General features: G+C 72.0%; 43 protein-coding genes, 1 tRNA gene and 1 pseudogene. 14 read left to right on the forward strand and 31 right to left on the reverse strand.

Annotated elements, in window-relative coordinates; translation table 11 throughout:
• The 3 genes from K933_RS07115 to K933_RS07125 all read right to left on the reverse strand — a co-directional run.
• A partial coding sequence (locus tag K933_RS07115; RefSeq protein WP_023394023.1) for an NAD(P)-dependent oxidoreductase occupies window positions 1-306 on the reverse strand: 306 nt, incomplete at its 3' end.
• A 15-nt stretch (window positions 307-321) separates the two neighbouring features.
• Window positions 322-1,440, reverse strand: coding sequence for a siroheme decarboxylase subunit beta (gene ahbB / locus K933_RS07120; RefSeq protein ID WP_049947687.1), 1,119 nt, complete (start codon window positions 1,438-1,440; stop codon window positions 322-324).
• Window positions 1,441-1,956: 516 nt separating this feature from the next.
• Entirely contained in the window at window positions 1,957-2,403 is a 447-nt protein-coding gene (locus K933_RS07125) for a DUF5778 family protein (RefSeq protein ID WP_023394025.1), read from the reverse strand.
• 147 nt (window positions 2,404-2,550) lie between these two features.
• Here K933_RS07125 and K933_RS07130 point away from each other — a divergent pair.
• Together K933_RS07130 and K933_RS07135 are read left to right on the forward strand one after the other, a co-directional pair.
• Window positions 2,551-3,282, forward strand: a pseudogene (locus K933_RS07130) (AzlC family ABC transporter permease); the annotation flags it as partial.
• A gap of 155 nt (window positions 3,283-3,437) precedes the next feature.
• Complete coding sequence (locus tag K933_RS07135; protein ID WP_023394027.1) at window positions 3,438-3,776, forward strand: AzlD domain-containing protein; 339 nt, start codon at window positions 3,438-3,440, stop codon at window positions 3,774-3,776.
• 25 nt (window positions 3,777-3,801) lie between these two features.
• Here the strand turns inward: K933_RS07135 and K933_RS07140 are convergent, their stop codons facing one another.
• Window positions 3,802-4,173 (reverse strand): hypothetical protein, encoded by a 372-nt coding sequence (locus K933_RS07140; RefSeq protein WP_023394028.1) that lies wholly within the window; start codon window positions 4,171-4,173, stop codon window positions 3,802-3,804.
• Between the two features lie 112 nt (window positions 4,174-4,285).
• On the opposite strand from K933_RS07140, the gene K933_RS07145 reads away from it, so the two are divergent.
• Window positions 4,286-4,717: a VanZ family protein gene (locus tag K933_RS07145; protein WP_023394029.1), complete on the forward strand. Its 432-nt coding sequence runs from the start codon at window positions 4,286-4,288 to the stop codon at window positions 4,715-4,717.
• Here the strand turns inward: K933_RS07145 and K933_RS07150 are convergent.
• Window positions 4,687-5,358 (reverse strand): DNA methyltransferase, encoded by a 672-nt coding sequence (locus K933_RS07150; protein ID WP_023394030.1) that lies wholly within the window; start codon window positions 5,356-5,358, stop codon window positions 4,687-4,689. The two genes, K933_RS07145 and K933_RS07150, sit on opposite strands and share 31 nt — an antisense overlap.
• A 139-nt stretch (window positions 5,359-5,497) precedes the next feature.
• Here K933_RS07150 and K933_RS07155 point away from each other — a divergent pair, with 139 nt between their 5' ends.
• Window positions 5,498-6,595 carry an archaeosine biosynthesis radical SAM protein RaSEA gene (locus tag K933_RS07155; RefSeq protein WP_023394031.1) on the forward strand — a complete coding sequence of 366 codons (1,098 nt, stop codon included), beginning with the start codon at window positions 5,498-5,500 and terminating at the stop codon, window positions 6,593-6,595.
• A 228-nt stretch (window positions 6,596-6,823) separates the two neighbouring features.
• Here K933_RS07155 and purQ read toward each other — a convergent pair whose 3' ends face one another.
• The gene (purQ, locus tag K933_RS07160) at window positions 6,824-7,498 is read right to left on the reverse strand and encodes a phosphoribosylformylglycinamidine synthase I (RefSeq protein ID WP_023394032.1); all 675 of its coding nucleotides are present in this window, start codon (window positions 7,496-7,498) and stop codon (window positions 6,824-6,826) included.
• 108 nt (window positions 7,499-7,606) lie between these two features.
• Entirely contained in the window at window positions 7,607-7,858 is a 252-nt protein-coding gene (gene purS / locus K933_RS07165; protein WP_023394033.1) for a phosphoribosylformylglycinamidine synthase subunit PurS, read from the reverse strand.
• Between the two features lie 163 nt (window positions 7,859-8,021).
• On the opposite strand from purS, the gene K933_RS07170 reads away from it, so the two are divergent.
• Complete coding sequence (locus K933_RS07170; protein WP_023394034.1) at window positions 8,022-8,945, forward strand: formyltetrahydrofolate deformylase; 924 nt, start codon at window positions 8,022-8,024, stop codon at window positions 8,943-8,945.
• Window positions 8,946-9,021: 76 nt separating this feature from the next.
• Here the strand turns inward: K933_RS07170 and K933_RS07175 are convergent, their stop codons facing one another.
• Window positions 9,022-10,041: a phosphoribosylaminoimidazolesuccinocarboxamide synthase gene (locus tag K933_RS07175; protein WP_023394035.1), complete on the reverse strand. Its 1,020-nt coding sequence runs from the start codon at window positions 10,039-10,041 to the stop codon at window positions 9,022-9,024.
• Between the two features lie 138 nt (window positions 10,042-10,179).
• On the reverse strand, window positions 10,180-11,643 hold the full coding sequence (locus tag K933_RS07180) for an FAD-binding oxidoreductase (RefSeq protein ID WP_023394036.1): 1,464 nt from the start codon (window positions 11,641-11,643) through the stop codon (window positions 10,180-10,182).
• A 97-nt stretch (window positions 11,644-11,740) separates the two neighbouring features.
• On the opposite strand from K933_RS07180, the gene cofH reads away from it, so the two are divergent.
• Window positions 11,741-13,150 carry a 7,8-didemethyl-8-hydroxy-5-deazariboflavin synthase subunit CofH gene (gene cofH, locus K933_RS07185; protein ID WP_023394037.1) on the forward strand — a complete coding sequence of 470 codons (1,410 nt, stop codon included), beginning with the start codon at window positions 11,741-11,743 and terminating at the stop codon, window positions 13,148-13,150.
• A 259-nt stretch (window positions 13,151-13,409) separates the two neighbouring features.
• Here the strand turns inward: cofH and K933_RS07190 are convergent, their stop codons facing one another.
• From K933_RS07190 to K933_RS07220, 7 genes are all read right to left on the reverse strand, one after another.
• Entirely contained in the window at window positions 13,410-13,841 is a 432-nt protein-coding gene (locus tag K933_RS07190) for a universal stress protein (RefSeq protein WP_023394038.1), read from the reverse strand.
• Window positions 13,842-13,983: 142 nt separating this feature from the next.
• Window positions 13,984-14,754: a molybdenum cofactor guanylyltransferase gene (locus tag K933_RS07195; protein WP_023394039.1), complete on the reverse strand. Its 771-nt coding sequence runs from the start codon at window positions 14,752-14,754 to the stop codon at window positions 13,984-13,986.
• A gap of 22 nt (window positions 14,755-14,776) precedes the next feature.
• A complete protein-coding gene (locus K933_RS07200; RefSeq protein WP_023394040.1) occupies window positions 14,777-17,002 on the reverse strand; it encodes a molybdopterin oxidoreductase family protein in 2,226 nt (741 codons plus the stop codon).
• A 7-nt stretch (window positions 17,003-17,009) separates the two neighbouring features.
• The gene (locus K933_RS07205; protein WP_023394041.1) at window positions 17,010-17,753 is read right to left on the reverse strand and encodes a DUF1641 domain-containing protein; all 744 of its coding nucleotides are present in this window, start codon (window positions 17,751-17,753) and stop codon (window positions 17,010-17,012) included.
• A 1-nt stretch (window position 17,754) separates the two neighbouring features.
• A complete protein-coding gene (locus tag K933_RS07210) occupies window positions 17,755-20,070 on the reverse strand; it encodes a molybdopterin-dependent oxidoreductase (RefSeq protein ID WP_049947690.1) in 2,316 nt (771 codons plus the stop codon).
• 44 nt (window positions 20,071-20,114) lie between these two features.
• Window positions 20,115-21,098 carry a 2Fe-2S iron-sulfur cluster-binding protein gene (locus K933_RS07215; protein ID WP_080509223.1) on the reverse strand — a complete coding sequence of 328 codons (984 nt, stop codon included), beginning with the start codon at window positions 21,096-21,098 and terminating at the stop codon, window positions 20,115-20,117.
• A complete protein-coding gene (locus K933_RS07220) occupies window positions 21,095-22,612 on the reverse strand; it encodes an NADH-ubiquinone oxidoreductase-F iron-sulfur binding region domain-containing protein (RefSeq protein WP_023394044.1) in 1,518 nt (505 codons plus the stop codon). The genes K933_RS07215 and K933_RS07220 overlap by 4 nt, the downstream gene beginning before the upstream one ends.
• Window positions 22,613-22,795: 183 nt before the next feature.
• Between K933_RS07220 and K933_RS07225 the strand changes: the two genes are divergently transcribed.
• Window positions 22,796-24,076: an L-lactate MFS transporter gene (locus tag K933_RS07225; protein ID WP_023394045.1), complete on the forward strand. Its 1,281-nt coding sequence runs from the start codon at window positions 22,796-22,798 to the stop codon at window positions 24,074-24,076.
• A gap of 48 nt (window positions 24,077-24,124) precedes the next feature.
• Here the strand turns inward: K933_RS07225 and K933_RS07230 are convergent, their stop codons facing one another.
• From K933_RS07230 to arcS, 3 genes are read right to left on the reverse strand one after another with little or no spacing between them, the layout of a single operon-like run.
• On the reverse strand, window positions 24,125-25,933 hold the full coding sequence (locus K933_RS07230; protein WP_023394046.1) for a hydantoinase B/oxoprolinase family protein: 1,809 nt from the start codon (window positions 25,931-25,933) through the stop codon (window positions 24,125-24,127).
• Complete coding sequence (locus K933_RS07235; RefSeq protein WP_023394047.1) at window positions 25,926-27,974, reverse strand: hydantoinase/oxoprolinase family protein; 2,049 nt, start codon at window positions 27,972-27,974, stop codon at window positions 25,926-25,928. Before K933_RS07235 ends, K933_RS07230 begins: the two co-directional genes overlap by 8 nt.
• Window positions 27,975-28,026: 52 nt before the next feature.
• Window positions 28,027-29,898: an archaeosine synthase subunit alpha gene (gene arcS, locus K933_RS07240; RefSeq protein ID WP_023394048.1), complete on the reverse strand. Its 1,872-nt coding sequence runs from the start codon at window positions 29,896-29,898 to the stop codon at window positions 28,027-28,029.
• 273 nt (window positions 29,899-30,171) lie between these two features.
• Here arcS and K933_RS07245 point away from each other — a divergent pair, with 273 nt between their 5' ends.
• The gene (locus tag K933_RS07245; RefSeq protein ID WP_023394049.1) at window positions 30,172-31,332 is read left to right on the forward strand and encodes a sensor histidine kinase; all 1,161 of its coding nucleotides are present in this window, start codon (window positions 30,172-30,174) and stop codon (window positions 31,330-31,332) included.
• Window positions 31,333-31,354: 22 nt separating this feature from the next.
• On the opposite strand, the gene tgtA is transcribed toward K933_RS07245, so the two are convergent.
• Window positions 31,355-32,848, reverse strand: a complete 1,494-nt coding sequence (gene tgtA / locus K933_RS07250) for a tRNA guanosine(15) transglycosylase TgtA (RefSeq protein ID WP_023394050.1) — start codon at window positions 32,846-32,848, stop codon at window positions 31,355-31,357.
• 100 nt (window positions 32,849-32,948) lie between these two features.
• On the opposite strand from tgtA, the gene K933_RS07255 reads away from it, so the two are divergent.
• Entirely contained in the window at window positions 32,949-33,545 is a 597-nt protein-coding gene (locus tag K933_RS07255; protein WP_023394051.1) for a hypothetical protein, read from the forward strand.
• A gap of 28 nt (window positions 33,546-33,573) precedes the next feature.
• On the opposite strand, the gene K933_RS07260 is transcribed toward K933_RS07255, so the two are convergent.
• The 5 genes from K933_RS07260 to K933_RS07280 form a co-directional block, all read right to left on the reverse strand.
• The gene (locus tag K933_RS07260) at window positions 33,574-34,398 is read right to left on the reverse strand and encodes a CPBP family intramembrane glutamic endopeptidase (protein ID WP_023394052.1); all 825 of its coding nucleotides are present in this window, start codon (window positions 34,396-34,398) and stop codon (window positions 33,574-33,576) included.
• Window positions 34,399-34,479: 81 nt separating this feature from the next.
• Window positions 34,480-35,100, reverse strand: coding sequence for an NUDIX hydrolase (locus K933_RS07265; RefSeq protein WP_023394053.1), 621 nt, complete (start codon window positions 35,098-35,100; stop codon window positions 34,480-34,482).
• A 311-nt stretch (window positions 35,101-35,411) separates the two neighbouring features.
• On the reverse strand, window positions 35,412-36,746 hold the full coding sequence (locus tag K933_RS07270) for an arylsulfotransferase family protein (protein WP_023394054.1): 1,335 nt from the start codon (window positions 36,744-36,746) through the stop codon (window positions 35,412-35,414).
• An 84-nt stretch (window positions 36,747-36,830) separates the two neighbouring features.
• The gene (locus tag K933_RS07275) at window positions 36,831-37,019 is read right to left on the reverse strand and encodes a hypothetical protein (RefSeq protein WP_023394055.1); all 189 of its coding nucleotides are present in this window, start codon (window positions 37,017-37,019) and stop codon (window positions 36,831-36,833) included.
• Between the two features lie 155 nt (window positions 37,020-37,174).
• Complete coding sequence (locus tag K933_RS07280; RefSeq protein WP_023394056.1) at window positions 37,175-37,684, reverse strand: AAA family ATPase; 510 nt, start codon at window positions 37,682-37,684, stop codon at window positions 37,175-37,177.
• Between the two features lie 165 nt (window positions 37,685-37,849).
• Here K933_RS07280 and K933_RS17445 point away from each other — a divergent pair, with 165 nt between their 5' ends.
• The 3 genes from K933_RS17445 (at window position 37,850) to K933_RS07290 (ending at window position 39,371) form a co-directional block, all read left to right on the forward strand.
• Window positions 37,850-38,023 (forward strand): DUF1059 domain-containing protein, encoded by a 174-nt coding sequence (locus K933_RS17445; protein WP_023394057.1) that lies wholly within the window; start codon window positions 37,850-37,852, stop codon window positions 38,021-38,023.
• A 72-nt stretch (window positions 38,024-38,095) separates the two neighbouring features.
• Window positions 38,096-38,851, forward strand: a complete 756-nt coding sequence (locus K933_RS07285; RefSeq protein ID WP_023394058.1) for a helix-turn-helix transcriptional regulator — start codon at window positions 38,096-38,098, stop codon at window positions 38,849-38,851.
• A gap of 172 nt (window positions 38,852-39,023) precedes the next feature.
• On the forward strand, window positions 39,024-39,371 hold the full coding sequence (locus K933_RS07290; RefSeq protein ID WP_023394059.1) for a HalOD1 output domain-containing protein: 348 nt from the start codon (window positions 39,024-39,026) through the stop codon (window positions 39,369-39,371).
• A 9-nt stretch (window positions 39,372-39,380) separates the two neighbouring features.
• On the opposite strand, the gene K933_RS07295 is transcribed toward K933_RS07290, so the two are convergent.
• From K933_RS07295 to K933_RS07305, 3 genes are all read right to left on the reverse strand, one after another.
• Window positions 39,381-40,448, reverse strand: a complete 1,068-nt coding sequence (locus K933_RS07295) for a YihY/virulence factor BrkB family protein (RefSeq protein ID WP_023394060.1) — start codon at window positions 40,446-40,448, stop codon at window positions 39,381-39,383.
• A gap of 149 nt (window positions 40,449-40,597) precedes the next feature.
• Window positions 40,598-41,680: a saccharopine dehydrogenase family protein gene (locus tag K933_RS07300; RefSeq protein WP_023394061.1), complete on the reverse strand. Its 1,083-nt coding sequence runs from the start codon at window positions 41,678-41,680 to the stop codon at window positions 40,598-40,600.
• A gap of 49 nt (window positions 41,681-41,729) precedes the next feature.
• Window positions 41,730-42,179, reverse strand: coding sequence for a pyridoxamine 5'-phosphate oxidase family protein (locus K933_RS07305; protein WP_023394062.1), 450 nt, complete (start codon window positions 42,177-42,179; stop codon window positions 41,730-41,732).
• A gap of 151 nt (window positions 42,180-42,330) precedes the next feature.
• On the opposite strand from K933_RS07305, the gene K933_RS17450 reads away from it, so the two are divergent.
• Entirely contained in the window at window positions 42,331-42,906 is a 576-nt protein-coding gene (locus K933_RS17450) for a metal-dependent hydrolase (protein WP_080509224.1), read from the forward strand.
• A gap of 103 nt (window positions 42,907-43,009) precedes the next feature.
• Here K933_RS17450 and K933_RS07310 read toward each other — a convergent pair.
• Together K933_RS07310 and trmY are read right to left on the reverse strand one after the other, a co-directional pair.
• Window positions 43,010-43,082 (reverse strand) — tRNA-Pro (locus K933_RS07310).
• A 95-nt stretch (window positions 43,083-43,177) separates the two neighbouring features.
• Window positions 43,178-43,768 (reverse strand): tRNA (pseudouridine(54)-N(1))-methyltransferase TrmY, encoded by a 591-nt coding sequence (trmY, locus tag K933_RS07315; RefSeq protein ID WP_023394063.1) that lies wholly within the window; start codon window positions 43,766-43,768, stop codon window positions 43,178-43,180.
• 201 nt (window positions 43,769-43,969) lie between these two features.
• Between trmY and K933_RS18980 the strand changes: the two genes are divergently transcribed.
• Window positions 43,970-44,230: a hypothetical protein gene (locus tag K933_RS18980; RefSeq protein WP_023394064.1), complete on the forward strand. Its 261-nt coding sequence runs from the start codon at window positions 43,970-43,972 to the stop codon at window positions 44,228-44,230.
• Window positions 44,231-44,340: 110 nt separating this feature from the next.
• Here the strand turns inward: K933_RS18980 and ggt are convergent, their stop codons facing one another.
• Window positions 44,341-45,960 carry a gamma-glutamyltransferase gene (ggt, locus tag K933_RS07325; protein WP_023394065.1) on the reverse strand — a complete coding sequence of 540 codons (1,620 nt, stop codon included), beginning with the start codon at window positions 45,958-45,960 and terminating at the stop codon, window positions 44,341-44,343.
• Window positions 45,961-46,212: the final 252 nt, after the last annotated feature.

Raw genomic sequence — 46,212 nt, forward strand, 5'->3', positions numbered from 1 at the left:
GTCGGCGCGGTTGACCAGCGCGCTCGCCTCGCGGGCGGCGCGTTCGGCCGCCGCGTTCACCGCGTCGTCGTCGGTGGCGGCGACCACGAGCGCCGGCGCCGCCCGCTCGACCCAACCCGCCACGTCGTCGGGCGCGGGCGCCGCCCTGACGAGGTCCGCGTCGCCGAAGTCGGCGTCGGCGAAGTCGGGACTCACCACCAGCGTGCGCGCCTCGCGGGCGAACCGCCGCGCCTTCCGCGCGCCGACGCGGCCGCCGCCGAACACCACCACCGTCTCGCCGGTGAAGTCGTGGAGCAGCGGGATCACGCGTCTCGGCTCACCTCACGCATCCTCGGCGACCTGTGCGTCCGCACGCTCGTCGAGCCTGATCCCGGTCTTCTTGAGGATGCGCGTCGAGAACAGCGTGTCCCAGTCGTCGTCGGTCACGTCCCAGTAGTCGGCCATGACGTCCCGCACCTGCCGGACGCGCGCCTCGCTCTCCGCCTCGTCGCGGCCGTGCGTCATCGCGAAGAAGTTGTACGGCCACACCCCCTCGTGGCGCGGCCGGCGGTAACAGTGGGTGACGAAGTCGAGCGCCGCGACCGCCTCGCCCACGTCGTCGACCACCTCGTCGGGCACGTCCCAGACGGTCATCCCGTTCTCCGTGTACCCGAGCGCGTAGTGGTTCGGGATGACGCCCACCCGGCGCACCTTCCCCTCGGCGTCGAACCGCTTGATCGTCTCGACCACCCAGTCGGTCGGCTGGCCGATGGCCTCGGCCACGTCCGCGTACGGCGTCTCGGTTATCGGGAGTCCGCCTTGGATCTCGACCACGAGGTCGCGTTCGGCGGGGGTGAGCGTCGCCGCGTCCGTCGGCGTCACGTCGGGGCCGAGCCCCGAACAGTCGAGGTCCCCCTCCGGTATCGGCCCGTCGAGGAGGAACTTCGCGCCGACGTGGAACTCCCGCTGCTTCGGCATGTTGTACGTCGCCTCGCCGGTCTCGCTCTCTATCTCCGCGAGCAGTTCGTCGACGCGTTCGTTCGCGGTTCCACCGCCGCCGTTCGAGGCTCCGCCCGCCTCGCCGTCCGCCACGCTCACGACGAACCACATGTTGAGGTGGGGGTGTTCGCGCTCGTAGTTGTGCGCCACCTCGCGGTGGGCGTTGACCGTCTCGGCGACCTCGTCGAACCGCTCGGGCGGCGCGTGCGTCGCCACGAGCGTCGCGGTGCCGCCGATCTCTTCGGCGTTCACGAGCGCGCCGAACCGCGAGAGGACGCCCCGGTCGTCGAGGTCGCGCACCGCCGCGAGCAGTTCCTCGCCGGTCACGTCGACCCCGCGCTGGGAGAGCGCCGCCGCCGCGGGACCCCACGGCCGTTCGACCACGGGGAACCCGCCCTGAAACGCGTTGACCACGGCGCGGTCGAGCGTCGAGAGCTCCGCGTCGGTCCCGGCGTCTGTCATCGACGGCACTCGGTGGTCGTCGGGCATAAGCGTCGCGCTCCGGCCGGCGACGCCGATAATCGGGAGGGAGTCGACGGTTGGGGGAATAGTGTCGACGGTTGGGGAACGGGGTCGACGGTTGGGGGAATAGCGTCGACGGTCGTGGCGGGCACGCGCGAACGGCGCGTGCCAGCCGCCGTCAGGGAGCGATGGACGCCGGGATGGGGGGAAGACCGACGAAGTCGGTCTGCGGCGTCCGTGGGTGTCGGCGTCCCGTCCGGGCAAGGCGGGCCGCCGACGGAATCGGGCACCACGGCCCCGACCGGGCCGGCGCGGGGTGAAAAGACCCGACGCCAGGCCCGTCAGGGGAAGTACCCACGCTCACCAAGCGGCCACGCCCCCATAGGTATACGGCTCCTATGTCCGAGTGGGCGCGCGATAAGCCGAAGATAGCCGCGCGAAAGCTACCACTTCGAGGGGTTCGAATTGGCGCGTAACAAAGACACACGTACGCGTCCTAGCGTGGGGTCGCCCCGGTCACGGAACGGTCGTGACGCGGTCGACGCCCGACAGCTCCGAGAGCGCGGCCGCGAGCGACTCGCGGTCGAGGTCCGCCTCGAAGTAGAACACCAGGTCGAACGTCCCCTCGCGGAGTAGCTGTTGACACTCCCAGACGAACGACTCGTCATCGACCGCCAGCCCCTGGAACTGGTTGGACGCGAAGTCGGGGTCGTCGTTGCCCGCGTGGATGTACGCCTCCTCGCCCGCGTGGTCGGCGATGACGTCGTTGATCTCGACGGTGAGTTCGTGCATCTCCAGGTCCTCCTCGCCGGCCAGCGTCGTGTGGACGATCGCACCCGCGAGGTCGATCTCCCCGGGTTCGAGCATCGCCTTCGTCCGCTCGTAGAGGTCGCGGTCGACCGCGCGCACCTCCGTCCGACTCGTCTCCGAGTCCGTCCCGTCCGGCTGGCTCGTGTCGTCCATGTCTCGCGTCTGGGGCGCTCGCGGGCTTACCGATGGCGATTCGTTGCCGCGGCGGCCGTCTCGCTCGGCCCGGTCCGGGTTCGGCGTCGACGCGGAGTCGAGCGGGGGAACCGACGCCGGTATCACGCGGCGCGCCGGCGGGAGGGTATGGACGCGCGTCTCCCCGACGAGGTCCGCGCCGGCGTGCGCGACACGCTCCCGCTGCTGGTCGGGATGGTCCCGTTCGCGCTCGTCTCCGGGGTCGCCGGAACCGAAACCGGACTGACGCCGCTCCAGACGCTGGGGATGTCGGTCCTCGTCTTCGCGGGCGCGTCGCAGTTGGCCGCGCTCGACCTGTTGGGCCGGGACGCCGCCCTCGGCGCGGTGGTCCTCACGGCCGTCGTCGTCAACCTCCGGCTGTTGATGTACTCCGCGTCCATCGCCCCCCACTTCCGACACCTCCCGGCGCGCGTGCGGGTCGGCTGCGCCTACCTGCTCACCGACCCATCGTACGCGCTGTCGGTCGCGCGGTACGCCGAGGCGGGCGCGGAGCCGGGGGACGGGACGGCCGAACGCACACGCGAGGAGACGACCGACGAGGAGTCGGGACCGCGACCGCCGTACTACTACCTCGGCGTCGGCGGGACGCTGTGGGTCGTCTGGCAGGTCGGAACCGCCGCGGGCGTCGCGTTCGGCGCCGCGGTCCCCGACGGCTGGCGGCTGGAGTTCGCGGTCCCCCTGATATTCCTCGCGCTGTTGGTGCCCGCGCTGTCGGACCGCCCGCGCCTCGTCGCCGGCGGGGTCGCCGCCGCCGGGGCGACGCTCGGGGCGGGACTCCCGCTCAACGCCGGCCTGCTCGCGGGCGCGGCCGTCGGCATCGCCGCCGGACTGACGGCCGAGACGGCGGGCGTCGGCGAACCCGACGCGGACCGGCGGGAGGACGTGGACCGACGCGCGGGCGCGGACCGGCGGGGGGACGGGAACGGTCGCGAGGACGCGGACCGCTGGACCGAACCGGAACCGGAGAGCGAGAGCGGACTCCCGGAGGACGACCGGTGACGACCGGCTACGGCCCGGCCGCGGTGTGGGCCGTCATCCTCGCCGTCGGCGCCGCCACGTTCGCGGTCCGGCTGTCGTTCATCTACCTGTTCGGGCGCGTCGAGTCGGTGCCGCCGACGGTCGAACGCGCCCTTGGCTACGTCCCGCCCGCCGTGCTCGCGGCGCTGGTCGTCCCGTCGTTCGTCCCCGCGGGGGTGGCGACGCCCGCGGCGCTCGCGGACCCGCGGCTGGTCGGCGGCGCGGCCGCCGCGCTCGCGGCGTGGCGAACCGAGAGCGTGGCGTGGACGCTCGCCGCGGGGATGGTCGGTCTCCACCTCGCGCGGTTCCTGCTGTAGCCGGACCACACTACGGCCGCCCGACTCACCGCGCGCCGCGGCCGGGGTCGTCGGCCGAATCGTCGTCCGCGTCTCCGGGGTCGGCCGCCGTGTCGTCGGGTCGCTCGCCCGGTTCGCCGGCGTCCGGGTGACCGACGCCGGCGCGCGACTCGGCGGCCCGCGCGCGCCGTTCGCCCGCGGTCGCCCGCCGCTCGTTGGCGGCCGCGATCCGCTCGTGGGCGACGACGAACCGGTAGAACAGCCACAGCGAGAACGCGACGAACCCGACCCAGACCGGGAAGAGGACGCTCCCGGCGACGAAGAAGGAGTACGCGACCAACAGCACGAACAGGACGACGACGCCGACCCCGGTCGGACCGGAGAGCGTCTCGCGGAGCGAGGAGGGGGACTGGCTCACGGCTCCGACTGCGGCGGCCGCCGGCAAGAAGGTACGGACCGACCGACACCGCTCGGCGGTACCGGGCGGGTCGAGCGCCGCGGTTATGCCGCGCCGCGACGGAGGGGGAGCCGTGTCCGAACCCACCCCGCGGGGACGCTGGCTCGCGGTGGTCGTCGTGGCCGGCGTCGTGGTGGTCGCGTCGCTCGTCCCGCGGCCGGCCGGGGGCGTCGCCGTGACCGTCGGCCCGGTCGGCGCGGACAAACTCCTCCACGCCGCGGGCTACGCGACCGTCGCGTTCCTCCTCGCGCGCGCGTTTCGTGTGCGCGAGCGTCGACCGGTCCGCGTCCCGTTCGCGCTCGGGGTCGCGGCGGCCGCGGCGGTCGCCCTCGGCGGCGGCGTCGAACTCCTCCAGTCGGCCGTCCCCGGGCGGACCGCGTCGGTCGCCGACGCGGGCGCGAATCTCGTCGGCGCGGTCGGCGGTGCGGCCGCGTGGCGGGCGTGGCGGCGGAGCGTCTCGGCCGGCGACGGCGGTCACGCGACGCGCTCGAACGACAGACAGTAGCTGTGGTCGTAGCCGTACTGGTAGTTCTCCCCCTCGTGGTCGGGCGGCCGCTCCCACGTCACGACGGTCTCGCCCGCGAACGAGAGCGCGTCGACCCCCGACACCGCGTCGGCGAGGTCCCACGCGAGCGTCGTCACCCCCTCGTCGGTCCGGAGGTTCGAGACGTCGAGGACGACCCACCCGCCCGGGGTGACCGCGTCGGCGACGCGGCCGAACGCCGTCTCGATATCCGCGAGGTAGTCGTCGTACGTCGACTCGCCCGCGTAGTTCTCGAAGGGGTTCGACGCCATCCCCTCGGTCATGAACGGCGGCGAGGTGAAACAGAGCACACAGGCCGGCACGGTGTCGGGGTCGAACCGGAGGGCGTCGGCGTGCCGGACCGCCTCGGGGTCGGCGAGTCGGTCGACGATCCGCCGGACCCGGTCGGGTTCGTACTCCAGTCCGTGCGGCTCGCGGCCGAGTCGCTCCGCGACGGCGAGCGTCGTCCCGAACCCCGCGAACGGGTCGAACACCGCGTCCCCCGGGTCGGTCCGCTCGCGGACGAACCGCTCGACGAGGGCGTCGGGCGTCCGGACCTCGTCGACGTAGCCCTCCGGGAGCGGCGTGTCGTGCCCGTACGGGAGCGAGAGGTACGTGTCCACACCCGGTGAGGAACCCCCGCGGACAAGTGCGTTCCCCCGCGTGTGGCCGTCCGCTTCCGACCGGTCGACCGCCCGCGGGGCGCGTCGGCTTGACCCGTCGAGCGAAGCCGTTTTCCGCGGGTGTCGCCGACTCACGCCCATGAGCCAGCCGACGCCCGAGGCGTACGAGCGGGGACGCGGGATGGACGCGCACAACGCGGTGATGCGCGACATCCGCGCGGAGAAGGAGGAGACGTACGACCCCCACGAGCCGACGCGGGTGTGGCTCGACGAGGACAACACGCCCGACGGCGTCCGGACGAGCCTCACGATCATCCTCAACACGGGGGGGTGTCGGTGGGCGCGCGCCGGCGGCTGTACGATGTGCGGCTACGTCGCCGAGTCCGTCGAGGGCGGCAGCGTGAGCCACGAGGCGCTGATGGACCAGATCGAGGTCTGTCTCGACCACGAAGCCGAGGAGGCGGACGACCCCGCGAGCCTGATCAAGATCTACACCTCGGGGTCGTTCCTCGACGAACGGGAGGTGTCCGCCGAGACCCGGCGGGCCATCGCGGAGGCGTTCTCGGACCGCGAGCGGGTGGTGGTGGAGTCGCTGCCCGACTTCGTCGACGCCGACAAGATAGCCGACTTCACCCGGTGGGGGCTGGACGCCGACGTGGCGGTGGGGTTGGAGACCGCGACCGACCGGGTGCGACACGACTGCGTGAACAAGTACTTCGACTTCGCCGACTTCGAGGACGCCTGCGCGGAGGCGCGCCGGGCGGACGAGGCGGCCGACGCCGCGAGCGCGGGCGTGAAGGCGTACCTGCTGATGAAGCCGCCGTTCCTCACCGAGTCCGAAGCCGTCGAGGACATGGTGTCGTCGGTCGAGCGCTGCGCCGACGTGGCGGGCTGTCACACCGTCTCGATGAACCCGTGTAACGTCCAGCGGTACACGATGGTGGACGAACTCCACTTCCGCGGCGGCTACCGCCCGCCGTGGCTCTGGTCGGTCGCCACCGTGTTGGAGCGGACCGCCGACGCCGACGCCATCGTAGTCTCCGACCCGGTGGGCCACGGCAGCGACCGCGGCCCGCACAACTGCGGCGACTGCGACGACCGCGTCCAGACCGCGATCAAGGACTTCGATCTCAGACAGGACCCCTCGGTGTTCGACCAGGTGTCGTGCGAGTGCGAGCGGACGTGGGAACTGACGCTCGACGAGGAGGCGGCGTACGCCGCCCCGCTGACCCGGTAGGCGGTCGGTACCACTCGTAGTCCGGTATTCAGATGGCCACTACCCGGGTAGTAATCGGCTCGTAACCAAGACCGAGTCGGGTGTGGGACGGATCGATGAACGAACTAGGGGAGGTCGAATGCGTCGTCTGTCCGTCCGGGTGGGTCGAACTCCGCGACGCGTCGGTGCCGGGCCAGTGGGTCGCGAGCGACACGTTCGTCGAGTGCGAGGAGTAGCGCGGCGAGGGGTCTAGGCGAACGCGCGCAGGACGCCCTGCCCGTCGGTGCCGCCGACGTCGGGCAGCGTCGCCCGTTCGGGGTGGGGCATCATCACCGCGACCGTCTCGCGTGCGCCCAGCAGGCCGGCGACGTTCCCGGCCGAACCGTTGGGGTTGGCCGCGTCGGTGACGTTCCCGTCGGCGTCGCAGTAGCGGAACAGCACGCGGTCGGCCGCCTCCAGTTCGGCGAGTCGGTCGTCGCGGGTCTCGAAGCGGCCCTCGCCGTGGGCGATCGGAACCTCGACCACGTCGCCCTCGTCGTACGCCGCGGTCCAGGGGGTGTCCGCCCGTTCGACACGCAGGTGGACGTGTTCACACTGGAAGCGCGCCGAGCGGTTGGTGGTGAACGCGCCGTCGGTCAGGCCCGCCTCACAGCCGATCTGCGCGCCGTTACAGACGCCGAGCACCGGCACGCCCTCGTCGGCGCACTCGCGAACCTCGGCCATCACGGGCGTCCGCGCGGCCATCGCGCCCGCCCGGAGGTAGTCGCCGTAGGAGAACCCGCCGGGGAGCACCACCCCCTCGGTGTCGGCGGGCAGGCCGTCCTCGTGCCAGACGCGTTCGGCGTCGATACCCAGATGCGACAGCGCGCGCACCGCGTCGCGGTCGCAGTTCGACCCGCCGAACGTGACGACGGCCACCGTCACGCCGTGTCACCTCCGTGTGCGCGGACGCTGGCGGTGGGCGTCGGAGAGACGGCCACCGTCACGCGAGCCACCTCCGGCGGCGAACGCGCCGGAGGCGCGGGGCGGCGTTCATCGCTCGCTCACGTCCACGTCGTAGTCGTGGATCGTGGGGTTGGCGAGCAGTCGCTCGGCCATCTCGTCGGCCCGCGAGCGGGCGGCGTCGGCGTCGGCGGCGTCGAAGTCGAGTTCGTACCGGTCGGCCGACCGGAGTTCGTCCACCTCGAACCCCAGGCGTTCGAGCGCCCCCTTCGTGGTCTCGGCCTCGGGGTCGAGCACGCCCCGCTTCAGCCGCACGGTCACCGTCGCGGTGTAGGCGGTCATCGGGTCGATCTGCGCGGTCGTGCCTAAAATCGGTTTTGGGTCGCGTCTCGTATGCACGTTCGTGGGTGGTGGCGTTCGCGCGAAACGACGGAGGTTTATCCCCCTCGTGGATACGGGGTGACGTGTCCCGTTCGAATACGGAGACGACGGAGGTGAGGCGCCGTTGCGCGAACTGACCGAGATCGTGGTGGTGGGAGACGACGACACCGGACTGGTCGCGCGCGTCACCTCGCTTCTGTTCGAGCGGGGGTGTAACATCGAGGACCTCGACCAGGCGGTCCGCGACGGCGTGTTCCGGATGCGCCTGCACGCCGACTCGTCGGGGATGGTCTGTAAACCCGCGACGCTCCGGGAGGACATCCAGGAGTTGGGCGACGACCTGGGCGTCGACGTGCAGGTCCGCTTCCCGAACGAGACGGATGGCCACCGCGTCGGCCTCCTCGTCACCAAGGAGGCGCACGCGCCGCGGGCGGTGTTGGAGGCGTGCGCCGACGGCACCCTCGACGCCGAGGTGGCCGTGATGGTGGGCAACCGCGACACGCTGGAGTCGCTCGCCGCCGAGTTCGACGTGCCGTTCGTCGACGTCGGCGACGAGAACGGCTCGCACGACGAGACGCAACTGCTGTCCGTGTTGGAGGAGCACGGCGTCGACTGCATCGCGCTCGCGCGGTTCATGCGCATCCTCTCGCCCGAGGTGGTGTTCCGCTACGAGGGGCGGATCGTCAACGTCCACCCGTCGCTCCTCCCGGCGTTCCCCGGCGCGGAGGCGTACCGGCAGGCCGTCGAGGGCGGCGCGCGCGTCGCGGGCGTCACCGCCCACTACGTGACGACCGACCTCGACCAGGGACCGGTCATCGCCCAGCGCGGGTTCGCGGTCCCGCCGGGCGCCGACGTCGAGGAGCTGAAGGAGCGCGGCCAGCCGCTCGAATCCGAGGCGCTCGTCGCGGCGCTGCGCGCACACATCGACGACGCGCTGGTGATCCGGCGCGGGCGGACCCACCTCCGCGAGGAGGTCGACCCCGACGAGTACGACCTCGGCGGGGTGGCGACGGAGACGCCGACCGCGGCCGCGCCGCCCGCGGAGTAGCGCTCGAACCGCTCGCGGAGCGTCTTTTCGGCGATAAGTGTAGGTGGCCCGGCCAGCGACGGGTCCCGGTCCGACTCTAGAGGTCGCGCACGCGGTCGACCGCCGCCGCGACCGGCGGCGCGTCGAACCAGTCGCTGCCGGTGTAGGCGTTCGCGCCCGCGGCGTACAGGTCCGCGACGGCGCCGACCACGGAGTCGGGCAGGGTGGGCGGGTCGCGCTCGCAGAGCGTCCGCCAGTCGGCGATACCTTCGTCGTCCGCGCGCGCCTTCGCGGCGCTCACGGCGTCGACCCACGCGGGGTGTTCGCGCTTGTAGTACTGCCGGACCACCTCCTTCGACACCTCCTGGCCCTCGTAGGCGAAGCGGTTCTCGTCGAACGTCCCCACCACGTCGGCGACGCGCACCTCGCCGTCGGCGTACAGACACTCGATCTTGCCGTCCTCGTGGGTGAACCCGGTCTCCTCGGCGCGGTCGGTCACCGCCTCGTTCACCCGGCGCGCGAGCGCTTCGAGGTCGTCGATCTCCGCGACGCCCGCGACGTCGTCGGCCTCCTCGCGGGTGAGGTAGCGGTCCTGCTCTTCGAACTTGGTGGAGAACTCCACCACGGGGGCGGGCAGGTCGACGGGTTCGGCGGGCCACTCGTCGCGGTCGAGTCCCACCTCGCGGGGGTCCGCACGCGACCGCAGGCTGGAGCCGACGGGAACCGCGTTCCGGAAGACCACCTCCAGGGGAACGAGGTAGGCGCCCGCCTCGTCCGCCTCGGCGTGGAACGCCTCGTAGTCGTACGCGCCGTCGCGGAACGGCAGGTCGGGCACCGTGACCAGGTCGATGGCGAGTTCCCGCGGCGGCTCCGCCGACTCCGCCAGCGGGACCGCGTCGGGACCGACCCCGCGGTAGTGGGTGGGGACGCCCCGGTCTTCGAGGCGTTCGAGGTTGAACGCGCCCATCGTGCACAGCGACGCGCCCTTCCCCGGGATGGGGTCGGGCATCTTCCCCCAGTCGAAGACGGAGTAGTCGTCGGTGAAGGCGAACCGCCCCGCGCCGAGGTCGCCGTCGGCCGGCGGGCGGTCGACGAGGAACTCCTTGACGCTCGTCATGGTCGAGTGGGGAACGGGCGACGGTATGAATCTTTCAGTTCCCTGCGCATCCGCCCGGCAGAACGCACAGATGTGTGCACGTCCGTGGAGTGGTCGGGCGGGGTCCCGACGCGGGACCGGGGTCGACTCGGGCGGGCGTCACTCCTCCGGGAGTATCTTCCCCGGGTTGAGGATCCCCCGAGGGTCGAGCGCGTCCTTGATCGCACGCATCGTGTCGACGGCCGCGCCGTGTTCCGCGCGGAGGAACTGCCGCTTGCCGGTGCCGATGCCGTGTTCGCCCGTGACCGTGCCGTCGAGTTCGAGCGCTCGCTCCACCAGGTCGACGTACGCGCGTTCCGCGCGGTCGACCGCGTCGGGGTCGTCGTGGTCGTACACCGCGAAGTAGTGGAGGTTGCCGTCGCCCGCGTGGCCGAACGCCGGCATGAACAGGTCGTACGCCTCGGCGGTCTCCTTCACCGCGCGGATCATCTCGGGGTAGTTCGAGATGGGGACGGTCACGTCCCCCGAGTGGCCCATGTCCAGATCCGGGTGCCACTCCTCGGCGGCGTACGTGATGTCCCGCCGGGCGGTCCAGAGTTCGTCCATCTCGTCGCCGTCGCTCACCTCGAACGACTCGACGTCGTGGGCGTCGAACACCGCCCGACAGAACCCGACCTCCTCGTCGACGCCGTGGTTGGCGTGGAACTCGACGAACACCATCGGCCGCTCGGGCATCGCCGTCCCCGAGTAGGCGTTGGCCATCCGGGCGGCGTCGGCGTCCATGAGTTCGATCTTCGCGACGTCCACCCCCGACGCGACGGCGTCGCGCACCGCCGCGGTCGCGTCGTCGAGCGTCGGGAACACCGCGCGGCCGCCCCGCACCTGTTCGGGGATGCCCGCGAGTTCGAGCGTCACGCGCGTCACCACCGCGAGCGTCCCCTCCGACCCGACGAGCAGGTCGGTGAGGTTGTAGCCGCTGGAGGTCTTGGCCGCGCGCGTCCCCGTCTCGATGACGGTGCCGTCGGCTCGCACCGCCTCCAGGCTCCGCACCCAGTCGCCCACCTCGCCGTACTTCACGGTCCCCATCCCGGAGGCGTCGGTGGCGACCATCCCGCCGACCGTCGATATCTCCCCCGAGGAGGGGAGCGGCGGGAACGTCAGCCCGTGACGGGCGACGCGTTCGTCGAGGTCGGCGCCGACGACGCCGGGTTCGACGTCGACCGTGAGGTCGTCGGGCCGGACGTCGAGCACCGCGTCCATCCGGGTGAGGTCGAGGCTGATCCCGGCTTCGACCGGCGTGACGTGCGATTCGAGGCTGGTGCCGGCGGCGTACGGCGTCACCGGCACGCCGCGGTCGTTCGCGGCCGCGAGCACCGCCGACACGTCCGCGGTCGAGGCCGCGAACACCACGGCGTCGGGCGTCACCTCCTCCTCCTCGGGGGTCTCGTACCCCCCGGCGTGGAGGTCGCGGTCGGACGCGCCGAACGACGCCTCGCCGTCGAGCGAGAGGTCGGCGAGGAAGCCGACGGCGTGGCCGCCCGCGCCGTCGTCGGCGCGGCGGTCGCCGCCGGTCCCGGCGTCGTCACCGGCGTCGGCGCTCCCGCCGCGCGGTCCCTGGTCCATGGGCACAGGCCGCACTCGGTCGTCAAGAGCGCTCCGGTCGGTCCCGGGACCGCCGGTTCCGCCCGGTTTTTATCGTCCGACCGTGTGGGGGACGCCCATGAGCCGACCGTCGGCCGCCTCGCTCGACCCCGACGACCTGGGGTTCGACCACCACCCCGAGACGGATCAGTCGTTCGAGAACGCCCTCGCGAACGCGCGCGACGGCCGCCGACTCTCCGTCGACGACGCGGTCGAACTGCTGACCACCGGAACCGACACCGAGGGGATCGACCCCGAGCGGAAAGAACGGGTGCTCGAACTCGCCGACCGCCGCCGCGCCGAGGAGGTGGGCGAGGAGGTGACGTTCGTCGCCAACCTCAACAACAACGTCACCACCGCCTGTAACACGGGCTGTCTGTTCTGTAACTTCAAGGACACCGCCCACCGGTTCGAGGCGGACCAGGCGGACGACCACGGCGGGTTCACCAAGACGCCCGCGGAGTCGCGGGAGGCGGTCCGCGCGGCGGTCGAACGCGGCGTCTACGAGGTCACCTCCGTCTCGGGCCTCCACCCGGGGTTCGCGCTGAACGACGAACACCACGAGATCCTTCGAGCCACCGACGACGCCGCCAAGACGGTGAACTACAAGCCGCCCGAGCGGTACACCACGGACCCCGGGACGTACGTCGAGCAGATGGACGCGATGTCGGTCGACGGCGTCCACCTCCACTCGATGACGCCCGAGGAGGCGTACCACGCCCGCCGGGGCACCGACTGGTCGTACGAGTCGGTGTACGAGACGCTCGCGGACGCCGGTCTCGACTCCGCGCCCGGCACCGCCGCGGAGATACTCGTCGACGAGGTTCGCGACGTGATCTGCCCCGGCAAGATCGACACCCAGGGGTGGATGGACGCGATGGAGGGCGCCGTCGCGGCGGGGTTGGACGTGACCGCGACGATCATGTACGGCCACGTGGAAAACGAGATGCACCGCGCGCTCCACCTCGAGAAGGTCCGGGAGTTGCAAGACCGGACGGGCGGGGTCACCGAGTTCGTCCCGCTGTCGTTCATCCACGAGCGGACGCCGCTGTACGAACACGGCGTCGTCGAGGGCGGCGCGAGCGACGACGAGGACGAACTCCTGATCGCGGTGTCGCGGCTGTTCCTCGACAACGTCGAGAACGTCCAGACCTCGTGGGTGAAGTACGGCGACGAGAAGGCGCTCAAGACGCTCTCGTGTGGCGCGAACGACTTCATGGGCACCATCCTCTCGGAGGAGATCACCAAGCGCGCCGGCGGGCGGTTCGGCGAGTTCCGCAGTTTCGACGACTACGTCGAGATGGTCGCGAGCGTCGGCCGCACCCCCGTCGAACGGTCGACCGACTACCGCACGAAACGCGAGATCGACCCGACCGGCGAGGGACCGTTCGGTCCCCGTCTCGGCCCGAAGGCCGACGGCACGCCGCTTCTCACCCGCGAAGAGCGGTCCGAACGCGCCGCCGGCCGAGGCGCGACCGCCGACGACTGACCCGGTGTCGGGGGCGGTCGTACCGCACCGTCACGACGACCGGGAGGACGCACGCGAGCGACCGGAGTTCCCGTGAGCGACCGAAGGGAGCACGGGAGCACGCTAAACGAGCGAAGCGGGTCTCGCGGACGAACACGGCAGGCCCCAATCGTCGAGACGCGCGAGGCCGTCGCGGTCGCCCTCACCCGCCGCGTCGCGGACGCCGGCGAACCGGCCGACGGGGGCGCGCCGGACGCCGCGCCGTCACCGCTACGGGCGGCTACCCGTCGTACCGCTCGACCATCACCGGCTGGTTCGCGCTCCGGATCACGTTCTCGGCGACGCTGCCGAGCAGCACCCGGTCGAGACCGGTGTTCCCGCGCGTCCCCATCACGACCAGGTCGACTCCGTGGTCGTCGGCGTACTCGACGATCTGGTCGGAGGGAACCCCGTAGCGGACCTCGCTCCGACAGTCGAGACCGGCGTCGGTCGCCCGCCGTTCGACCGCCCCGACCGCGTCGGCGCCGGCGTCCTCCAGGCGGTCGTGGACCGGCGACAGTTGCGCCTCCGGGACGCCGGCGTAGTCCGTCGTGTCGACGACGTACACCGCGTGGACCGTCGCGTCGCAGAACGACGCGAGGTCGACCCCCTCGGCGACCGCCGCCTCGGCCGCGTCGCTCCCGTCGGTCGGGATCAGGATATCGTCGTACATAGCTCGTCTCGACGTCGTCGTCCGACCGGCATACGGGTTGTCGAGATTCCAGCGCGCGCGGAACGCCCGACAGCGTTTTCCGAGCGGTCCCCGCCCCCGACTCCGGGGTTGGATCACCGGGAGCGGGCCGGAGCCGCGCGCGTCAGCGGTCGAACCCGTCGGGAGGGGAGTCGGCGTCGTCGCTCCCGTCCACCCGGTCGGCTCCGCCCGCCTCGTCGGCGGCCGCCGCGAGTTCCGCCACCGTGTTGACGTTCGTCGTCGACCGGCCGAGCGGGACGCCCGCGGGCGCGTCGTCGACCGGGACGGTGTGGACGGCGTCGAGTTCCGCGAGCGCCGCCCGCGGGCCGGCCGTCGGCGGGAGTCGGTCGCGGAGGGCGGCGACCCGCTCGCGCCGATAGACGGCGTGCAGCGGGTCGAGCGCGCCGTCGGGGTACGCGACCGCGACCGCGTCGACGCGGTCGCCGGCCGTATCGAGGCTCTCGAACCGGTCGACGAGCCACGCCACCGCGGCCGGGTCGAGCAGCGGCATGTCACAGCCGCAGCAGAACACCGCCGGCGCGTCGACGGCGTCGACGGCGCCGAACAGCCCCCCGAGCGGCCCCTCGTAGCCGGGCGCGTCGAACCCGAAGGCGACGCTCTCGCCGTCGTCCCCCTCGGCGCCGAGCGCCCGCGCGTACGTCGCCCGCCGGTCGTCGTCGCGGACGACCACCGCCGGTTCTCGACCCGTGGCCTCGCGGAGCACGCGCACGGTCCGGGCGAGCAGTCGCTCGGCGTCGGGACCGGAACCGACCCGCGCGAGCGCCTTGTCCTCGCCGGCGGCGCCGAAGCGACTGCTGTCGCCGCCGGCGAGGACGACGCCGCGGACGAAGGCAGGGGCGGAGCCGGGCTCGGTGGTCGAGGGGTCGGGGGTCACGGGTACGGACTCACGCTCACGTTCACGAACGTGCCGAGTCGCCTTCTGTCTCACTCCCGCGCTCGCTCCCCTCGTCGCCCGCCCCATCGCCGCTCGTCCCGTCGGATCCGGGCTCGTCGGAGTCGGACTCGGACTCGTCCGCCTCGCCGGCGGTCCGTCCGGTCGCCGCAACCGCGACCGTCGACCCGTCGGTCCGGACGAGCGGGTCCGCGACCGCGGCGTGGAGGTACGCCGTCCCGCGGCGGACGCCGTCGTCGGGGTCGGCGACCGCCTCGACGGCGGCGGCGGCTGTCGAGACGACGACGGGGTCGCCGGCGTCGACGCCGCGGTCGGCGGCGTCCGCCGGGTGGAGACGGAGCGTCCGGTCGGCCCCGGTCTCGCCGTGGAAGCCGCTCGTCCGCCCGCCCGTCACCAGCCGGAGGCGGCCGGCGCTGTCGCCGTCCGCGCTCGACTCGGAGTCGGCCGACCCGGACGCGGCGCCGGAGTCGGGGGCGCCCGGGTCGAACGCGGGGGTCGGCTGAACCGACCCGAAGGCGGCGCGGCCGTCGGCCGTCTCGAACGACTCGCGGTAGAGCGTCCCGCCCTCCGAGTCGAACGGCCACCGACGCCCGCCCGCGTCGAGGCCGTCGTACCCGACGCCCGCGTGGGTCGGCGCGACCCGCGCCAACTCGTCGAACACCGCCCCCGGGGACGCGTAGTCGAAGAGGTTCTCGCCCGCCTCGCACAGTAGCCGTCCCAAGTCGCGAAGCACCGCGAAGTCCGGCCGGGCGTCGCCGGGCGGGTCCGCGGTCGGCCGGAGCCGCTGGACCCGGCGTTCGAGGTTGGTGACGGTGCCCGCCTTCTCGACGCCCGCCGCGGCGGGCAGCACCACGTCGGCGTGCCGCGTCGTCTCGGTGTCGACCACGTCGACGACGACCAGCGTGTCGAGCGCGTCCAGCCGGCGGCGGAGCCACGCGTCGTCCCGCTTCGACACCGCGGGGTTCTCCCCGACGACGAGCGCCCCCCGGACCCCGTCGCCGAACGCCGCGAGCAGGTCGTCGGCCGGCAGCCCCGGCTCCGCCGGCGGGTCGACCCCCCACTCGGCGGCGACCCGGGCGCGGGCGTCCGGGTCCGTGACCCGCCCGTGGCCGGGGAGCCTGTCGGGGACGCAGCCCGCGTCGGTCGCCCCCTGTTCGTTGACCAGCCCGCGGAGCACGTACAGCCCGGTGCCCGGGCGACCGACGTTGCCCGTCAGCAACAGCAGGTTCACGAGCGCGTCGGCCGCGCTCGCGTCGCCCTCGCCGCCGGCGCCCTCGACGCCGGTGCCGACCATCGCCGCCACGCGGTCGGCGTCGGCGACGGCTCCGACGACCCGGTCGAGCGCCTCGGGGTCGACCCCAGCCCGCGCCGTCCCCGCCCCGCGGTCGAGCTCCGCGAGGTCGGCCTCGAACCCGTCGTAGCCGGTGGTCCGCCCGTCGACGAACGCGCCGTCGACGCCGCCCGCCTCGGCGACGCCCGCGCTCAACAGGTCGAACACGAGCGCGTCCGTGTCGGGTCGGGGGGCGAGGTGGACGTCCGCGAGCCGCGTCGTCGCGTTGCCCACGGGGTCGACGTGGACCAGCGTCGCGCCGTCGTTGACCGCGGGCCGGACGAAGCTGTCGAACGCGACCGGCTGGCGCTCGGCGGGGTTCGCGCCCGCGACGAGTATCACGTCGGTTTCGTCGAGTTCGTCCAGCCCGTTCGTCGTCGCCGGCCGGCCCAACCGCTCGGAGAGCGCGCGCGTCGTCCCGTCGTGACACAGCCGCGCGCGGTTGTCGACGTTGTTCGTCCCGAGCGTCCGCGCGAGTTTCCCGAGCAGGTAGTTCTCCTCGGTGGTGCAGTGGGGCGCGCCGAGGAACGCGAGCGCGTCCGGTCCCGCCGCCTCGACGACGCCGCCGAACCCGTCGGCGACCCGCTCGTACGCCTCCGCCCACGCGACGGGCACCAGGTCGCCGTCGCGGCGGACCCGCGGCCGGGTGAGCCGCTCGCCGTCGTCGAACGCGTCGAACGCGCCGACCCCCTTCCCGCAGAGCCGGCCGTTCGGGTTCGACGGGCCGGCGACGCCGCGGGCGCGCTCCCGGTCTTCGCCGGGTTCGAGCCGACAGCCGACCCCGCACAGCGGACAGACGGTCCCTCGGGCGTCCGGGTCCGCACCGCGCTCGGGGGTCGACCCCGACGCCGCCGACGCCGGGTCCGGGTCCGAGTCGGGGGCCGACGCGTGGTCGCTCACGGCGACGCTACCGCTCTCGCACCCGCCGCCCCTGTGCTTTCAGCAGCGAGATCAGGTACGCCAGCCCCGCGCGGGCGTCCCGGCTGGTGAGTTGGCCCACGATCCCGAGGAGGCTCGTCGGTCCCGACCGCGCCTCGCGGTGGGCGTCGCCGATCGCCGAGAGGAACGTGTCCATCCCCTCGGCCGTGTCCTCGTCGATGTCGACGACCGACACCGCCTTCGCGATCTCGACCAGGTCGTCGAGCCGGCCCTCCCGCTGGAGGTCGAGTACGGCGTCGAGCGCGTCGACCAGTTCGGAGCCGTTGGCTTCGAGCATCGTCGCCAACTCCTCCACCTCCGCCGGCGAGAGCGACTCCGAGAACGCCGCCGCGAGCCGCACGAGGTCGTCGAGTTGCCCCTCCCGCTGGAGGTCGAGCACCACGTCGAGCGTCTCGGTGAGGTCGTCGGCGTTGTCGCCGACCGACGCCGCGAGGTCGCCCACCTCGGCCGTCGATATCCCGTCGACCGCGTCGAGCAGCGCCCCGGTCGACTCCGTGACGTGGTCGATGTCCTCCTCGTCGGCGCTGGCGACGACGAGTATCGCGGTCGTAAGCACGTCCTCCAACTCGTCGGTGTTCTCGACGGCGGCCGCGAGTCGGTCGCCGTGACGGTCGAGCGCCTCCCGGAGTTCGACCTCGTTGTCGGGGTCGGGCGTCCGCTTGCGCGCGCCGTTGGTCGCCGCCTCGGGGTACGACTCCTGTGGTTTCGCCATCTCAGTCGTCCCCCGTGCCCGCCTCTCGCGTCGCGGTCGACAGCGCGTCGGTGTCGCCGTCGTCCCCGTCGTCGACCCGGCGGATCCGGACGGCGGACACCTTGAACTCGGGCGTCGCCGCCTCGGGGTCGAGATGTTCCTCGTCGGTCAGTTGGTTGACCGCGCTCTCGGCGAAGTGGATCGGGACGAACAGGTTGTCGGGGGCGACCCGGTCGGTGACCTGCGCGGGCACCGTTATCTCGCCGCGGCGCGACTCGATCTCGACCCGGTCGCCCGCGCGGATGCCGTACTCCTCGGCGGTCTCCGGGTGGATCTCCACGAAGTCGCTCGGCGTGTACTCCATGATCCCCTCCTCGCGGTGGGTCATCGTGCCCGTGTGGTACTGGTAGAGGACGCGCCCGGTCGTCAGCGAGAACGGGTACTCGTCGTCGGGCGTCTCCGCGGGTTCGCTGAAGCCGACCGCCTGGAGGTGGGCCTTCCCGTCGTCGGTGTCGAACTCGTCCTCGTAGAGGCGTTCGGTCCCGGGGTGGTCCTCGTCCCAGCAGGGCCACTGGAGACCGCCCTCCTCCTCGATCCGGTCGTGGGTGACGCCGCCGTAGATTGGCGTCAGCGAGTTGACCTCCTCCATGATCTCCGCGGTCGAGTCGTACTCCCACTCGCGGCCCATCCGGCCCGCGAGGTCCTGGAGGATCTTCCAGTCGGGGCGGGAGTCGCCCTTCGGCTCCATCACCTGCTTGACCATCTGGACCCGGCGGTCGGTGTTGGTGAACGTGCCCGTCTTCTCGACGAACGAACACGCGGGCAACACCACGTCGGCGTACTCCGCGGTCTCGTTGACGAACAGGTCCTGGACCACGAGGAAGTCGAGGTCTTCGAGCACCTCGCCCGCGTGGTTGACCCCGGGCTCCGAGAGCGCGGCGTTCTCGCCGATGATGTACATCCCACGCACGTCGTCGTTGAGGAACATCTGCGTGGTGTAGTAGCCGTACTCCGGCGAGATGTCGCAGTTCCACGCCTTCTCGAACTTGGCGCGGACCTCGTCTTTGCCGATGTCCTGATACCCCGGGAAGTTGTCGGGGAGCGGTCCCATGTCGCCGCCGCCGCCCTGGACGTTGTTCTGTCCGCGGAACGGGGAGACGCCGGCGCCGGGTTTGCCGAGGTTGCCCGTCACCGCCGCGAGGTTCGCCATCGCCATCACGTTCTCCGTCCCGTGGGAGTGTTCGGTCAGCCCGAGCGTCCACCCGAACACGCAGGTGTCCGCCGCGGCGATCGTCTCGGCCGCCGACGCGATCTCCTCGGGCGGGACGCCCGTGATCTCCTCGACCCGTTCGGGCGTGAACTCCTGGACGGCCTGCTTGACCGCCTCGCGGCCGGCGTCGCGGTCCTCGGTCCGCTGGTCGCGGTCGTCGGCGGAGTCGTGTTCGGGCTCCTCCTCGGGTTCGAACCCGGTCGTGCGCTCCTCGAGGAACTCCTCGTCCTGGAGGTCGTTGTTGACGATGTAGCGGGTGATCCCGTTGATCCACACCGCGTCGTACCCCGGCTTGACCCGGCTGTACTGGGTGGCGTGCTCCGCGATCTGCACCTCGCGGGGGTCGAAGACGAGGAGATCCGCGCCGTCGCGGACGTTCTGTTTGATCCGCGTGCCGATGACGGGGTGCGCCTCGGTGGTGTTCGACCCCGTGATCAGGTAGCAGTCCGTCTCCTCGATGTCGCCCATCGACACCGACGCGGCGCCGTAGCCGAACGTCTTGGCCAGCCCCGCGACCGTCGAGGAGTGACACAGCCGGTTGCAGTTGTCGACGCTGTTGGTGCCGAGCACCTGCCGGGCGAACTTGCCCATCAGGTAGTTCTCCTCGTTGGTCGCCTTCGAGGAGGCGATCACCGACAGCGCCTCGCCGCCGTGTTCCTCCTTGATCCCGCCGAGCCCCGCCGCGACCCGCGAGAGCGCCTCGTCCCACGTCGCGGTGCGGAACTCGCCGTCGTCGTCGCGCACCAGCGGCGACGTCAGCCGGTCGTCGGAGTTGACGAAGCCGTAGCTGAACTTCCCCTTGACGCACGTCGAGATGCCGTTGACGGGGGCGTCCTCCTCGTCGGCGGGCCGCGCCGCCAACACCTCCTCGCCGTCGGAGTAGAGGTCGAACCGGCAGCCGACCGCACAGTAGCCGCAGGTGGTGTCCTCGACGGTCAGGTCGTCCAGCCGCTTGTCGCCGATGGTCGTGGCGACGTCGAACAGTTTCCCCTCCGACATCGTGCCCGCGGCGACGCCCTCGGCGACGTGTTCGGCGTTCTCCATCGCCTGCTTCTTCGCGCGCTGCATGTAGCCCGCGACGCCGTCCTTCTCCTCGCCGTCGTCGCGTCCGCTCACGGCCAGTCCCTCCGTTCGTCGTCCCAGACCTCCGACGCCGGGTCGACGACGTCCGGCCCGTCACTCTCCGGTGGTGCCTCCTCCGATTCGAGCGTCCGCTGGTCTCGTTTCTGGGGTGTCATCTGGTTGTCCGAGCGCCCGACGGTGCCGGAACTCCCGGTACTGTCGGTGTTCTCGTACGTCTTGCCGATGCTGTTCTTCTGGTTGAATCCGGGGATCGGGATCGTCGTCGCGTTCTCGATCCCCTTCTCAACGAGCGATCCCGTGGGACAGACCGTCACGCAGTGGCCACACGAGACGCACGTCGAGTCCTCCATCGTCTCCGCGCCGTTCTGGAAGCCGATCCGGGTGTCGTTGCCGGTGCCCTCCATCCGCAGGACGCCCTCGACTTGCACGTCGTTACACGCCTCGACACAGCGGTTACAGAGGATGCACTTGTTGCGGTCGATCTGGATGAACGACGAGGAGTCGTCGAGCGGTTCGTACTGGTCGCGGTCGTCGAGCACGCCGTACCGCGGCTCCTCGACGCCCTGGTCGATCGACGCGTCCTGAAGCTCACACCGGCCGTTCTTCCCGCAGGTCGTACACCGGAGGTTGTGGTCCGAGAGGACCAGATCGAGGTTGACGTCGCGCGCCTCGGCCGCCTCGCCCGCGTCGGTGTCGACCACCGCGCCGTCCTCGGCGGGGAAGCTACACGCCGGCACCACCCCGTCGGACTCCGTCTCGACCATGCAGGTCCGGCACTCGCTCCGCGGCCCGATATCCTGCCGGCCGTAGTGACACAGCGCGGGCACGTAGCCGTCCGTCTCGACGGCGTCGACCGCGTCCAGCAGCGTCGACCCCGCGGGCACGGTCACGTCGGTGCCGTCGACGGTGACCGTCGCCGCCTCGTCGCTCCCAACATCCGGGTCGGTCGCGGTTCCCGGTGCGATCCCCTCCGTCAGCGGTGGAACGTCCACCTCACTTCTGTCTGAACTCATGTTGATGTCGTCACCTCCGGCGCCTCGCGCGCGTCGAAGCAGTTCCCCGCCGGACACTGCCCGTCGGCGTGCGCCTCGAACTCCAACGCGAACTCGGTCGTCGCCGTCCGCGCGGGCCGCCCCGCGTTGACGCCGAACTCGCAGATGCTCGACCGCTCCATCACGCCCACCAACTCCGCAACCCCCTCGGGGTCGTACTCCCCGTCGTAGACGTCACGCAGCAGGTTCGCCAGTTGGGTCGACCCCTCGCGGCACGGCACGCACCGGCCGCAGTTCTCCTCGGCGGCGTACCGCGTCCGCCGGCCGACGAACTCGACGAGACAGCGCCCCTCCGAGAGCACCTCGACGACGCCCTCGGTGCCGAGACCGGCGTCCGCGAGCGCGTCGGGTCCCGCCGCGACGCCGAGGTCGGCCGTCAGGCCGCCGAACCGGCCGCCCACGCAGGCCGCCTTGAGCGTGCCGTCGACGTCGACGGCGTCGACCGCCGCCGACAGCGACGCGGTCTCGGGGAGTTCGACCGTCGCGGGCGTCTCGACGTCGCCCCGCACGGTCACCAGCCGGGTGTCGCCGCCCTCGTCGCCGTCGTCACCTCGAAGCCCGACCGCGAGGTGCGCGAGCGTCCGCGGCGTGTGCACCAGCGTCGGCCGGCCGTCGAGGCCGACCCGCTCGGGACCCGGCGGGCGGAGCCGCGCCTCCAGCCGGTGGTTCCCCTCGATGGCTTCGAGCGCCATCGTCGGCTCGCCCGCCCGGTACTCGGGGGGGCCGGTCACGACCTCGACCGGAACCACCGGGTCGGGGTGGGCCTCGACGGCCTCGCGGGCGGTCTCGACCGCCCGCGCGTCGTCGCTCGACGCGTAGACGACCACCTCGGTCGCGCCGACGGCGTCCGCGAGCGTCGTCGCGCCGTCGAGCACCTCCAGGGGCGCGCTCGCGAGCAACAGCGCGTCGGCGGGGCTGCCGTGGGCGTTCACGACCACCGCGGCGTCGCCGTCGGCGTCGCGAGCGGTCGCCCACGACTCGCCGACGGGGTCGTCGTGACACGCGTCGCCCCAGCCGCGGCCGCGGAGGTCCGCGCCGGCGTCGAACACGTCGGCGGCGTCGTGGTCGGCGAACCCGCCCGCCGCCTCGTGGTCGTCGGCGCTCGTCGGCCGGCGCCACCCGCACGCGCCCAACACGTCGCGCCGGCCCGCGCTCAACCCCGGCAGGTCGACCGCCGGGAGCCGGGTCGCGTCCGGGTCGTGGTCGACCACCGCGTCCGGGTCGCCCGCGGTCACGTCGTCGGCCTCCTCCGCGGCGGCGACGACCCCCTCCAACCGGTCGACCGAACACCGCGCGTGGAACGCGGTCCGGCCGCCGCGGGTCACCGCGACCAGCGGTTCGAGCGCCGTCACGCCCGTCGATCCGACCGGGACCACCCGCGCGTCGGTCCTTTTGACCGCCTCCGGGGGGTCCGCCTCCGAACCGGCCGCGGCGACCCGTACCACCGTCCGCTCACTCGATTCGATGGAGTTCATCTTGTCCGTCCTAAACATACACCGTTATTCATGAATATAAATCGGGGGGATGCGATCGTGGATATGATCTTGCACCCACACCAATCTATGTTTCGGCCGGTCGAAGATATATTAGTGTTTTCCTCCCGGAAACTTGCGAGGCTACCCGAGGCGTTAATCCATGATGATCGTACATGATAGGCTATGTCAACCCGGGAGGCCGACAAGAACCGGTGGCTGATCGCGGTGGCGGCCGTCGCGATCCACCTGTCGATCGGGAGCATCTACGCGTACAGTATCTACCAGATCCCGCTGAACGAGACCCAGGGGTGGAGCACGTCGAGCGTCACGCTCGCGTTCTCCATCGCGGTGTTCGTCCTCGGGATCACCGCCGCGTTCCTCGGGCGGTACGTCGAGGAGTACGGCCCGCGCAAGTCGGGGTTGGCCGCGGCCACCCTCTACGGACTCGGGATGGTCGGGTCGGGGGTCAGCGTCCAACTGGGTAGCCTCCCGCTGTTCCTCGCCACGTTCGGCGTCGTCGGCGGGATGGGGATCGGACTGGGCTACATCTCGCCCATCGGGACGCTCGTCGAGTGGTTCCCCGACCGGCGGGGGATGGCGACCGGTCTGGCGGTCATGGGGTTCGGCGCGGGCGCGCTGTTGACCGGCCCGCTGGGTAACTACCTGATCCAGCGCGTCGGCGTGGCGACGGCGTTCTACGCGCTCGGCGTGCTCTACTTCGCGTTGATGTCGCTGGGGGCGAGCTACCTCGCCAAACCCCCGCAGGGCTGGCTCCCCGAGGGGATGGAAGGCGAGGAGAACGCACAGGAGAAGGCCAAGAGCGCGCTGTCGGGACTCGAAAACCTCACCGCGGCGGAGGCGCGCACGTCGCCGCGCTTCTGGATGGTGTGGCTGATCATCTTCATCAACGTCTCCGCGGGGATCATGCTGCTGGCGTTCGCGTCGCCGATGCTCCAACAGATCGCGGGGGCGACCGCCACCACCGCCGCGTTCATCACCGGCTACATCGGCATCTTCAACGGCGGCGGCCGGATCTTCTGGTCGACGCTGTCGGACTACATCGGCCGGACGACCACGTACGGGGCGTTCTTCGCCATCCAGATCGTCGCGTTCTTCGTGATGCCCGAACTCGTCGGCGTCTGGGTGCTCTCGGCGACGATGTTCCTCGTCATCACGTGTTACGGCGGCGGGTTCGCCTGCCTCCCGGCGTACCTCAGCGACCTGTTCGGGACCCAAGAGGTCAGCGCCATCCACGGCTACGCGCTCACCGCGTGGGGCGTCGCGGGCGTCGTCGGCCCCCAACTCGCGTCGTACGTCCTCGAGACGACGGGCAACTACACCACCGCGCTGTACGTGATGAACGGCGCGCTCGTGGTCGGACTGATCACGGTCGCCGTCCTGCGGTGGCGGATCGGGAACCTCAAGGAGCGGAGCCGCCAGGCGGGCGCGACCCCGACCGACTGACGCGGCGACCGGTCGTCGGAGCGCTCGACTCGAACCGACCGCGGCCGTCTACTCGTCGGCGTCGGTCCCGCCCGGGTCGGCGCCGTCCGCGTCGTCCGCGTCGTAGCCGTACCGCTCACGCGCCGCCGCGGGCGTGAGTTTTCCGAGTTCCACGTCGCGAGCGACCGCGTCGGGGTCGCGGTCGGCGGGGTCGCCGTAGCCGCCGCCGCCGGGCGTCCGCACGCTGACGACCGACCCCGGCGGGAGGTCGCGGGTGTGTTTCGCGGGGAGTTTCTCCCCGCCGTCCTCGCTCCCCTCGTCGTTCCCGCCGTCGAACAGGTACGCCGCGCCGGTCCCCCCCGACTCGCCGCCCGCGAGTCCGTACGGCCGCGACTCGTGTCGCTCCGCGAGCAGGCTGAGGCGAGCGGTGTGGTCGCGCACCTCGATGTCCCGGCGGAGACCGAGTCCGCCGCGGAACTCCCCGGCGCCGCCCGAGTCCGGCCGGAGTTCGTACCGCTCGACCCGCAGCGGGTACGCCGTCTCCAGCACCTCCGCGGGCGTGTTGAGCGTGTTCGACATGTGGACGTGGACGCCGTCCATCCCGTCGCCCGACGCGCGGCCGCCGAAGCCGCCGCCCTGCGTCTCGTAGAAGGCGTACGGGGTCCCGCTCCTGGGGTCGGTCCCGCCGAGCGTCACGTTGTTCATCGTCCCCTGACAGCCCGCGACGACCGCCTCGGGGTCGGCCTCGGCGAGCGCGCCCAACACCGCGTCGGTGACCCGCTGGCTGGTTTCGAGGTTGCCGCCGACGACCGCCGCGGGCGGCTCCGGGTTGACGATGGTGCCCTCGGGCGCCTCGATGTCGATCGGCCGGTAACAGCCGTGGTTGGGCGGGATGTCGGGGTCGGTCACGCACCGGACCGCGTAGTACGTCGCCGACGCCGTCACCGCGAAGACGGCGTTGACCGGCCCCGCGGTCTGGGGCGCGGTGCCCGCGAAGTCGACGGTGACCGAGTCGCCCTCGACCGTCACGCTCACCTCGACCGGGAGGTCCTCGTTCCCCCGGCCGTCGTCGTCGAGTACGTCCGAGAAGGCGTAGATGCCGTCGGGCAGGTCGGCTATCTCCGCGCGCATCCGCCGCTCGGAGTACGCTTTGATCTCCTCTAATGCCGGGCGGAGCGTCGCGCCGTGGGTGTCGGCGAGGTCGCGGAACCGCCGCCGGCCGGTCGCGTTCGCCGCGGTCTGTGCGCGGAGGTCGCCCCGGCGCTCGTCGGGCGTGCGGACGTTCGCGAGGACGAGGTCGAGTACGTCCCCGCGCACCTCGCTTTCGGGGAGGCCGTCGTCGTCCACCGCGCCGGTCCCACGCTCGAACTTCACCGGCGGGATCCGCAGCCCCTCCTGGTAGATCTCGGTGGAGTCGGCCGCGACGCTGCCCGCGGTGGAGCCGCCGACGTCGGCGTGGTGTGCGCGGTTGGCCGCGAACGCGAGCAGGTCGCCGTCGCGGTCGTACACCGGCGTCACCAGCGTCAGGTCGGGGAGGTGCGCGCCGCCGCGGAACGGGTCGTTGAGCAGGACCGAGTCGCCCGGTTCGAGCGTCTCCGGCGGGTGGGCCTCCACCGCCGCCGCCACCGAGAACGGCATCGCGCCGAGGTGGACCGGCATCGTCTCCGCCTGCGCGACCATCTCGCCGCCCGCGTCGAACAGCGCGGTCGAGCAGTCGCGGCGCTCCTTGATGTTGGGCGAGTAGCCCGTCCGCACCAGGTCGCCGTTCATCTCCTCGGCGACCGCCTCACAGCCGTTGCGGATCACTTCGAGCGTCACCGAGTCGACGCGGCCGCCGTCCGAGTCGCCGCCCGCGCCGCCCGCGCCCGCCTCACGCACCCGCCTCACCCCCCGTCTCGACGACGATGTTGGCGTCGGCGTCGACGCGGGCGGTCTGGCCGGGGTGGACGACGACGGTGCTCTCGCCGCCCTCGACCACCGCCGGCCCGTCGAACGCCGCGTCGGTCGGGAGCCGCGACCGGTAGTACACCGGGGTGTCGCGCACCGCCCCGAACGTCACCTCGCGCGTCCCGACGCGCGCGTCCGCGGGGTCGCCGGCCCGCTCGTCGACCGCCAGATCCGGTGGCTCCACCAGCCCGCGGGCGCGCAGGCGGACCGTCACGAGTTCGACCGGTTCCTCGCGGTAGGCGTGGCCGTACCGCCGCTCGTGGGCGTCGTGGAACCGCGCGACGGCGGCGTCGAGTTCCGCCTCGGTCGCCTCCCCCTCGACGGGGACCGACAGGTCGAACGACTGGCCCGCATAGCGCAGGTCGAGCGTCCGCTCGAACCGGATCTCGGAGTCGTCGTGCCCCGCGCCGCGGAGCCGTTCGCCCCCCTCTGCCTCGAACTCGGCGAACTTCGCGTCGAGCGTCGCCGCGTCGACGTCCGGCCACGGCCGCACCATCGAGGTGGCGTAGTCGTACGTCACGTCGCTGATCAGCAGGCCCAGCGCCGAGAGCACGCCCGCCGCCCGCGGCACCACCACGCGGGGCACGTCGAGCGCCCCCGCGAGCGCCGTCGCGTGGAGCGGTCCCGCGCCGCCGAACGCGACGAGCGTGAACTCGCGGGGGTCGTACCCCCGCTCGACCGACACCACCCGCAGCGCCCGCTCCATGTTGGCGTTCGCGACGCGCAACACGCCCGCCGCGGCGTCCGCGACGCTCCCGCCGACCGCGTCGGCCAGCGGGTCGAACGCCTCCCGAACCGCGCTCGCGTCGCGGCCGAGCGCGTCCGGGAGGAACCCCGTCGGGTCGATCCGCCCCAACAGGAGGTGGGCGTCGGTGACGGTCGGCCGGGTGCCGCCGCGGCCGTAACAGACCGGCCCGGGGTCGGCGCCCGCCGACGCCGGGCCGACCCGGAGCGCGCCGCCCGCGTCGACGTGCGCGATCGACCCGCCGCCCGCGCCGACGGTGTGGACGTCGACCGTCGGCACCGCCACCGGGTAGTCGCCCACCTCGGTGTCGGTCGTGACGAGGGGGTCGCCGTCGCGGACCAGCGACACGTCACAGGAGGTGCCGCCCATGTCCATCGTGATGAGGTCGGAGACGCCGCGCCGGCCGGCGACGTGGGTCGCGCCGCGGACGCCCGCCGCCGGTCCCGACAGCAGGGTGTTCACCGGCCGCTCGCGCGCCGCCGCCGCCGCCATCAGCCCGCCGTTCGACCCCATCACCCGCAGGGGCGCGGTCAGCCCCTCGTCGGCCGCCGCCTCCGCGAGCGAGCCGAGGTAGTCGTCCATCACGGGTTTGAGCGCGGCGTTGAGGCTCGTCGCCAGCGTGCGCTCGTACTCGCGGACCTCGGGTAACACGTCCGACGAGAGCGACACCGACGCCTCGACGCCCGCCTCGCACAGCAGGTCGCGCACCCGCCGCTCGTGGCCGGGGTGTTCGAACGAGAACAGCAGCGCGACGGCGACGCTGTCGACCGAGTCGGGGAGGTCGTCAGCGAGCGCGCGGACCGCGTCCTCGTCGAGCGGTTCGAGCACCTCCCCACGCTCGTCGACCCGCCCGGGCACCTCGAACCGGCGGTCGCGCTCCACGACGGGCGTCGGCTTCTCGGCGTCGAAGTCGTAGATGTCGGGGCGGGTCTGCCGGCCGATTTCGAGCGCGTCGCGAAACCCCGCCGTGGTGACCAGCGCGGTGTCGGCCCACTCGCCCTCCAGTACCGCGTTCGTGGCGACGGTCGTCCCGTGACCGAGAAAGTCCACCTCGGCGAGCGGCGCGTCGAGGCCGCCCAGCCCCGTCAGCACCCCCTCCTCGGGCGCGTCGGGCGTCGAGGGCGTCTTGTCGACGCGCACCCGGCCGTCGCGGACCGTCACGAGGTCCGTGAACGTGCCGCCCACGTCGACGCCGACGCGCGTCCCGGCTCCGTCCGAGTCGTCCATACCCGCGACTGTGCGGGCGGGGTTGTAGGCGTTCGCCTCCCGGCGCGCGGCGTCAGGTCTCCTCGACGTGCCGCACCGCCACCGCGATACCGCGCGTCGAGTCGGCCATCTCCGGGCCGGACATCTCCGCGCGGCCGACCGCGAACGCGCGCGGTCCCTCGACGACCACCTCGTCGCCCACCCGTACCCCCGCGTCCGCGTCGACGACGCCCGGCGCGAGCACGCTCCCCTGCGGGACGAACCCGTCTATCTCCACCCGCTTGGTCGGCGCGTCGCTCTCGACCCACCGGCGCGCGCCCGCGAGCGTGAACGCGAGCACGCCGTAGGTGGGCACCATCGTCGCCAACTGCTCGCCCCCGCTGCCGTCGGCGTCGGTGCCGTCGGGGTCGCGGACCTGCAACTTGGGGTAGCGGCTCGTCGTGGCGATGTCGCCGAACAGGTCGTCGCCCGCGCCGTCGCCGAGCATGTAGTCGGCGATGGCGCGCACCGTGTTGTGCTGGCGCTCGCGTTTGGTGTACTTGAGTTCGCCGTCGAGCGTCGCCATCAGGTTGCCGATGGACTCCGTCGTCGTCGGGTGCTCGGAGACGGTGTACTCGAACGGCACCTCGACCCGCGAGGCGACCCGCTCGCAGATGTCGCGGTAGCCCTCGTCGGGGACGTGTGCGATCACGCGGGGGTAGTCGTTGCGTTCGAGGTAGCGTTCGAGCACGTCCGCGACGAACCGCTTTTCGTCCTCGGACCACCGGCCCGTGACGACGGTGTCGTAGTGTTGGGCGGGGTAGGTGAGTTCGAGTTCCTGCGGGACGACGCCGATGGGCGAGGTCATCGACGCGAGGTGGCCGCGGTACTGGATGGCGTCGTGGAACTGGGCGTGGCTCTGGCTCTCCGAGTACGGTTTGCGCGCCGAACAGGGCACCAACACCAGCGGGTTGCGGAAGCGGTTGCGGTAGCGGGTGGTGACGCGCTCGGCGAACCGCTGGATCTCGACGCGGCGGATGGTGTCGCTCGACGCCGCCGACAGGTCCGCCCCGCGGACGACCGGCGTGCGCTGTTCGAGGTAGCCGTACTGCTGGTCGAGTTCGCGGAACGTCGCGGTGAGCCACTGGTCGTGACGCGCCTGCCCCTCGATGTAGTCGCGGAGGCGGCCGTCGCGCACCCGCCGGCGCACCCGCCGGAGTTCCGCGGTCAGGGCGTTGACGTTGTGTTCCTCGCAGGCGGCGCGGTCGAACTCCGCTCTGGGAACCGCACACGCCGGACAGGCGCAGGGGAGTTCGTCTAGGTCCTCCAGGAAGTACTCGCCGTCGGTGGCGAGGTACTTCCCCTGTGACCCCTTCACCCGGACGCGTTTGTCGTCGACCAGGTCGACGCCCGCGTACACCAGCGTCGAGACGTTCGCCGGCGTGGCGACGCCGGCGAGATACAGGGCGGTGTCGGCCGGCACCGCCTCCCGCACCCCGACCACCGCGTCGACGAACGCGCTGGCGTGGCCCACGAACCCCTGCGCGTCCGAGAGCGCGTACGCGTCGACGGGCGCGTCGGCCGCGCCCGCGGCGTCGGGGGCGTCACTGGAGACGACCGCCGCGGACGGCCCGTCGACGTCGGGGAACGCCGTGGCGAACGAGTCGACCACCTCCTCGCGGGTGCCCGACGGGAACGCGCGGTGGGGGAGGACGGTGAGCGTCGAGTCGTCCCCCTCGGGCACCTCGCGGTCGGCGCTCCAGAGGCTACCCGCGTCGCGGACGGGCACCCGTTCGAGGGGGCGGCCCGAGTCGCCGCTGGCGTCGCCGCCGCCGGCGTCCCCCCCGCTCGGGTCGGCCCCGCTCGTTCCCCCCACGAGCGCGGGCGTCGCGACGGGCGTCGACAGGCGGAGTTCCCCGACGCGGGCCGCCCCGTCCCGGTCGTGGACCTCGAAGTAGTCGGTCATGCCCCAGCGTGCGGGACCGACGGTTTATTCGCTTTCGTTCTCGCGGTGAAGGCGCGATAGCCCGGTACGCCGACCGGTCGACCGACCCACACCCGGCGGCGGTGGTCGCCGAACGGTCGGCGGCGAGTTCACCGTCGAGGGGTGCGACGGGGGCGAGAGCGTGGCGACGCCCGCCTCCCGGCGGCCTGCGCCCGCGGTCGCCACCCGGTATCCATCTCGGTTGATAATTGCGGGGAAATCGTTATTTTGCGTCTCCGCCCGTATCAGCAGAGAATGGCAACTGACGACGCGCGGACGGGCCGGAGCGGCGGTCCGCTGGCCGACCGACTCCGGCAGGTGGGCGTGCTCCCGACGGTGGAACCGCCGCCGCGTGAACGCGGTGCGGTCCGGGCGATGGCGGCGGGCAGCATCTCGCTCAGCGGGGTCGGCCTGCTGGTCCCCATCGTCGCGCAACTGTTCGCCGGGGGGAGCGGCGTCGGCACCGGGCTCGCGGTGCTGGGCAGCGTCGTCGCGGCGGCGCTGGTCGCGGTCGGCGGTCTCCTCTACCGGAGTACGATCTCGACCGACAACGCCGTCCGGATCGCGGCGTGGAACTTCCTCGGTATCGCCGTCCTCGGCGCCGTGATGCTCGCGCTGTTCGCCTACCAGCGGGCGGACGGCGGGGTGATCCAGTCGCCGGGGTTCGTACTCGGGACGCTGCTGGCTATCGGCGCGGGCGCACACATCATCATCGGCGTCTACGACGCCCGCCGGGTCCGCGCGGAGCAGTTGGCGCGCGAGCGCCGCCGGACCGCGGTGTTGAACCGCGCGCTCCGGCACAACATCCGCAACGGCGCGAACGTCATCCTCGGCCACGCCGACCTGCTGGCGGAGGCCGTCGAGGAGGGGACGCCCGCCGCGAACTCCGCGGCCGCGCTCCGCGACCGCGCGACCGCGATCAGCGACCTCGCCGTGAAGGCCCGGGAGTTGGGGCAGTACGCCGAGCGTCCCGCCGAGACGTACCCGACCGACGCCGCCGAGGTGGTCGAGCGGGCGGCGGCGGTCGTCCGCGAGACCGACCCCGACGCGACCGTCCGCGTGGGGAGCGTCGCCGACGCGCGCGTCGTCGACGACGGCCGGACCGCCCGCGCGGTCGAGGAACTCGCGGAGAACGCCGCCGAACACGCCGGCCCGAAGCCGACGGTCGACATCGAGGCCCGCGCGGTCGACGGCCGCGCCGCGTTCGTCGTCACCGACGACGGCCCGGGCGTCCCCGCGGCCGAGCGGGCGGTCGTCCTCGGCGACCGCCCGATCACCGACACCGACCACGGCAGCGGACTCGGCCTCTGGCTCGCGCGGACGGTCGCCGAGACGCTCGACGGCGAGTTCGCCGTCGAGGGACGCGACGGGGAGACCGGCGGCACCGTGGCGACGCTGTCCGTCCCGGCGGCCTGAGTCGTCGACCCGCGCGGACCCGCTACTCCCCCTCGCCGCTCCCCAGCCCCGACAGGTCCTCGGTCGCGACCGACCCGGGCAGGCGGTCGAGCGCGTCCGCCCCCCAGCCGTCGTGGGCGAGCGTCACCTCGCTCGCCGGGTTCGCGTCCGCGAGCGCCGCCACCCCCTCGGCGGCCGCGCGCTCGGCCGCCGCGTCGGTCCGGTCGGGGGTCTCGGCGGTCAGCGGGTACGTCTCCGAGAGCGCGCGGGGGAACGGGCCGAACGGCGGCACCACCCGCCAGACCGCGTCGTACTCGTGGTCGGAGGGGGCACCGTACTCCGAGCAGAGCAGGCGGTCGGGCGTCGACAGCCGCCCGAGTCGGTCGTGGTGTCGCGTTACCTCGGGCCGGCGAGCCGACTCGTGCGAGAGCGCGAAGAACGCCCCCTTGCTCGCGCTGTCGGCCCGTTCCAGTTGCGCCGAGTGGTCCAACAGCGCGCGGTAGCCGTCGACCATCGCGGGGTGGCCGCGGGCGCGCTTCTCGACGAGTTCGAGCAGGTCGCCGTCGCGGACCGCCTGCTTCACCCGGCGCATCTCCTCGAACGTGACGTGGAGGTTGTGCTCGGCGAGCAATCGCTCGAACTCCTCGCCCTCCGCGGCGCGGAGGTCGTCGGGCGAGTGCTCGTGACAGATCGGACACGAACAGGGGAGGTACTCCAACTCCGAGAGGTGTTCCGTGCCCGAGACGGTGAGGTAGCGGCCGTCGCGGGCGTAGATGGCGTACGCGGCGGAGTCGAACAGGTCACAGCCGAGCGCGACCGCGAGCGCGAACATCATCGGGTGGCCCGCGCCGAACAGGTGGACCGGACAGTCCGCGTCGAGTCCGCGTTTGGCCGCCGCCACCGCGTCGACCATGTCGTCGTAGCGGTAGGCGTTCATCAGCGGGACGACCGCGCCCACGGGGAACACGTCGAGGTCGGTCGCGGCCGCCTGCCGACCCGCCCGCTCGCGCAGGTCGGGGTAGACGCTCCCCTGGACGGGCGCGTTGACCAGCATCTCGCCCGTCTCGACCGCCGCGGCGTCCGCGAGCGCCTCCGCCGTCGTCTCCAGGTCCGCCTCCGCCCGCTCGCGACCCGCGTCCGGCGGCGTCGGGATGTCGACGGGCGTCCCGATGTCGCTGCCGACCTCGCGCTGGAACTCCAGTATCTCGCGGGTGGTGACGGATATCTCGCCGTACTCCGCGAGTTGGAACGACCCCGAGTCGGTCATGATCGCGCCGTCGAACCCCAGCATCTCGTGGAGTCCCTCCCGCTCGGCGCGGGCGCGCAGGTCGTCGTCGTTGCGGACGATGTAGGAGTTGGTGATCAGGATCTCCGCGCCGAACTCCTCGGCGAGCCGCGACGGCTCGACGGTGAGGATGTTCGGGTTGACGACCGGGAGGAGCGCGGGCGTCTCGACGGTGACGCCCGCGCGAGGGACCGTCAGTTCCCCCACCCGGCCGGCGGCGTCGTGCGCCCGGACTTCGAACTGCTCGCGCATGTTCCGGGGTGTGCGGCCGGAACGGGAAGGGGTTCCGGTACGGGCGGCGCGGGGTCGTACCGGCAGAACACTTACGCCTCGGCGGTCGCACCGCCCGACGATGCCCTCCACCGACGCCCGCGGACACGAACACGGCAGCGGACGCGTGGACCCGTCGGACACCGGGGAGCCGACGGGCGCCCCTGACGACGCCCGCCGGTTTCCCACCAAGCGCGGCGAGTGCGTCGTCGGCGACGACGCGGTCCGGATCGAGGGGAGCCGGCTGGGCTACCTCCGGAATCTCCGCGACAGCTACTGGCGGAGCGACGAAGCCTGGCGGAAGGCGGTGTTCCTCGGCATCGTCGTCGGCGTGCCGCTCGGGGCTCTCAACCCGCTGTTCGACGGGGTCGACCGGTTCGACCTCTACGTCTACGGCGCGACGGCCGCGTTGGTCGCCGTGCTCGCCGGCTACCAGCGGCTGGTCCGCGGGTTCACGACGACCGACCGGATCCCGCTGTCGGCGGTGCGGGAGGTCGCGCTCGTCGAGGGAACGAGGGGCGTCACCCGGCCGCGGTTCGTCGTCCGGTACGACGACGATGGCCGCGAGCGGCGCCGGTACGTCCACATGCCGTCGCCGTACACGCCCGACGGCGGGGAGGCAGTCGAGCGCGGCCGGGCGGCGTTCGCGGCCGCCGGCGTCGGCGTGCGCGAGGAGTGAGCCGCCGGGGAGAGGAACCCGGTCCCCGTCAGCCGACCAGCCCGAGTCCGAACGCCGAGACGGCCGCCTCGCTCGCGGACGTGACGGCGTCCGCGCCGGGACCGTACACCACGACGACGTACAGCAACACGAACAGGAGCGCGTCGTACGCGCCGTGGATGAACGCGGGGACGACCAGGTTGTCGGTGTACTCGTAGGTCGCGCCGAACACCAGCGTGAGTATCGAGAGCAGCCCCACGGTGACGAGACGGGCGACCGGCGGGCCGGTGAGCGCGAGGTAGTGGACCGCACCGAAGATCACGCTCGCGACCGGGATCGCGACCCACGGCGAAAACGCCTCGCGGAGGCGGTTCTGGACGATCCCGCGGAACAGTATCTCCTCGCCGGGACCGATCAGGACGAACGCCGCCGGGATCAGGAGGAGGAGGACCTCGGGGTTCTCCGCGCCGATCCGCGCGACGTTGTTCTCGGCGGTCGGCGCGCCGAGGGCACCCACGAGCGCTCCCAGCGCGATGACGAGGGCGAACGAGCCGACGAACCCGCCGGCCGCGACGACCACGTCGCGGAGCGACGGGAGGTGGAACAGCGACAGCGGCGACCGCCCCTGCCGGTAGAGGTACAGCGTCGCGAGTCCGCCGAACGAGACGCCTTGGACGAGTACGAGCGACAGCCCGGTGGCTACGATCGGGGAGAACGTGACCCCTAGATACTGGAGGGGACGGACGACGACGACGGGGACGACCCACGCCGCCGCGACCCCGGCGATGCCGATGGCGACCGCGGCCACGAGCGCCTGCACCCGCGGGTTCAGCCCCCGGTACCAGTCGCCGGCCCGGGTGGTGGATCCTGCCATACGCCCGCTCGGAGGGCCACGGGCAAAGGCCTGACTCACCGCGTCGCCCCGGCTCGGCTCGTCCCGACCGGTCGCGACGGCTCAGCCGTCGCTCGCCTCGTAGTTCGACACCGCGAGCACCGCGCGGCCGTCGCGGAGGTCGCCCGACAGCGCCGCCTCCCGCAGCGTCGCGTAGTCGACGGTGACCGGGCGGATGCTCTCGTCGGCGTCGAACGCGGTGTCGGCCGTCGGCGTACAGCCGCGGGCGACGAAGTGGTGGTGGACCGAGTTCGCGACCCCGTTGCTCGGCTCGACCGTGACCAGCGGGTCGAGCGTCTCCGCCTCGTGGCCCGTCTCCTCGCGGAGTTCCCGCGCCGCGGCCTCGGCGGGGTCCTCGCCGGACTCCATCGACCCCGCGGGGATCCCCCGGTTGACGCGGCCGACGGCCTGCCGCCACTCGTCGATGCAGACGACCGACCCGTCGGGCGTGAACGGGAGCACCACCACGGCGGGCGGTTCGTCGACGTAGTGGTACTCGCCGTCGGTGCCGTCGGGGAACCGGACCGCGTCCCGGCGCACGTCGAACCCCGGACACGAGTAGTCGAGGCGGCTCTCGCGCGTCTCCCACGCGAGTGCGCCGCCATCGTCTGCGTCGGTCCCGTCGGTGTCGACGGCGGTCCCGGTCGGCGCGTCGCCCCCGCCGTCGCGGTCGGCGTCGTCCATACCCGGGCGTGTCCCCGACGCGGGAAAAGTCGACAGGACCGCCCGGGTCGGTCGGACCGGCGGGACGCACCGCCCCGGGCGGCGGTAGCGGCGGACCCGAAGACGGCGCCGCGGCTCCGGGTCTCGAAGTGGCTGGCCGGCGGCGCGGACGCGGTCGGTCCCGACGCGCGGCGCCGCACGACCGCGGAGCGCGCCGGGGAGGGGGTCAGCTCACGCCGGGAGTGGACGCGCTCTCGCGGATGAACCCTCGGATAGACGCGACGCCGGTAGCCACCGTCCGGCCGCGCGCGGCGCCGCCTCCTCCCGGTCGCCTACCGTCGGTCGCGGACCGCGACGACCCCGCCCCCGACGACGAGCGCGAGCGACACCAGCGTCAGCCCGACCTGCGTCTCGGCGAACCAGACGGGCGCCCAGGGTGCGGCCGCGCGGAGCCCGACGACCAGCGTCGACAGCACGGGCACGCCGGCGTCGGGCGTCGCGTCGACGGGGTCGGTCGCGTCACCGGACGCGCGCGGCAGGTCGGCGTCGACGCCGCCGACGAGTTCCCGCGGGACGCGGTCCGCCTCGTAGGGGATCCGCTCGGTGCGGTAGCTCCAGACGACGCTGCCGTTCTCGCCGAGTTCGACCAGTCGCTTGTTCAGCGTGTCGGTGACCAGCGTGTGACCGTTCGGGAGGCGGTCGGCGTCGCGCGGCCAGTGAAACGCCGCCCCGGCCGCCCCGGTCCGCACCCACGCGACCTCCCACTCGCCCGACTCGGTCCGGTGGAGTTCGACCACGCGGTCGTTGTCGGAGTCGGCGACCACCACCGCGCCGTCGCCGAGCCACTGGGGGTTGTGCTGGTGGTTCAACACGTCGGGGTCGCCGCACTGCACGTCGCCGTCGCCGTCGGTGTCGCGGAGTTGGCCGTTGCCGACGCAGGAGGCGTCGCTCCCGCCGTCGTCGGCGTTGACGGTCTCGACCACCCGTCCGCCGTCGTCGGTTCGCTCGACGATCAGGAGTTGGTTGGCGTTACGGACCGACACGAGAAACCGGCCGTCGCCGATGCGGTCGGCGTCGTTGATGTGGAGCCAGTCGGTGGTGGTCGGGTCGGCGGGCGCGTCGTACACCGTCGAGGCGTTCCACGACCAGACCGCCGACCCGTTCTCGACTATCAGGAGGCGCTCGTGCTCCATGTCGGTCACGAGGAACCCGCCGCCGGGGAGCGGCTCCGCGTCGTGGACCTCGCTGTTCGAGTCCGTGCGAACGGGGAAGCCGTACTCGTCGACCACCGCGGGGCCGTCCGCGGCGTCGGGGTCGACGATCCGGAACCCGGTGTGGGTACAGGGGGCGTCGTACGGCCCGCAGTCGGTGTACCCCGAGTCCATGAACCCCGCGAGCACGCGCCCGTCGTCGAGCCGCTGGACGTCGAAGTAGCTGTCCGCGGAGCCTTCGGTCCACGCCACGTCGGAGCCGTCGAGCAGGTAGACGCTGCCGAACCGGTGCCACCCCGTCCCGCCGCCCTGCGAGCCGACGAGCGTCGGGCGGTCGTCGTCGAGGGCGGGGGCGGGGCCGCCGGAGGGCGCTGCGAGGGCGGCGCTCGCGCCGACGGTCACCACGAACACGAGGAGACCTGCGACGACGAGACGGCGGCCGCGGCTGGCGGTCATCGACCGTCCGGAGTCGGGTTTGGGGCAAAAACCTTCGGTATCGCCCCCGCGGCCGTCGGGGCGGGCGGGGTCGATACGGCCGGTTCAGGCCCCCTCCGGACCGTTCGTCCCCTCGGCGTTCCCCGCGCGGGCCGGCGTCGCCGCCGCGTCGCGCCGGGCGTCGTACAACTGGAGCGCCGTCCGAAGGTAGTAGCGCGCGTCGGCGTCCGCCGCGGTGTCGAGTGCGTCTTCGAGTGCCGCCCGCAGCGCTGTCGGATCCCCATCCACGCTCATACGGGTAGCGCTCGGGAGAGGTCTCGAATTTTTCTCTTGTTTCGCGTCAGAATCTAACCACGCACGTCCGGTCTGACCGTCCGGCCACTGGGTCGCTGGGTTACTCACCTGTCTGACGGCTCAGAACCGCCCAGCCGCTAGAATCGCAGAACCGCTCAGAACCGCTCGTGGACCCGACGGCGGGTCGTCTCGCGGTCGCCGGAGTTGTCGACGACGAGGCCGGCGTCGGCGACGGGGTCGAACTCCTCGCGGAGGAGGCGGTGGACCGCGAAGTCGGCGTCGCTCTCGTCGTCCTCGCGGGCGGCGATTCGCTCGCGGACGACCGCCTCCTCGCACTCGACTTTCACCAGCCGGAAGTCCGCGCCGGCGGCCGCGGCCGTCTCGCGGGCGCGCCCGCGGAGGTCGGCCGTCCGGAACGTGCCGTCGACGACGGCCGATCCGCCGCCGGCGAGCGTCCGCCCGGCGCGGTCGAGGAGTTCGCGGTACACCCGTTCGGTCTCGGCGTCGGTGTACGCCGGGTCCGAGACGAGTTCCTTCCGGACCACGTCGGTCCGCAGGAGGCGACCGCCGACCCGTTCGGCCACCTCGGTCGCGACGGTCGTCTTCCCGGTTCCGGGTAGCCCGCACACCACGACGAGTCGCGCCGGGTCGGATCCCTGAGTCATTCGCCGTCTACGCGGTGGTGAGGCGGACGGTCCCTTGTGGGTTCCGTTTCCTTCCCTGCGGCTCGACTCGCCGACGAACTCACAGCGGGGTGACGGGTAGGGCCTTTCATTTCGAGCCCGTAGCGCCGAAGTCTTTATCGGCGTCTGCGGGGACGGTTTCGAACGATGCCGTACAAGTTCGAGTGCTATCAGGACGGATGCAACTTCGCCGTCAGGGCGGACTCGCGCGAGGAGGTCGTCCGCCTCGTTCGGACGCACGCGGAGGCGGAACACGGGCTCTCGCTGTCCGGCGACGACATCGAACCCGAGATCGACGAGGCCGGGACGGACGACCTCTGAGTGGACCGAACGACCGGGGCGTCCGCGGCGGGGGCGGCGACACGAGCAGACGCTGGACGGTGACACGACCGTATGAACGACGACGACATCACGGAGGTGGTCAAGCGCGGCCCGATGCTCGAACGGTTGGCCGACGGACCGGTCGGGTCGGGCGACCTCGAACGCGACCTCTCGGCGTCGCGGTCGACGATCCACCGGGTGCTCGACCGGATGGGCGACCTGGGGGTCGTCAGCCGGTGCGAACAGGGGTACGAACTGACCCAGATGGGTCGGCTCGTCGCCACCCGGGTGGCGTCGGTCCGCCGTGAACTCCGAGCGATCGGCCGCGCGGAGCCGTTCTTCCGCGACGCGACTCTCGACGGCGTCGACCTGCCGCTCGACCTGCTGGCGGACGCGACGGTGGTCGAACCGCCCGCCGGGCGGGCCCACTTCACCGTCAAGCGGGTGTCGGACCTGATGGCCGACGCCGAGTCGATGCGGATGTTCTCGACGGTCGTCTCGCCGCTGTACGTCGATCTCTGCGTCCGTCACGCCAAGCGAGGCGCGGACATCGAGGCGATATTCGACCGGGCGGTCGTCGACACGCTGTTCTCGGAGTACGGCTCGGAGTCGCGCGAGGCGGCCGCCGAGGGCGGCCTGTGCGTCCGGGCGCACGACTGCTGCCCGTTCGAACTGTTCGTCTTCGACCGGACGGTCGGGATGACCGCCCACGACGACGCCGGCGTCTCCCACGCGTTCGTCGAACTCGACGGCGAGGCGGCGGTCGCGTGGGCGACCGACCTGTTCGAACGGTACGCGGCCGACGCGGAGTACGTCACCCTGTTTTGAGCGGGTCACTCGCCAGGTCACCCCGCCGGCGGCCACGCTCGCATCCGTTCCCACTCGTGGGAACGTTCCCACACGTGAGCAGGTTCCCGTTATTTACATTTATTACCATTCGATTTTTACCTGTGCGGCCCGAGAATAGTTCAGATCCCGCGCCGGGCGGGGCCGAGAGCTCATGACCCGAGAACACCGCTCCGTCGAAAACCTGTGGTACGACGACGAGGTCGGGGTGTACCGGTTCGACTACGACGCCGTCACCGACGACTTGGTGGTCGAGTTGGTGCTCGCGATCGCGGACGTACGCGGGGTCGATCCGACGGAGATCCCGCCGTTAGCCCCCGAGATCGACCCCGACCGCCTCGAAGCCTGCGTCGCCTCGCTCAACGGCGCCAACCCGAAGGTGGAGGGGAAGGTGACGTTCAGCGTCGCCGACTGCGACGTCACGGTACTCCCGGGACAGGTCGTGATCGCCGCACCCAGACACGACCGCGAGCCGAGCGGTGTCGAGCGTCGCGCCGAGTGAGCGTGCCGGTCAGTCGCCGTCCGTCCGGGAGTCCCCGTCCGCGTCTCCTTCCGCTTCCCACTGGAGCGTGACCGTCCGGCGCGTGGTGTCGCCGTCGGTCGTGGTGTGTTCGGTCACGTCGACCGCACCCGCCCGTCGGGGGCGCTCCTCGGCGGGGGCGGTCGGACGCATCCCGTCGTACCGCCCGGTCAGCCCCTCGCGGAGGTCGGCGAGGTACGTCGCGAGGTCGTCGCCGTCGAGCGACCGCTCGTCCGTCTCGGCGTCGGTCGCCCCGCGCCCGACGCCACCCGGCGCGCCGGTGGAGTGGCCGCCGAGGGCGGCGTTGACCACCGCGCCGACGAGGAGGACCAGCCCCGAGAAGTAGAGGTACGTGACCACGACGATGACGCCGCCGAAGAACGCCCCCGAGTCGGGGTTCTTGAACGTCAGGTACACCTGGAACAATCCCTGGAGCGCCGCCCACCCCACGGCGGCGAAGACGACGCCCGGCACCACGTCGCTGACGCCCACGTCGGCGTCGGGGAAGCGGTAGTACATCGGGAAGAACGCGACGCCGAGACCGACCACGAGGACGAGCGGCGGGAGGAGACCGCCGAGCGGGAGCGCGTCGGCGAACACCGAGAAGGCGGCGCTCGCGCCCACCATCGCCACGACGGCGACGACGAGCGCTGCCAGGACGACCGCGCCGTCCTTCAACTGGTCGACCAGCGAGTTCTCGTCCTCCGTCTCGTAGATCTCCGAGAAGGCGGTGTCGAGACTCCGGAATATCTTGAGCGTCCCCCACACGAGGACGACCAAGCCGACGAACGACGCCCCCGGGGCGGACGCGTCGCCTTCGAACACGCGCGTCACCAGGTCCGCGATCGGACCGGGGAGCCACTCGCCCGCGACGGTGGCGATCCGCGCCTCCAGGCCGCCGCCGACCAGCGAGACGACCAACAACAGCAGCAAGAGCGCGGGGGCGAGCGAGACCAGCGCGTTGTACGCGATACCGCCCGCCATGAACGTGACGTTCTTCTCGGAGACGTCGGAGAAGACGCGTTTGGCCGTGCCGACGACCGACGAACTCGTAGCCATACCCGCGGGTCGGCCGCGGCGTTTGAAAGTGGAGTGGCCGGAGCGGCCGCGACCGACGCTCGCCGACGGACCACCCGGCAGGTGCGTCGAGCGACGACGCCGGCGACGAGACGGTCCGCCCGCGGGTCCGAGGCGGGCCGCCGGTCGGGTCAGTCGTCGACCGGGACCGAGACGCCGTCGGTGGCGTCCTCGCGGGCGACGCCGTCGAACTCCAGCACGTAGTCGGGACCGAACGCCGACGCCGGCGTCTGGAAACCGTCCGCGACGTCGCCGTCGACGACGCGTCGCGCGGACTCGACGGCGGTCTCGGCGGTGAGGTCGTACGTGTCGGGCGTCCGCAGGCGGGCGGCGACCCGGCCGCCCTCGTCGTCGGTCGCCTCCGCCCACACCCGGCTCACGCTGTTCGCGCGCTCCTCGGCGGTCGGCCCGGAGACGAACCGGTCGATCGTCGACTCGAGCGCCCACCGGACCGGCCGCGACCCCATCAGCGGCGCGAGGTCGCGCGTCCGCTCCATGAGGTCGGCGGCGTACGCGGGGACCGTCGCGTACGTCTCGATGTCGCCGATGCCCGTGGTGTAGTACGCCGTCGAGATGTCGCCCCACGGCACCGTGACCGCCGGCTTCGCTCCCTGCCCGAGGTCGACCCGGCGGCGCCTGTACGCCGGCGGCACCTCCCGGAGCGTCCCCTCCTCGCGGACCGCACCCGGTCGGGTGAACCCCTCGACGATCGACTTGAGCGTCCCCGGCGAGAACGTCCCCATCCCGTCGATGGCGATGGCGAGGTGGGTGGCCGACGGCAGCCGCGTCTCGACGTGTGCGGCCAGGCAGTCGGTCGGCACCACGTCGAACCCGACCGCGGGCAACAGCGTCACGTCGGCGCGTTCGGCCTCGCGGTCGCGTTCGGCGACCGCCTCCAGGACGTCTATCTCGCCCGCGATGTCGAGGTAGTCCGTCCCGGTCTCGATACACGCCGACACCAGTCGGTCGGCGGTTCGCGAGAACGGCCCCGCGCAGTTCAACACCGCGTCGAACTCCGCGACCCGTTCTTCGATCACGTGGGGGTGTTCGAGGCTGAACACCCGACGGTCGAGGTCCAGCGTCGTCGCCTGCGCCTCGAGCGGTTCGGCGCGCCGCCCCCCGAGGACGGGCGAGCGGCCGCGCTCGACGGCCTCCCGCGCGACGAGTTGCCCCGTGTAGCCGTACGACCCGTAGATCAGTAGTTCGTCGGCCATGACTCGGGGTTCGGGCGCCGGGCCACTAAGCGCGGTGGCTGTGCGGCGCTCACGCGGACGCGGCGACCTCCTTCCGCCCCGTCAGCGTCTCGGGGGCCAGCCGGTAGTGGCGGAACTCGACCTCCTCTGGCGGCCGGTCGAACACGTCGACCTCGGGGATGTCGACCGCCCACAGCCCCGCGAGGAGCGCCGAGTCGGCGTCCGCCTCGGAAACGTCCCGCAGGCGGCCGGTCGCGACGGCGCTCCGCCACCGGTCGTCGACCCGGTCGTGGACGACGAACGTGACGGGCCGGTCGACGTACTCGCGCTTGCCGCTCCCCTCGGGGACGGAGAGTCGGAAGTAGAACGCGCGCGTCTCCGGGTCGTAGCCGTACGACACCGGCACCGCGAACGGCGAGTCCTCCGGGTCGGTGCCGAGCGACAACACGCCGGTCCCGCCGCTCCCGAGGAACCCGTCGAGTTCGGTCGTGCTCAGTTGTACCCAGCGGAGTCCTTGCATACCGGAGGATTGGGCCGCCGGGACCGAAAGGAGCCGAGTCGAACCCCAGTTCGTGAGAATATCCGTGATGGAGGATCATATATTAACTATATACGATCGTCACCTAACCTATTAGAGATATTTTTATTACCATCTAGACTAATAGGTAGCCATGCCTTCGTACGGAAAACACCGCTCAAACGCCCTCCCACTCGCACTACTAGTAGGTTCCATAACACTAGTCGGCGGAGTCGGAAACGGATTTAACCCGGGAGTAGCGGGTATATTCGCCGGTCTCAATTTCCTACTGGTTCTCGTTGGAGCCGCGCTTCCGGATATTGACCATCAATCCTCGATCCCCAGACGAAAGCTGAGTGTTGCAGGTGGGATTGTAGCTACCCTCGCATACGTTACTGGGCTGTTCGCTTCTGCCTCGTACCTTGACGAACTCTATTCTAATCCCATGGTAGGAGTAGGTTCAATAGTAATAGGGATGTACGTAGGATTGACACTCCTTCCGTCGGTATTGTCAGCTATAGGGTCGGCTTTCGATTCGTTTTCGACCCATCGTGGCTTCACCCATACGGCCGGATTCGTACTCTTGATGGGGGTATTGGCGTATGGATTCTTCGACTATTCGCTCGCGGAAGTGATTCCATCTGAAGGAACTGACTCAATGGCACTTCTCGCCGGACTAGCGCTTGCACTGGGAGTAAGGAAGCACATCGTAGATGACGGGATCTGGTAGATGAGAGTAGAATAACCGAACGACGAACAATGCGCGGAAGGGTGTCGTGTTCTCTCGAATGTATTCTTGGTTAACCACTTGCGGTAAACAGATGCGGGAGAAGTGGGCCGGCGCGAATTCGAATCGCGGTTACGGCCACCCGAAGGCCGAAGGATACCAAGCTACCCCACCGGCCCGCACACGGAAGGTGGCCACGAGTTCCTTTAACCCTTCCGGAAGTCGCGGCGAAACCCCCGGTGGCGGCGTCGCGCGCCCCGACGCGCCGCCCGCGTCAGTACGTCGCGTAGCCGTCGGTGTCGAGGTAGTTGTGCGCGACGGCGATGGAGTGGTCGGCGTGGACCGCCCGCGGTCCGAGCCGCACCCGCTCGTCCGCCCGCCGGGCGAGCAGGTCCGCCTCGCTGTCGGCGAAGTCGCTGTGGTCCGAGAGCACGAACACCGGGTCCGCGGGCGGGGCGAGGTCGGCGACGGGCGCTCCCGCTTCGTGCAACTGGACGAGCGTGCCGTCGAGCGAGTCGAGCGTCTCCGCGAGCCCCATCCGGTAGAGTTCCACCCCGGGCGCCACCTCCGCGGGCATGTGGCCGATGGCGTCGTCGCGGGATTCGAGCGCCGAGCGCACCCGCGCCGCCGTGCTCCGCTCGTCGGGGTGGAGCCCGCGCGCGCTCGCGCCGTCGAACCGCACGGTGTACTCGTCGCCGAGCACGAGGTGGACCCGGCTGTCCTCGCGGATGCCGTGCGAGACGAACAGCCCCGCGTTCACGCACCGACACAGCAGGTCGAGCCGTCCCGCCGCGCCCGGCAGGTCGTCGAGCGGGAAGTCGGGAGTCGTGGGCGCGTCGTGGCCGCAGACGACGAACTGGCGCATACCCCGACTCCCGGCCGCACCGCCGTGTCGCTTGCGGTCGGACGCAGCCGACCGCGACCCGGCCGGGTCGCCGTAACCCACTCGCGGGCGACTGTGAATCGAGACGGCGGGTACCCGTACGCAGATGTGACCGAGCGGTCCGTTTTCGGGTGTGACGGCCACGACGCTTTTCGTCCGCGGCCGCGAGGCGGACGACCGAACGTGACACCCAGCGACGACACCGGAGCGAGTCGACTCGGCCGCCGCCGCTTCGCCGCCGCGGTGGGAGCGGCGGGCGCCGTCGCCCTCGCGGGCTGTGGCGGCACCGGCGAGGGAGACGACGAAGGAACCGACGAGACCGACGAGACCGACGAGACCGACGAGACCGACGAGGCGGAGGAAACCGACGAGGCGGAGGAGATCGACGAAGCCGACGAGACCGAGGAGACGACGGGCGGGTCGCCCACGCCCGACCCGAACTGAGCCGAACCGAACGAGAGAACTGGGCCGGCCCGGTCCGAACCGAGTCGGGAGCGAGAGCGCCTCGACGGCGGCCCGGTCGCCGGCCGACCCCGGCGGGACCCGCGTCCGGGTTAGTACCCCTGCGCGTTGCCGTCCTTCCGGGGTTCGGTCGCCCCCGAGAGGGTTCCCCCGTCGTTGCGGACGATCTGTGCGCCGCCGAACAGCCCCGGCGAGAGCGTCCGCACGTCGTGGTCCTTGCGAACGAGTTTCGCCGCCGCGGCGTCGTCGAAGTGGGGTTCGAGCGCGAGTTCGCCGCTCTCGCGGTAGCGCCACCGCGGCCGGTCGAGCGCCGCCTGCAGCGGCAGGCCGTAGTCGACGATGTTGGAGACCACCTGCAGGTGCCCCTGCGGCTGCATGTACCCGCCCATCACGCCGAACGCCGCCCAGTCGTCCTCGTCGAACTTCGCGAGCGCCGGGATCAGCGTGTGGAACGGCCGCTTCCCCGGCCGGAGCGAGTTGGGGTGGTCGGGGTCGAGCGAGAACGACGCCCCGCGGTTCTGGAGCGCGATACCCGTCTCGCCGGCGACCAGTCCCGAGCCGAACCCCGCGAACCGCGAGTTGATGTACGAGACGACGTTCCCCTCGTCGTCGGCGACGCACAGCAACACGGTGTCGGCGTCCTCCGCGTTCGCGTCGGGGACGCCGAAGCTCACGTCGTGGTTCGCCGTCCCGCCCACCTCGGCGGCGCGCTCGCGCGCCCACGCTTTCGACCCCAGCGGCGGGTGCTCCTCGAAGGCGGGGTCGGTGATGTAGCGGTGGCCGTCGTGGAACGCGAGCTTCAGCGCCTCCGAGAAGTAGTGGACCCGCTCGGGGGAGTCGATGTCGTACTCGCCCGCGCCGAGTTCCTCCGCGACGTTGAGCGCTTCGAGCGCGATCAGTCCCTGGTTGTTGGGCGGGAGTTCGTACACCTCGGCGCCGTTGTACGTCGTGCTCACGGGGTCGAGGAACTCCGGTTCGAACGACGCGAGGTCGTCGACGGTCATGAACCCGCCCTCGCGCTGCACCTCCTCGGCGATGGCCTCCGCGATTTCGCCCTCGTACACCACGTCCGCGCCCGCCTCGGCGATCCGTTCCATCGTCTCGCCGAGTCGCGGCAGCGTCACCCGCTGGCCCACGTCGGGCGCCGCGCCGTCGAAGAGGAACGCCTCGCGGGCGTGCTCGGAGTCGAACAGTTCCTCGCCGTGTTCCCACTGGGAGGCGATGACCTCCGAGACGGGGTAGCCCTCGGTCGCGTAGCGGATCGCCGGCTGGAGAAGGTCGCCGAGCGGCTTGGTCCCGAGTTCCTCCGCCGTCACCTCCCACCCGCGGGCGGTACCGGGGACGGTGACGGCGTGCGCGCCGGTTGCGGGCATCTCGGCGTCGGCGGGGTCGACCCCCTGCTCGTCGGCGACCGACTCGCGCACCTGCTCGATAGTCGCCCCCTCGGGGGCCGGACCACAGGAGCGCATCGCCCCCACCTCGCCGTCGGCGGTGCGGTAGAGCGCGAACACGTCGCCGCCGAGACCGGTCGAGGTGGGCTCGACCACGTTGAGCGCCGCGGCGGTCGCCACCGCCGCGTCGAACGCGTTCCCCCCGTCTTCGAGGACGGAGACGCCGGCCTGCGAGGCGAGCGGCTGGCTCGTCGCCACGACGCCCCGCTGGCCGTAGACGGTCGAGCGGCGCGAGTCGAACCGGTCGAGGTCGGGTTGCATATCCGGACGTACGTCCGGTTCGCGTAAAAATCACCACCGAATACATTCGGGTCGGACGCCGGCCGGGTTCCGCACGTCCGTCCGGCCCGGTCGGCGCGGTACTCCCGAACGCGCCGACGCCTCCGCCGTCCCGCGGTCGGCGCGAGCGCGGCGGTCCCGGCGGCGTGTCGGCGGGCGCCGGGCGTGCGACTCACCGCGACCCACCGCGACCCAGCGGTTCGCCGGGTGCGTCGGGGTCGGCCCGGTGGCACG

The organism is Candidatus Halobonum tyrrellensis G22 (assembly GCF_000495475.1).
GTDB classification, from domain to species: domain Archaea; phylum Halobacteriota; class Halobacteria; order Halobacteriales; family Haloferacaceae; genus Halobonum; species Halobonum tyrrellense.

Bases quoted from the DNA above. Each gene is read 5' to 3' on its own strand.
- ahbB (WP_049947687.1), bottom strand. From the start codon at position 1,440: ATGACAGACGCCGGGACCGACGCGGAGCTCTCGACGCTCGACCGCGCC.
- K933_RS07125 (WP_023394025.1), bottom strand. From the start codon at position 2,403: ATGGACGACACGAGCCAGCCGGACGGGACGGACTCGGAGACGAGTCGG.
- K933_RS07155 (WP_023394031.1), top strand. From the start codon at position 5,498: ATGAGCCAGCCGACGCCCGAGGCGTACGAGCGGGGACGCGGGATGGAC.
- purS (WP_023394033.1), bottom strand. From the start codon at position 7,858: ATGACCGCCTACACCGCGACGGTGACCGTGCGGCTGAAGCGGGGCGTG.
- K933_RS07175 (WP_023394035.1), bottom strand. From the start codon at position 10,041: ATGACGAGCGTCAAGGAGTTCCTCGTCGACCGCCCGCCGGCCGACGGC.
- K933_RS07180 (WP_023394036.1), bottom strand. From the start codon at position 11,643: ATGGACCAGGGACCGCGCGGCGGGAGCGCCGACGCCGGTGACGACGCC.
- cofH (WP_023394037.1), top strand. From the start codon at position 11,741: ATGAGCCGACCGTCGGCCGCCTCGCTCGACCCCGACGACCTGGGGTTC.
- K933_RS07190 (WP_023394038.1), bottom strand. From the start codon at position 13,841: ATGTACGACGATATCCTGATCCCGACCGACGGGAGCGACGCGGCCGAG.
- K933_RS07205 (WP_023394041.1), bottom strand. From the start codon at position 17,753: ATGGCGAAACCACAGGAGTCGTACCCCGAGGCGGCGACCAACGGCGCG.
- K933_RS07210 (WP_049947690.1), bottom strand. From the start codon at position 20,070: ATGCAGCGCGCGAAGAAGCAGGCGATGGAGAACGCCGAACACGTCGCC.
- K933_RS07215 (WP_080509223.1), bottom strand. From the start codon at position 21,098: ATGAGTTCAGACAGAAGTGAGGTGGACGTTCCACCGCTGACGGAGGGG.
- K933_RS07220 (WP_023394044.1), bottom strand. From the start codon at position 22,612: ATGAACTCCATCGAATCGAGTGAGCGGACGGTGGTACGGGTCGCCGCG.
- K933_RS07225 (WP_023394045.1), top strand. From the start codon at position 22,796: ATGTCAACCCGGGAGGCCGACAAGAACCGGTGGCTGATCGCGGTGGCG.
- K933_RS07235 (WP_023394047.1), bottom strand. From the start codon at position 27,974: ATGGACGACTCGGACGGAGCCGGGACGCGCGTCGGCGTCGACGTGGGC.
- arcS (WP_023394048.1), bottom strand. From the start codon at position 29,898: ATGACCGACTACTTCGAGGTCCACGACCGGGACGGGGCGGCCCGCGTC.
- K933_RS07245 (WP_023394049.1), top strand. From the start codon at position 30,172: ATGGCAACTGACGACGCGCGGACGGGCCGGAGCGGCGGTCCGCTGGCC.
- tgtA (WP_023394050.1), bottom strand. From the start codon at position 32,848: ATGCGCGAGCAGTTCGAAGTCCGGGCGCACGACGCCGCCGGCCGGGTG.
- K933_RS07255 (WP_023394051.1), top strand. From the start codon at position 32,949: ATGCCCTCCACCGACGCCCGCGGACACGAACACGGCAGCGGACGCGTG.
- K933_RS07260 (WP_023394052.1), bottom strand. From the start codon at position 34,398: ATGGCAGGATCCACCACCCGGGCCGGCGACTGGTACCGGGGGCTGAAC.
- K933_RS07265 (WP_023394053.1), bottom strand. From the start codon at position 35,100: ATGGACGACGCCGACCGCGACGGCGGGGGCGACGCGCCGACCGGGACC.
- K933_RS07270 (WP_023394054.1), bottom strand. From the start codon at position 36,746: ATGACCGCCAGCCGCGGCCGCCGTCTCGTCGTCGCAGGTCTCCTCGTG.
- K933_RS07275 (WP_023394055.1), bottom strand. From the start codon at position 37,019: ATGAGCGTGGATGGGGATCCGACAGCGCTGCGGGCGGCACTCGAAGAC.
- K933_RS07280 (WP_023394056.1), bottom strand. From the start codon at position 37,684: ATGACTCAGGGATCCGACCCGGCGCGACTCGTCGTGGTGTGCGGGCTA.
- K933_RS17445 (WP_023394057.1), top strand. From the start codon at position 37,850: ATGCCGTACAAGTTCGAGTGCTATCAGGACGGATGCAACTTCGCCGTC.
- K933_RS07285 (WP_023394058.1), top strand. From the start codon at position 38,096: ATGAACGACGACGACATCACGGAGGTGGTCAAGCGCGGCCCGATGCTC.
- K933_RS07290 (WP_023394059.1), top strand. From the start codon at position 39,024: ATGACCCGAGAACACCGCTCCGTCGAAAACCTGTGGTACGACGACGAG.
- K933_RS07295 (WP_023394060.1), bottom strand. From the start codon at position 40,448: ATGGCTACGAGTTCGTCGGTCGTCGGCACGGCCAAACGCGTCTTCTCC.
- K933_RS07300 (WP_023394061.1), bottom strand. From the start codon at position 41,680: ATGGCCGACGAACTACTGATCTACGGGTCGTACGGCTACACGGGGCAA.
- K933_RS07305 (WP_023394062.1), bottom strand. From the start codon at position 42,179: ATGCAAGGACTCCGCTGGGTACAACTGAGCACGACCGAACTCGACGGG.
- K933_RS17450 (WP_080509224.1), top strand. From the start codon at position 42,331: ATGCCTTCGTACGGAAAACACCGCTCAAACGCCCTCCCACTCGCACTA.
- trmY (WP_023394063.1), bottom strand. From the start codon at position 43,768: ATGCGCCAGTTCGTCGTCTGCGGCCACGACGCGCCCACGACTCCCGAC.
- ggt (WP_023394065.1), bottom strand. From the start codon at position 45,960: ATGCAACCCGACCTCGACCGGTTCGACTCGCGCCGCTCGACCGTCTAC.